This is a genomic window from Variovorax sp. Varisp85 (genome assembly GCF_047304045.1).
In the GTDB taxonomy this organism is placed as follows: domain Bacteria; phylum Pseudomonadota; class Gammaproteobacteria; order Burkholderiales; family Burkholderiaceae_C; genus Variovorax.
Genome location: NZ_JBGLYN010000012.1, coordinates 57672 through 102673, shown reverse-complemented (window position 1 = coordinate 102673; position 45002 = coordinate 57672). Strand labels below are relative to the sequence as shown.

Annotated in this window: 43 protein-coding genes (1 of these 43 only partly in view); 20 read left to right on the top strand and 23 right to left on the bottom strand. The window is 68.4% G+C overall.

Annotated features, from left to right (window positions below):
* On the top strand, positions 1 to 522 hold a 522-nt coding region (locus tag ACCC97_RS07480; protein WP_413332018.1), incomplete at its 5' end, for a thioredoxin family protein.
* 220 nt (positions 523 to 742) lie between these two features.
* Here the strand turns inward: ACCC97_RS07480 and ACCC97_RS07475 are convergent.
* Positions 743 to 1486: a response regulator gene (locus ACCC97_RS07475; RefSeq protein WP_184641902.1), complete on the bottom strand. Its 744-nt coding sequence runs from the start codon at positions 1484 to 1486 to the stop codon at positions 743 to 745.
* Positions 1487 to 1730: 244 nt separating this feature from the next.
* Here ACCC97_RS07475 and ACCC97_RS07470 point away from each other — a divergent pair, with 244 nt between their 5' ends.
* Together ACCC97_RS07470 and ACCC97_RS07465 are read left to right on the top strand one after the other, a co-directional pair.
* Positions 1731 to 3113, top strand: a complete 1383-nt coding sequence (locus ACCC97_RS07470) for an ATP-binding protein (protein ID WP_413332016.1) — start codon at positions 1731 to 1733, stop codon at positions 3111 to 3113.
* Between the two features lie 149 nt (positions 3114 to 3262).
* On the top strand, positions 3263 to 4996 hold the full coding sequence (locus ACCC97_RS07465; protein ID WP_413332014.1) for a cytochrome c biogenesis protein DipZ: 1734 nt from the start codon (positions 3263 to 3265) through the stop codon (positions 4994 to 4996).
* Between the two features lie 226 nt (positions 4997 to 5222).
* Here the strand turns inward: ACCC97_RS07465 and ACCC97_RS07460 are convergent, their stop codons facing one another.
* Positions 5223 to 5468: a hypothetical protein gene (locus ACCC97_RS07460; protein ID WP_007833025.1), complete on the bottom strand. Its 246-nt coding sequence runs from the start codon at positions 5466 to 5468 to the stop codon at positions 5223 to 5225.
* Positions 5469 to 5731: 263 nt separating this feature from the next.
* Here ACCC97_RS07460 and ACCC97_RS07455 point away from each other — a divergent pair, with 263 nt between their 5' ends.
* The 11 genes from ACCC97_RS07455 (at position 5732) to ACCC97_RS07405 (ending at position 16632) form a co-directional block, all read left to right on the top strand.
* Complete coding sequence (locus tag ACCC97_RS07455) at positions 5732 to 6106, top strand: hypothetical protein (RefSeq protein ID WP_413332012.1); 375 nt, start codon at positions 5732 to 5734, stop codon at positions 6104 to 6106.
* 210 nt (positions 6107 to 6316) lie between these two features.
* Positions 6317 to 7654 carry a M20 metallopeptidase family protein gene (locus ACCC97_RS07450; RefSeq protein ID WP_007833024.1) on the top strand — a complete coding sequence of 446 codons (1338 nt, stop codon included), beginning with the start codon at positions 6317 to 6319 and terminating at the stop codon, positions 7652 to 7654.
* Between the two features lie 156 nt (positions 7655 to 7810).
* A complete protein-coding gene (locus ACCC97_RS07445; protein WP_413332010.1) occupies positions 7811 to 9466 on the top strand; it encodes a long-chain-fatty-acid--CoA ligase in 1656 nt (551 codons plus the stop codon).
* A 93-nt stretch (positions 9467 to 9559) separates the two neighbouring features.
* Positions 9560 to 10789 carry an ABC transporter substrate-binding protein gene (locus tag ACCC97_RS07440; protein ID WP_413312714.1) on the top strand — a complete coding sequence of 410 codons (1230 nt, stop codon included), beginning with the start codon at positions 9560 to 9562 and terminating at the stop codon, positions 10787 to 10789.
* A 14-nt stretch (positions 10790 to 10803) separates the two neighbouring features.
* Entirely contained in the window at positions 10804 to 11691 is an 888-nt protein-coding gene (locus ACCC97_RS07435; protein WP_413332008.1) for an SMP-30/gluconolactonase/LRE family protein, read from the top strand.
* Between the two features lie 13 nt (positions 11692 to 11704).
* Positions 11705 to 12457, top strand: a complete 753-nt coding sequence (locus ACCC97_RS07430) for an SDR family NAD(P)-dependent oxidoreductase (RefSeq protein WP_007833011.1) — start codon at positions 11705 to 11707, stop codon at positions 12455 to 12457.
* A gap of 20 nt (positions 12458 to 12477) precedes the next feature.
* Positions 12478 to 13227 carry an ABC transporter ATP-binding protein gene (locus tag ACCC97_RS07425; protein WP_413312709.1) on the top strand — a complete coding sequence of 250 codons (750 nt, stop codon included), beginning with the start codon at positions 12478 to 12480 and terminating at the stop codon, positions 13225 to 13227.
* On the top strand, positions 13220 to 13948 hold the full coding sequence (locus ACCC97_RS07420) for an ABC transporter ATP-binding protein (protein WP_413332005.1): 729 nt from the start codon (positions 13220 to 13222) through the stop codon (positions 13946 to 13948). The genes ACCC97_RS07425 and ACCC97_RS07420 overlap by 8 nt, the downstream gene beginning before the upstream one ends.
* Before the next feature lie 31 nt (positions 13949 to 13979).
* Positions 13980 to 14861, top strand: coding sequence for a branched-chain amino acid ABC transporter permease (locus ACCC97_RS07415; RefSeq protein ID WP_413332004.1), 882 nt, complete (start codon positions 13980 to 13982; stop codon positions 14859 to 14861).
* Positions 14862 to 14872: 11 nt separating this feature from the next.
* On the top strand, positions 14873 to 15829 hold the full coding sequence (locus ACCC97_RS07410; protein WP_007833003.1) for a branched-chain amino acid ABC transporter permease: 957 nt from the start codon (positions 14873 to 14875) through the stop codon (positions 15827 to 15829).
* Between the two features lie 11 nt (positions 15830 to 15840).
* Positions 15841 to 16632: an SDR family NAD(P)-dependent oxidoreductase gene (locus ACCC97_RS07405; RefSeq protein WP_413332001.1), complete on the top strand. Its 792-nt coding sequence runs from the start codon at positions 15841 to 15843 to the stop codon at positions 16630 to 16632.
* A gap of 38 nt (positions 16633 to 16670) precedes the next feature.
* Here the strand turns inward: ACCC97_RS07405 and ACCC97_RS07400 are convergent, their stop codons facing one another.
* The 10 genes from ACCC97_RS07400 to ACCC97_RS07355 form a co-directional block, all read right to left on the bottom strand.
* A complete protein-coding gene (locus ACCC97_RS07400; protein ID WP_413331999.1) occupies positions 16671 to 18344 on the bottom strand; it encodes a flavin-containing monooxygenase in 1674 nt (557 codons plus the stop codon).
* A gap of 130 nt (positions 18345 to 18474) precedes the next feature.
* Positions 18475 to 19230, bottom strand: coding sequence for an IclR family transcriptional regulator (locus ACCC97_RS07395; protein ID WP_413331997.1), 756 nt, complete (start codon positions 19228 to 19230; stop codon positions 18475 to 18477).
* A 73-nt stretch (positions 19231 to 19303) separates the two neighbouring features.
* Complete coding sequence (locus ACCC97_RS07390) at positions 19304 to 20512, bottom strand: porin (protein WP_007832989.1); 1209 nt, start codon at positions 20510 to 20512, stop codon at positions 19304 to 19306.
* Between the two features lie 145 nt (positions 20513 to 20657).
* Positions 20658 to 21221, bottom strand: coding sequence for a nuclear transport factor 2 family protein (locus ACCC97_RS07385; protein ID WP_007832987.1), 564 nt, complete (start codon positions 21219 to 21221; stop codon positions 20658 to 20660).
* A complete protein-coding gene (locus ACCC97_RS07380) occupies positions 21211 to 23322 on the bottom strand; it encodes an acetate--CoA ligase family protein (RefSeq protein ID WP_007832985.1) in 2112 nt (703 codons plus the stop codon). Before ACCC97_RS07380 ends, ACCC97_RS07385 begins: the two co-directional genes overlap by 11 nt.
* Before the next feature lie 10 nt (positions 23323 to 23332).
* The gene (locus ACCC97_RS07375) at positions 23333 to 24433 is read right to left on the bottom strand and encodes an acyl-CoA dehydrogenase family protein (protein ID WP_413331994.1); all 1101 of its coding nucleotides are present in this window, start codon (positions 24431 to 24433) and stop codon (positions 23333 to 23335) included.
* 4 nt (positions 24434 to 24437) lie between these two features.
* A complete protein-coding gene (locus ACCC97_RS07370; RefSeq protein ID WP_413331992.1) occupies positions 24438 to 25634 on the bottom strand; it encodes an acyl-CoA dehydrogenase family protein in 1197 nt (398 codons plus the stop codon).
* Positions 25635 to 25678: 44 nt separating this feature from the next.
* Complete coding sequence (locus ACCC97_RS07365) at positions 25679 to 26650, bottom strand: Bug family tripartite tricarboxylate transporter substrate binding protein (protein ID WP_413331990.1); 972 nt, start codon at positions 26648 to 26650, stop codon at positions 25679 to 25681.
* Between the two features lie 103 nt (positions 26651 to 26753).
* Positions 26754 to 27395 (bottom strand): TetR/AcrR family transcriptional regulator, encoded by a 642-nt coding sequence (locus ACCC97_RS07360; protein ID WP_007832976.1) that lies wholly within the window; start codon positions 27393 to 27395, stop codon positions 26754 to 26756.
* A 136-nt stretch (positions 27396 to 27531) separates the two neighbouring features.
* Entirely contained in the window at positions 27532 to 28305 is a 774-nt protein-coding gene (locus ACCC97_RS07355) for an enoyl-CoA hydratase/isomerase family protein (protein ID WP_413332026.1), read from the bottom strand.
* Positions 28306 to 28591: 286 nt separating this feature from the next.
* Here ACCC97_RS07355 and ACCC97_RS07350 point away from each other — a divergent pair, with 286 nt between their 5' ends.
* Entirely contained in the window at positions 28592 to 28819 is a 228-nt protein-coding gene (locus ACCC97_RS07350; RefSeq protein ID WP_413331989.1) for a hypothetical protein, read from the top strand.
* A 55-nt stretch (positions 28820 to 28874) separates the two neighbouring features.
* On the top strand, positions 28875 to 29261 hold the full coding sequence (locus ACCC97_RS07345; RefSeq protein WP_413331988.1) for a uracil-DNA glycosylase family protein: 387 nt from the start codon (positions 28875 to 28877) through the stop codon (positions 29259 to 29261).
* A gap of 20 nt (positions 29262 to 29281) precedes the next feature.
* Here the strand turns inward: ACCC97_RS07345 and ACCC97_RS07340 are convergent, their stop codons facing one another.
* From ACCC97_RS07340 to ACCC97_RS07325, 4 genes are all read right to left on the bottom strand, one after another.
* Positions 29282 to 29500: a hypothetical protein gene (locus tag ACCC97_RS07340; RefSeq protein ID WP_413331987.1), complete on the bottom strand. Its 219-nt coding sequence runs from the start codon at positions 29498 to 29500 to the stop codon at positions 29282 to 29284.
* Between the two features lie 42 nt (positions 29501 to 29542).
* On the bottom strand, positions 29543 to 29881 hold the full coding sequence (locus tag ACCC97_RS07335) for a four-helix bundle copper-binding protein (protein ID WP_413331986.1): 339 nt from the start codon (positions 29879 to 29881) through the stop codon (positions 29543 to 29545).
* Positions 29882 to 30152: 271 nt separating this feature from the next.
* Entirely contained in the window at positions 30153 to 31169 is a 1017-nt protein-coding gene (locus tag ACCC97_RS07330; RefSeq protein WP_413331985.1) for a glycosyltransferase, read from the bottom strand.
* Between the two features lie 182 nt (positions 31170 to 31351).
* Positions 31352 to 31720 carry a hypothetical protein gene (locus tag ACCC97_RS07325; RefSeq protein WP_413331984.1) on the bottom strand — a complete coding sequence of 123 codons (369 nt, stop codon included), beginning with the start codon at positions 31718 to 31720 and terminating at the stop codon, positions 31352 to 31354.
* Positions 31721 to 31987: 267 nt separating this feature from the next.
* Between ACCC97_RS07325 and ACCC97_RS07320 the strand changes: the two genes are divergently transcribed.
* The 3 genes from ACCC97_RS07320 to ACCC97_RS07310 all read left to right on the top strand — a co-directional run bounded on the left by ACCC97_RS07320 (position 31988) and on the right by ACCC97_RS07310 (position 35803).
* Positions 31988 to 32455, top strand: a complete 468-nt coding sequence (locus ACCC97_RS07320) for a low affinity iron permease family protein (RefSeq protein WP_007832956.1) — start codon at positions 31988 to 31990, stop codon at positions 32453 to 32455.
* Positions 32456 to 32566: 111 nt separating this feature from the next.
* Entirely contained in the window at positions 32567 to 33649 is a 1083-nt protein-coding gene (locus ACCC97_RS07315) for a glycosyltransferase family 4 protein (protein ID WP_413332024.1), read from the top strand.
* Between the two features lie 3 nt (positions 33650 to 33652).
* On the top strand, positions 33653 to 35803 hold the full coding sequence (locus ACCC97_RS07310) for a glycogen debranching N-terminal domain-containing protein (RefSeq protein ID WP_413331983.1): 2151 nt from the start codon (positions 33653 to 33655) through the stop codon (positions 35801 to 35803).
* Positions 35804 to 35819: 16 nt separating this feature from the next.
* Here ACCC97_RS07310 and ACCC97_RS07305 read toward each other — a convergent pair whose 3' ends face one another.
* The 6 genes from ACCC97_RS07305 to ACCC97_RS07280 all read right to left on the bottom strand — a co-directional run bounded on the left by ACCC97_RS07305 (position 35820) and on the right by ACCC97_RS07280 (position 42520).
* Positions 35820 to 39968: a CheR family methyltransferase gene (locus ACCC97_RS07305; RefSeq protein WP_413331982.1), complete on the bottom strand. Its 4149-nt coding sequence runs from the start codon at positions 39966 to 39968 to the stop codon at positions 35820 to 35822.
* A 121-nt stretch (positions 39969 to 40089) separates the two neighbouring features.
* A complete protein-coding gene (locus tag ACCC97_RS07300; protein WP_007832948.1) occupies positions 40090 to 40497 on the bottom strand; it encodes an Hsp20/alpha crystallin family protein in 408 nt (135 codons plus the stop codon).
* Between the two features lie 48 nt (positions 40498 to 40545).
* On the bottom strand, positions 40546 to 40983 hold the full coding sequence (locus tag ACCC97_RS07295) for an Hsp20/alpha crystallin family protein (RefSeq protein WP_413331981.1): 438 nt from the start codon (positions 40981 to 40983) through the stop codon (positions 40546 to 40548).
* A 71-nt stretch (positions 40984 to 41054) separates the two neighbouring features.
* On the bottom strand, positions 41055 to 41390 hold the full coding sequence (locus ACCC97_RS07290) for a hypothetical protein (RefSeq protein ID WP_413331980.1): 336 nt from the start codon (positions 41388 to 41390) through the stop codon (positions 41055 to 41057).
* A gap of 144 nt (positions 41391 to 41534) precedes the next feature.
* On the bottom strand, positions 41535 to 42203 hold the full coding sequence (locus ACCC97_RS07285; protein WP_413331979.1) for a phosphoribosyltransferase: 669 nt from the start codon (positions 42201 to 42203) through the stop codon (positions 41535 to 41537).
* Between the two features lie 14 nt (positions 42204 to 42217).
* Positions 42218 to 42520, bottom strand: a complete 303-nt coding sequence (locus ACCC97_RS07280; RefSeq protein ID WP_007832939.1) for a hypothetical protein — start codon at positions 42518 to 42520, stop codon at positions 42218 to 42220.
* Between the two features lie 226 nt (positions 42521 to 42746).
* On the opposite strand from ACCC97_RS07280, the gene ACCC97_RS07275 reads away from it, so the two are divergent.
* The gene (locus ACCC97_RS07275; RefSeq protein ID WP_007832938.1) at positions 42747 to 42899 is read left to right on the top strand and encodes a hypothetical protein; all 153 of its coding nucleotides are present in this window, start codon (positions 42747 to 42749) and stop codon (positions 42897 to 42899) included.
* Between the two features lie 338 nt (positions 42900 to 43237).
* Here the strand turns inward: ACCC97_RS07275 and ACCC97_RS07270 are convergent, their stop codons facing one another.
* Positions 43238 to 45002, bottom strand: the 3' portion of a protein-coding gene (locus tag ACCC97_RS07270; protein WP_413331978.1) for a PAS domain S-box protein. It continues 149 nt past the right edge of the window; only the last 1765 of its 1914 coding nucleotides appear in the window; its start codon lies beyond the right edge, outside the window; it ends in the stop codon at positions 43238 to 43240.

Sequence of the window (45002 nt, the reverse complement as noted above, 5' to 3'; positions counted from 1 at the left end):
CCCCCCCCCCCCCCCCCCCCCCCCGCCGCCCCCGCCCCCCCCCCCGCGCCCCCCCCCCCCCCCCCGCCCGGCGAGGCCCTGCCCGCACCGGAATTCCAGAACATCGACAGCTGGCTCAATTCGCCGCCGCTGAAGCTGAGCGAGCTGCGCGGCAAGGTGGTGCTGGTCGACTTCTGGACCTACACCTGCATCAACTGCCTCAACCACCTGCCCTACGTGAAGGAGTGGAACGAGAAGTACAAAGACAAGGGCCTGGTCGTCGTGGGCGTTCACACGCCGGAGTTCGCGTACGAGAAATCGACGAAGAACGTGAAGGACGCCATCGCGCGTCTGCAGATCAAGCATGCCGTGGCGCAGGACAACAGCTACGGCACCTGGAAGGCCTTCAGGAACCAGTACTGGCCGGCCGTGTACCTGATCGACAAGCAGGGAAAGATCGTCTATTCGCACTTTGGCGAAGGCAGCTACGGCACTACCGAGAAGAAGATTCAGGCGCTGCTGGCTGAGCCTTCTGGGACTTGAGACGGCGCAGTAGTTCGGGGTGCGATCACGACGACAGGGGACCTTCGCGGAGGGGAGCGCCCGATGCCATTCGCACGCCCCCAAAACACAAGCAACCACAACACAAGACAAACAAGAGAAATGAACAAGCTCTGGTTCGCCCTCCTCTTCCTCGCAGGCGGCATCTCGCAGGAAATCCGCAACCCGGTGAACTGCCAATGCATCCCCGCCCGCACAGGCGTCAGTCGAGCGCCTCGACGGCCGACGAAAAGACGTAGCCCTCGCTGCGCACCGTCTTGATGTAGCGCGGCTCGCGTGCGTCGTCCCGCAGGCGCTGGCGCAGGCGGCTCACCAGCAGGTCGATGGAGCGCTCGAAGAGTTCCGCCTCGCGACCTTGGGTGAGGCTAAGCAGCTGGTCGCGGCTCAGCACCTTCTGGGGATGATCAAGAAACACCATCAGCAGCCGGTACTCCGCGCCGCTCAGCGCCACCATCACGCCGCTGTCGTCGATCAGGTTGCGCGCGGTGGTGTCGACCTGCCAGTCGCCGAAGGCCAGCTTCGAGGCCGACTCGGTGGAGCGCATGTTCGGCGGCAGCATGCGCGTGCGGCGCAGCACCGAGCGGATGCGCGCCAGCAGCTCGCGCGCGGAGAATGGCTTGGCAAGGTAGTCGTCGGCGCCCATCTCCAGCCCGAGGATGCGGTCGGCCTCCTCGCTGCGGGCTGTGAGCATCAGGATGGGCGTGGCCTTGTACTTGCCCGTGCGCAGGTCGCGGCACAGCGTGAGCCCGTCTTCGCCCGGCAGCATCAGGTCAAGAATGATCAGGTCGAAAGGTCCCGACTCCTCCAGCGCCGCGCGCATGTGCCGCCCCGTGGGTACCGTCACCACCCGCAGGCCGTTCTTGACCAGGTAGGTGGAGAGCAGTTCGCGGATTTCCCGGTCGTCGTCGACGATGAGGATGTGGTCGGAGGTCTTGGCAATGTTCATGGCAGTGCGGTGATGCGCCCACGGGGCGACGGGCAGGTGCAATGTAGCCCGGCCGGGCGCCGGATCGGGCGGTTTTGTATTCCCGTGTATCCCGCTGGCCGGAGGGCCACACTATGTTGCTCGGCGGGCCCAGTGGCTGCGGGCCCCGGACGGCGGGTAATGTTGTATGTCAGGCCACGCTGCCCAACACACTGGAATACAAAGCGCCGCGCCAAGAGGCGGGACCGGGTCTATAAACCCGTCCATGCCTACTTCCGCCGCCAGCCTTCCCGCCGACATCGCGCCGGCCTCCTGCGCCCCCATGGGCCTGCGCCGGCTGCTGCCGCGCTCGCTGTTCTCGCGGGTGACGCTGATCATCGTCGTCGGGCTGGCCATCGCACAGCTGCTGACCTTCATAGCCATCGGCTACGAGCGCGGCATCGCGATGCGCGAGCTGATGATGATCGGCATCGAGCGCGACATCGCCAGCTCGGTCGCCATCCTCGACCGGCTGCCGGCCGCCGAACGCGAGGGCTGGCTGGCGCGGCTGGAGCGGCGCAACTACCGCTTCGTGCTCGGCGGGAATGCGCAGGGCAAGGCGCCCGACACGCCGTCGTCGCAGCAGTTCGCGACCGCGATCGCCGACGCGATGCGCCCCTTCGAGATCGTGAAGATCGGGCAGGTGAGCAACCCGCCGCAGGGCCTGCAGATCCAGGTGCGGCTGTCGGACGGCTCCTCGGTGGTGGTGCATGCGCGGCGCGTGGACATGCCGGTGTCGAGCTGGGTGATGTGGCTGCTGTGGGTGCAGCTGCTGGTGCTGGCGGTGTGCGCCTGGTACGCGGTGCGGCTGGTCACCCGGCCGCTGGCGCAGCTGGCCGACGCGGCCGACGAGCTGGGCCCCGACCTGAAGGGCCGGCAACTGGCCGAAGAGGGGCCGACCGAGGTAAAGCACGCGGCGCGCGCCTTCAACGCGATGCAGAAGCGCATCGCCGGCTACATGGCCGAGCGGGTGGAAATACTCGCGGCCATCTCGCACGACCTGCAGACGCCCATCACCCGCATGCGGCTGCGCACCGACCTGATGGACGACGGCCATGACCGCGACAAGTTCCGCCAGGACCTCGACGCCATGCACACCCTGGTGCGCGAAGGCGTGACCTACGCGCGCACGCTGCACGGCGCCACCGAGCCGCCGCGCCGCATCGACGCCGACGCGCTGTTCGAGAGCATGGTGGCCGACTACGAGGACTCGGGCGAGCAGGTGCTGCTCGAAGGCCGCGTGGGCGAGCCCATGATGACGCGGCCGAACGCGCTGCGGCGCATCCTGACGAACCTGATCGACAACGCGCTGAAGTTCGGCACCGACGTGCGCCTGCAGGTGCATGCAGACGCCGGCAACCGGCTGACGCTGGCCGTGGTCGACAACGGCCCCGGCATTCCGACCGACCAGCTGGAGAACGTGCTCAAGCCCTTCTACCGCGTCGAGGGCTCGCGCAACCGCAGCACCGGCGGCACCGGGCTGGGCCTGGCCATTGCACAGCAGCTGGCGACGGCGATGGGCGCGGAGCTCACGTTGCGCAACCGGGACGAAGGCGGGCTGGAAGCCCGGCTGACCATGAATACCAACGCGGCCGCGCCACCGGACTGAGCCGGCTGCGCGGCAGCCGCCGCAGCAGCACCACCGACCGAAGAAGAAAGAGAAGAGCGGCTCGCATGGCGAGACCGTGAAGGGTCCCGCTCGCTCTCGACTTCCTGTTTAGCCCTTCATTGACAACATTCACCGACTGGAATCCGATCATGCTGCTCCTCATCGTTGCCTACCTCGGTGGCGTGCTCACCATCCTGAGCCCGTGCATCCTGCCCGTGCTCCCGTTCGTGTTCGCGCGCGCCGACCGGCCGTTCCGCTCGCACGGCCTTCCCATGCTGCTGGGGATGGCGCTGGCGTTCTCGGCCATTGCCACGCTCGCGGCCGTGGGCGGCGGCTGGGTCGTGGCGCTCAACCAGTACGGGCGCTATGCCGCGATTGCGATGCTCGCGGTATTCGGCGTGACGCTGCTGTTTCCGTCGGTGGCCGACCGGTTGAGCCGGCCGCTGGTGGCACTCGGCCTGAGGCTGGCGGGGCCAGCACCGGAAACAAGGGCGTCGGTGTTCTCGCCGCTCCTGCTGGGGGTTGGCACGGGGCTGCTGTGGGCGCCTTGCGCGGGGCCGATCCTCGGACTGATCCTGACGGGCGCGGCGCTCAACGGCGCAAGCATCGGCACCTCGCTGCTGCTGCTGGCCTACGCGGCGGGTGCGTGCACCTCGCTGGCGGCCGCGCTGCTCTTCGGCGGGCGGTTGTTCTCGGCGATGAAGGGCTCGCTGCGCACCGGCGAGTGGGTGCGGCGTGCAGCCGGCGTGGCCGTGCTCGCGGGTGTCGGCGCCATCGCGCTGGGGCTGGACACCGGGCTGCTCAGCCGCCTGTCGGTCGGCACCACTTCGGCCTTGGAGAAAGCACTTGTGGAGAAGATCGGCATGCCAATGCCAATCCCCGTGCCGTTGTCGCAACCTCGCGCACCGGCGCTGCCCGACGAAGGCGGCCTTCCTTCACTCGCGGGCGCCACCGAATGGCTGAACTCCGCCCCGCTGACCGCCGAGAGCCTGCGCGGCAAGGTGGTGCTGGTCGACTTCTGGACCTACTCGTGCATCAACTGCCTGCGCACCCTGCCCTACGTTCGTGCCTGGGCCGAGAAGTACAAGGATGCGGGACTGGTGGTCGTCGGCGTGCATGCGCCGGAGTTCGCGTTCGAGAAGCTGCCCGCCAACGTGCGCCGCGCGACGAAGGACCTGGGCATCGGTTTCCCCGTGGCCATCGACAGCGACTACGCGATCTGGCGCGCCTTCGGCAACCAGTACTGGCCGGCGTTCTACATCGTCGATGCGCAGGGGCGCATCCGGCATCACCAGTTCGGCGAGGGCCAGTATGCGAAGGCGGAACAGGTCATCCAGCAGTTGCTGGCGGAAGCGGGGCGGCCCGCCGTGCCGGCCGACCTGGTCTCGCCGCAAGGCCAGGGCACGCAGGCCGCGCCGGCCGAATTGCCGGCCCTGTCGGGCGAGACCTACCTGGGCTACGAGCGCGCGCACAACTTCGCTTCGCCCGGCGGCATATCGAACGACCATGCGCACGTCTATTCAGCGGCTGCGCCATCGCTGCGCACCAACCAATGGGCACTGGCAGGTGAATGGACGGTGGAGAGCGAACGCGCGGTGCTGGTCCGCGCCAACGGGCGCATCGCCTACCGCTTCCATGCACGCGACCTGCACCTCGTGCTCGGCCCGTCGGCCGATGGCAAGCCGGTGCGCTTCAGGGTGCTGGTCGACGGCAAGCCTCCGCTCGCGGACCACGGCGCCGATACCGATGCGCAGGGCAACGGCACCATCGACGGGCAGCGGCTGTACCAGCTGGTGCGCCAGGCGGCGAACGACAGGGAGCGCCTGTTCGAGATCGAATTCCTCGATGCCGGCGCACAGGCCTACGTGTTCACCTTCGGCTGAGTGCTTCGCGGCAGCGGGCGCGTGCCCGTTTCACAGGTGCTGAGCCACCAGCACCACGGCTCCGGCGATAGAGATGACGCCGCCAACGAACTTCCTGAATGCCTTCATGGCGTTCTCCTTCAATGAGGCTCCATGGTGCCGCGTGGCTGTGCGTTCGTGGGTTGGGAATTCTCATGTGCAGGATAGAAAAACCCAACCCGCAAGGCATTGCTCGGTCGTGCGGCATCTACGACCGGGCACTCGGCAAGAAAAGCCGCGCCCTCGCGAACTGGCTGGCGCGAAGCCTCACGCGCTCCACTGCCGCTTCCAGCGTGGGCTGCTGCATGAATACGAGCACTCCCTGCTTGAGCCCGCGAAGGCTCAGCTCGGCAACGCCGGCGTAGCGGCCGTTCGTGGTCCGCTGGATATCGATGCGGCTCGACCAGCCATCGGGCAGTTTGACGAGAAGCTGTAGCTGTTGTGTGACGCTCATGAGGGCGCCGAGGATAGGCGCCGCGACGTTGGCCCCCCAAGGAAATAGTTCCTTGGTATTCGAGATACTTCAAGGTTGGCATCGGGTGAATCTCCGGACCCATCCTCTTTGCAAACTGAGCAAGTTCAGTTCTGACAATCGTGAAATGCGTCCCTGTCTGGAGCTCGTCGCCTCCGATGGCATGGCCGAAGAGTCAACCGACATGCGGCGAGGACGTTGACAGCCACATGCACGTGTTTTCGTGTGACCCTTGAGGTGCAATCATGAAAAAAACCCTGATCCTGTTGGCTGCCGGAACTGTCTTCACCGCTTCGGTCTTTGCGCAGCAGCCACCGGCTGCAGCAGCAACGACGAGCCCCGCTCCCGCTGCAAAAATGGCACCAGCACCAGCACCAGCACCAGCACCGGCACCGGCCGCGGCGCCCGCGGCCGCAGCACCCGCAGCCGCAGCGCCCGCGGCCAAACCCGCAACGACCACCACGGCAGCAGCACCTGCCGCAGGCCAGGTCTGGGTCAACGGCAAGGTCTATCACTGCGCGACCGACAAGTACTTCGGCAAGACGAAGCATGGCTCGTACATGTCGGAGGCCGACGCGAAGGCCAAGGGCGCTCACGCAGCCCACGGCAAGGCCTGCTGAACGTCGCAATGCCGGGGCGCGGGCTGCTTCGCGCTCGTGCCCCGGCGAAAACCCACGAGCAGACAGCGGCCTGCTGCTCCCCTCGCTTTCCCCCGCTCCCTTCGTTGTGGCTATCGGCCGAAACTGCTAGCATCAATTAACTTACCGGCCGGCATGTAAAACAAATCTCCAGCCTCGGCGGCCCGTGGCGCACCACAACAAGGCACCCCCATGCGACTCTTCAAACAAACCCTGTGTGCGGCCGCGATGGGCATCGTGTCGGCCATGGCTTCGGCGGCGACGCCGCAACCCTTGCTCGATCGTGCGCTCGCCCTGTCCGATGCCGCGGAGCCCAACGTGATCGCATGGCGCCGGCATATCCACCAGCACCCCGAGCTGGCCTACGAAGAGGTCGAGACGGCCAGGTACATCGCGGCAGTCCTGGCGAAGATTCCCGGCATCGAAGTGCAGACCGGCATCGCCGGAACCGGTATCAAGGCGGTGCTTCGCGGCGGCAAGCCCGGCCCGGTGGTGGCGCTGCGCGCCGACATGGATGCCCTTCCCGTCGAGGAGCGCAACGACCTGCCGTTCCGCTCGAAGGCCAAGGCCGTGTGGCGTGGCCAGGAGGTGTCGGTGGCGCACGTCTGCGGCCACGACACCCACGTGGCGATGCTGCTGGGCGCGGCGCAGGCGTTCTCGGCCATGCGCGCCGAATTGCCCGGCACGGTGGTGTTCCTGTTCCAGCCGGCGGAGGAGATCGGCCCCGGCGACCGCCCGAGCGGCGCGCTGGCCATGGTCAAGGCGGGCGTGCTCGACGACCCCAAGGTTGACGTGGTGCTGGGCCAGCACATCGGCTCGCAGTCGCCCAAGGGTTCGATCTCCTACCGGTCGGGCGCGATGCTTGCCAGCATCGACGTGTTCAACATCAAGCTCAGCGGTGCGGGCGGACACGGCGCCGCGCCCTGGGCCGCCAACTCGCCGATGCTGGCGGCGGCGGAGATCACGCTGGGCCTGCAGAACATCGTGAGCCATCGCACCAACCCGACCATTGACGGCGGCGCCACCGTGGTCACGGTGGGCATGCTGCAAAGCGGCAACCGCTTCAACATCCTGCCCGAGACCGCCGAACTCTCCGGCACGGTGCGCGCGCTGTCGGCGCAGAACCAGAAGACGGCCCACGAGCAGATCCGCATGAAGGCCGAGCACATCGCAGCCAGCTATGGCGTGAAGGCCGACGTGCGCATCGACACCGGCGGCGGCTATGGCGTGCTGGTCAACGACGTACCGTCCACCCTGGCGCTGGTCGATGGCCTGAAGGCCGCAGCGGGCAAGGACAAGGTCGCGGAAATCCTGCCGTCGATGGGCTCCGAGGACTTCGGCGCGTTCGGCGCCACGGGCATCCCGGTGGTCTTCTGGATCCTCAACGCCTCGCCCTATCCGGACCGCGCGGGTCCGACGAACCACTCGCCGCTGTTCACCATCGACGAGTCGGCCATGCGCATCGGCGTGCGCGCGCTGACCAGCGCAACCCTCGCCCAGATGACGCGTGCCAACGGCACGTCGCCTTGAAGACAGCCAACGGCTGATCCCCGGGTTTCCCCCGACCCACCCGCGTTGTGGCTGTCAGCCAAAACTGCTAGCATGAATTAACTTACCGGCCGGCATGTAAAAACAAGCATCGAGACCGGCGGCCGAGACCACAGAACCAGAGACACGAGACAACGAATGAACGCCCTGATGCAAGACAACGCGCTGCTGATTTCCAGCCTGCTGGAACACGCGGCCCGCCATCATCCGGACGTCGAGATCGTCTCGCACCTCGACATGCGGACCTGCGTGCGAACCACCTGGCGCAAGGTGGCGCTGCGCGCGGCCAGGCTCGCCTCCGCCCTGCGGACGCTTGGCATCCAGCCCGGCGCACGCGTCGCGACGCTGGCCTGGAACACGCACCGGCACCTCGAGCTCTACTACGCCGCCTCGGGCATGGGCGCGGTGCTCCACACCGTGAACCCGCGGCTCTTTCCCGAGCAGATCGGCTACATCGTCAACCACGCGGCCGACGAGTTGGTCTTCTTCGACCTGGGCTTTGCGCCGCTGCTCGAGCAGGTCGCACCGCAGCTGAAATCGGTCAAGGGATTCGTGGCGATGTGTTCGCGCGCGGAGCTGCCTGCGCTGAACCTGCCCGGCCCCCTGCTGTGCTACGAAGACCTCGTGGCCGATGCCGAGCCACTCGCCGAATGGCCCTCGCTCGACGAGAACACCGCCTCGTCGCTGTGCTACACCTCCGGCACCACGGGCAACCCCAAGGGCGTGCTCTACAGCCACCGTTCGACGGTGCTGCACTCGTGGGCCGCCTGTGCCGCCGATGGCCTGCAGCTGTGCGCGCGCGACAGCGTGCTGCTCGCGGTGCCGATGTTCCATGTGAACGCCTGGGGCATTCCCTACGCGGCGGCCATGTGCGGCGCCAAGCTGGTGCTGCCGGGCCCGGACCTCGGCGGCGAGCGCCTCTTCAACCTGATGCGTGACGAGCGCTGTACCTTCTCGCTCGGTGTACCGACCGTGTGGCTGGGCTTCTTCCAGCACGCGGAGAAGCTCGATGCGGCTGCGCGCGCCGGCCTGTGCCTCGAGCGCGTCGTGGTCGGCGGCTCCGCCGCGCCGCGCGCCATCGTCGAGAAGTTCGAGCACCTGTTCGGCGCCTACGTGATCCAGGCCTGGGGCATGACCGAGACCAGCCCGCTGGCCACCATCTGCAACCTGCTGCCGCGCCACGACGGCATTCCCCTGGAAGAGCGCTTCGACGTGCAGACCCGCCAGGGACGCGCCATCTTCGGCGTGGAGATCGCGGTGTTCGACGCCGAAGGCCGCCGGCTGCCCGCCGACGACCACACGCCCGGGGAACTGAAGGTGCGCGGTCCCTGGGTCGTGTCGGCCTACTACGGCCAGGAGCCCGGCGCCGAGCTCGACGCGAACGGCTGGTTCGCCACCGGCGACGTCGCGCTGATCGACAAGGACGGCTACGTGCAGATCACTGATCGCTCGAAGGACGTGATCAAGTCGGGCGGCGAATGGATCTCCTCCATCGACCTCGAGAACCTCGCGGTCGGCCATCCCAAGGTGAAGGAAGCCGCAGTGATCGGCGCGTACCACAGCAAGTGGCAGGAGCGCCCGTTGCTGATCGTGGTACCGAACGAAGGCGCAGAGGTCACGGCTGCGGAGATCCTCGACTTCATGCAGGACCGCGTGGCCCGCTGGTGGATGCCCGACGACGTGGTCTTCGTCGACGAACTGCCCCACACCGCCACCGGCAAGCTGTTGAAGACACGGCTGCGCGAGCAGTTCCAGGGCCACCGGCTGCCGACCGACGCGGCCGTTGCCGACTGAGGTTCGGGCGCCCCCCAAACGCGCCCCCGACGCCCGCCGGTGCTGCGGCCGAGTTCACGCGACAGCAACCCTGAAAACAATGGAGAGACAAGCATGCAACATCGATTCCGGCTCGCGGCCTCTGCGGCCATCCTTCTCGCCTGCGCGGCGGCTGCTGCGCAAGGCACCCCGAACACCATCAGCGACGACGTCGTGCGCATCGGCGTCATGGCCGACCAAACCGGCCCCTACTCGGGCAATGGCGGCCCCGGCTCTTCGCTGGCCGTGAAGATGGCGGTCGAGGACTTCGGCGGCAAAGTGCTCGGCAAGCCCGTCGAGGTGCTGGTGGCCGACGACCAGAACAAGCCCGACGTGGGCCTGAACATCGCGCGCAAATGGCTGGACACCGAGAAGGTCGATACCATCGTCGGCGGCTCGGCCTCGTCGATCGCGCTGGGCGTCTCGTCGCTGCTCAAGGAGCGCAAGAAGCCGTACCTGATTGCCGGCACGGTGAGCGCGGAGCTCACCAACAAGTCGTGCTCGCCGATGAACTTCCAGTTCCTCACGGACACCTATGCGCTGCCCAAGGCGGGCGTGCAAAGCCTGATGAAGCAAGGCGTGAAGAGCTTCTACTTCATCACCGTGGACTACGCCTTCGGCCAGGCCTTCCAGGACGACGCCACCAAGTTCATCCAGGCCGCCGGCGGCAAGGTGGTGGGCTCGGTCAAGCATCCGCTGGGCGCCACCGATTTCTCGTCGTACCTGCTACAGGCGCAGTCCAGCGGCGCGCAGGCCATCGTCATCCTCAACGCCGGCCTCGACCTGTCGAACGCGTTGAAGCAGGCGGCCGAGTACAAGCTCACGCGCAACGGCCAGATGGTGTCGGTGTTCGGCATGACCATCAACAGCGTGTCGGCCATGGGCCTGGACGTGGCCCAGGGCCTGCAGCTCACGGTGCCGTTCTACTGGGACCGCGACGACGCCTCGCGCGAATGGTCAAAGCGCTTCATGGCGCGCAACAAGGGCGTGGTGCCAACCTATATTCACGCTGGCGCCTACAGCGCGACCATGCACTACCTGAATGCGGTCAAGGCCGCCGGCACCGACGACGGCGCCACGGTCGCGGCGAAGATGAAGGCCACGCCGATCAACGATTTTTTCTCGAAGGACGTCAAGATCCGCGAGGACGGCCAGGCGCTGCGCCCGGTGTATGCCGTGCAGGTGAAGAAGCCGGCCGAGTCGAAGGGTGCGAACGACTACTACGCGGTGCGCGCCGAGATCCCGCCCGAACAGACCTGGCGTCCGCTGGCCGAGAGCAGCTGCGACTTCATCAAGGGCAAGTGAGCGGTACGGTGGGCATGCAGATCGACATCCTCGAGCCCCGGCGCGACCTGCTCGGCGAATGCCCGCTGTGGGACGCGCGAAGCCAGTCGCTCTACTGGATCGACGGCCGCGCGCAACGCGTGCGCCGCCACACGCCCGCCACCGGCGCCAGCGCCGAGTGGCATGCGCCGCAGCACATCGGCTCGATCGCGCTGTGCGAGAGCGGCCGCCTGCTGCTGGCGCTGGAACACGACTTCTGGCTGCTCGACCCCGACAGTGGCGCGATCGTGCCCATGGACGCGGGCGTCACGCATGCGGCCGATCGCATGCGCCTGAACGACGGCCGCACCGACCGCGCCGGCCGCTTCGTCGTCGGCTCGATGACCCTGGGCCGCGCCGAGCCCGAAGGCGCGCTTTACCAATTGACGGCCGGCGGGGCAGTGAAGACGCTGGACACCGGCATCGCGGTTGCCAATGCCACCTGCTTCAGCCCGGACGGCCGCTGGCTCTACTTCGCGGACAGCCACACGCACCAGATCCGCCGCTATCCCTACGACACGGCCACCGGCGCAGCCGGCGCGAGCGAAGTGCTGGTCGATACCCAGGCACTCGGCTCGGTGCCCGACGGCGCCACCGTCGATGCCGAAGGCCACCTGTGGGTGGCGCTGGTGCAGGCCGGCCAGCTCGCGCGCTTCACGCCCGAAGGCCGGCTCGAGCGCACCATCCAGCTGCCGGTGACCTACGTCTCCTGCCCCTGCTTCGGCGGCCCCGCGCTCGACGTGATCTACCTCACGTCGATCAGCAACAGCGGCAACCTGCTGCGCAGCGACCATCCGGACGCGGGCGCGGTGTTCGCCATCCATGGTGTCGGCGTGCGCGGGCTCGAGGAGTCCCGCTTCGCCGACCTCCCTCCCCGCATCTGACAAGGCAGACAACATGACACGACGTTTCGAAGGCAAGGTGGCGCTGGTCACCGGCGGTGCACGCGGCATCGGCCGCGCCATCTCGGACGCCCTGGCGGCCGAAGGCGCCGTGGTGGGCGTGCTCGACCGGCAGGAAGACCTGGCGCGCGAGGCCGCCGAATCCATCAAGGCCCAAGGCGGCCACGCCGTGGCCTTCGGTGGCGACGTGGCGCGCCGCGACACCTTCGCCCAGTCCATTCCGGCGCTGAAGCAGCAGTTCGGCCGCTTCGACATCCTGGTCAACAACGCGATCTGGGTGCGCTACGGCCCCATCGAGGCCATCACGCCCGAGATGCTCGAGCGCATGGTCGGCACCGGCTTCAACTCGGTGGCCTGGGGCATCCAGGTCGCGGCCGAGGCCATGGGCGAAGGCGGCAGCATCGTCAACATCGCCTCGTCGGCGGCCTACCTCGGCCTGCCCGAGGGCATGCTGTACTGCGGCGTGAAGGCGGGCGTGCTGGGCCTCACGCGCTCGGCAGCGGTCGACCTCGGGCCGCGCGGCATCCGCGTCAACGCGATCTGCCCGGGCTCGATCGAGACCGAAGGCGTGAAGATCAACCTGACACCCGAAAAGACCAAGATCCGCCTGGCCAAGACGCCGATGAAGCGGCTCGGCGCGGTGGACGACGTGGCCAAGGCCGCCTGCTTCCTCGCCTCGTCCGACAGCAGCTTCATCACCGGCGAATCGCTGCTGGTCGACGGCGGCGTGACGCACGCCTTTCTCTGAACACCGGGCCCGCCCACGCCATGGACACCATCCTCGAAGCGCACCAGCTCAGCCGGCAGTTCAGCGGCTTCTTCGCCGTGAAGAACGTCGACCTGCGCGTGCGCCGGCATTCCGTACATGCGCTGATCGGCCCCAATGGCGCGGGCAAGACCACCTGCTTCAATCTGCTGACCACCTTCCTGCGGCCCAGCGCCGGGCGCGTGACCTTCAACGGCCGCGACATCTCTCGCAGCGACCCGGCCTCGGTGGCCATGGCCGGCCTGGTGCGCTCGTTCCAGATCTCGGCCGTGTTCGGCCAGATGACGGTGCTGGAGAACGTGCGCGTCGCGCTGCAGAAAAAGGCCGGCGGCAGCTTCGCCTTCTGGCGCAACGTGCGCGTGCTGCGCAGCCTGGACGCGCGCGCCATGGAGCTGCTGGAGCGCGTGGGCCTCGCGCACTGGCGCGACACGATGGCCGGCGAACTGCCCTATGGCCGCAAGCGCGCACTGGAGCTCGCCACCACCATCGCGATGGACCCCGAGATGATCCTGCTCGACGAGCCCATGGCCGGCCTCGGCCACGAGGACATCGGCCCCGTGGTCGAGCTGATCCGCGATGCGGCCAAGGGTCGCACCGTGCTGATGGTCGAGCACAACATGAAGGTCATCGAGGCGCTGTGCGACCGCGTGACCGTGCTGCAGGCCGGCCAGGTGCTGGCCGAAGGCAGTTACGACGAGGTGTCGCGCGACGCCCGCGTGATCGAAGCCTATGTGGGGGGCGCGCATGCCTGAGACCCTGGAAGCGGCGGCCACCACCGCCATGCTGCGCGTGGACGGCCTGCGCGGCTGGTACGGCGAAACACTGGCGCTGCAGGGCATCGACCTGGAAGTGCATGAAGGCGAAGTGGTCTGCCTGCTCGGGCGCAACGGCGCCGGCAAGACCACCACGCTGCGCGCCATCATGGGTCTGCTCGGGCGGCGCGAAGGACAGATCCGCATCGGCTCGACCCCGTCCATCGGCCTGCAGCCCGAAGCCATTGCGCGGCTCGGGCTGGCCTACTGCCCCGAGGAGCGCGGCATCTTCGCCAGCCTCACGACGCAAGAGAACCTGATGCTGCCGCCGGTGCTGCGCCCGGGCGGCCTGAGCGTGGACGAGATCTACACGCTGTTCCCCAACCTGCTGCAGCGCCGCCACAGCCCAGGCACGCGGCTGTCGGGCGGCGAGCAGCAGATGCTGGCCATCGCACGCATCCTGCGCACCGGCGCGCGGCTGCTGCTGCTCGACGAGCCGACCGAAGGCCTCGCGCCCGTGATCGTCGAGCGCATCGGCCAGACCATCGGCATGCTGCGCGAGCGCGGCTTCACCGTGCTGATGGTGGAGCAGAACTTCCGCTTCGCATCCACCCTGGCCGATCGCTTCTACGTGATCGAAGAAGGCCAGGTCGCGGCGCACTTCCGCCGCGACGAGCTGGACGCCCAGCGCAGCCGCATCGAGTCCCTGCTGGGGCTCTGAGCAAAGCAACCAACGCAGGACACACCACAAGATGGACGGGCTACTCGGAATTCCCCCGGCGGCACTGATCGGGCAGCTGATGGTCGGACTCATCAACGGCGCCTTCTACGCGCTGATGAGCCTGGGGCTGTCGATCATCTTCGGGCTGCTGCACGTGGTGAACTTCGCGCACGGCGCGCAGTACATGCTGGGCGCCTTCGTCACCTGGGGGCTGCTGGAGTACCTGGGCATCGGCTACTGGGGCGCGATCGTCATCGCGCCGCTGGTGGTGGCGGCCTTCGGGCTGCTGTTCGAGCGCTGGATGCTGCGGCGCCTGTACACGCTGGACCATGTCTACGCGCTGCTGCTGACCTTCGGCGTCGCCTTGCTCATGGAGGGCGCGTTCCGCCTGCAGTTCGGCGTGAGCGGTCAGCCCTACCCCAACCCGCTGTCGGGCGGCCTGGACGTGGGCGTCACCTTCCTGCCGATGTACCGCGTGTGGGTCATCGTGGCCGCGCTGGCAGTGTGCATGGGCACCTGGTTCTTCATCGAGAAGACGAAGCTCGGCGCCTACCTGCGCGCCGCCAACGAGAACGCACCGCTGGTGCGCACCTTCGGCATCAACGTGCCGCGCATGCTGATGCTGACCTACGGCCTCGGCGTGGGCCTGGCCGGCCTCAGCGGCGTGATGGCCGCGCCCATCTACCAGGTGAGCCCGCTGATGGGTTCGAACCTGATCATCGTGGTGTTCGCGGTGGTGGTGATCGGCGGCATGGGCTCGATCCTCGGCTCCATCGTCACGGGCTTCGGCCTCGGCGCGATCGAAGGGCTCACCAAGATCTTCTATCCGGACGGTGCCGGCGTCGTCATCTTCGTCGTGATGATCCTGGTCCTCGCGGTCCGCCCCCACGGCCTGTTCGGCCGCGCCTACTGAAGAAAGCCGACATGGACGCTCTCCACCGCCGCACGAACATCGCATTGCTGGCAGCCGCCCTGGCGGCGCTCGCCATCGCGCCCTTCGCGGTCTATCCGATGTTCCTCATGAAGCTGATGTGCTTCGCGCTGCTCGCCGCCTCGGTCAACCTGCTGGTGGGCTATGTGGGCCTGCTGTCCTTCGGCCACGCCATGTTCTACGGCACCGCGGGCTACGTCACGGCGCACGCGGTCAAGGTCTGGGGCTGGGACGGCATGGCGGGCATCCTCGCGGGCGTGGCCACGGCGGCGCTCGTCGGGCTGGTCACGGGCCTGCTGGCCATTCGCCGCCAGGGCATCTACTTCTCGATGATCACGCTGGCTTTCGCGCAGTTGGTGTACTTCATTGCGCTGCGCATGCCCTTCACCGGCGGGGAAGACGGCATCCAGGAGATCGCGCGCCCGATGGTGCTGGGCCTGTTCTCGCTGCAGAACACCCTGGTGCTCTACTACTTCGTCGCGGCGCTGATCGTGTTCGGCTTCTGGCTGATCTACCGCGTGGTGCATTCGCCCTTCGGCCAGATCCTTCGCGCCATCCGCGACAACGAGCCGCGCGCCCAATCGCTCGGCTACCGCGTCAACCGCTACAAGCTGCTGGCCTTCGTGCTGTCGGCCGGGCTGGCGGGGCTGGCCGGTTCGCTCAAGGTGCTGGTGTTCCAGCTCGCCTCGCTGACCGACGTGCACTGGGCCACCTCGGGCGAAGCGCTGCTGATTTGCATCGTCGGCGGCATGCACACGCTGCTCGGGCCGGTCGTCGGCTCGATCGTCATCGTGTCGATGGAGAACTACCTCGCCTCGTTCGCCGAATGGGTGCTGATCATCCAGGGCGTCGTTTTCGTGCTGGTCGTCATGCTGTTCCGCAAGGGCATCGTCGGCCAGTTCCATTCGCATCTCGCCGCGCGCCGGCAGCGCCGCGCTGCGGCTTCCTGAGGAGCATGCCCATGGCAGCCCACGACCTTCCCTCCACCTGGCCGGCCACGCCCGGCCTGCTTTCCGGCCGGCTGGCGCTGGTGACCGGCGCCGCCAGCGGCATCGGCCGCGCTATCGCAACGGCCTATGCCCAGGCGGGCGCGCGCGTCGTCGTGACCGACCTGAGCAGCGATCGCTGCGCCGAAACACTGGCGGCCGTGCGCGCCGCCGGCGTCGAGGGCTGGGCCTACGCGCTCGATGTGTCCGATGCCCAGGCCTGCGCCGCGCTGGCCGAGGCGGTGCACGACACCGCGGGCGACATCGACACGCTGGTCAACAACGCCGGCGTGATCATCCGCGAAGGCATCGACAGCCCGCGTGCGCAGGAGAACCTGCACCGCACGATGGACGTGAACCTGTTCGGCGTATTCAACACCGTGCATGCGTGGCTGCCGGCCTTGCGGCGCACGCGGGGCTGCATCCTCAACGTGGCCTCGGGGGCCGCGTTCATCGCCCAGGGCGGCGCGCTGGGCTACTCGGCCTCCAAGGCCGCGGTGAAGATGTTCACGCAGACGCTGGCGCTCGACCTTGCGCCGGACGGCATCCGCGTCAACGCGCTCGCGCCCGGCGTGATCGAAACGCCCATGACCGAGGCCACGCGCGCCGATCCGGCGCGGCTGGGCCGCTTCATGCAGCGCATTCCGGCCGGCCGGCTGGGCCAGCCGCACGAGCTCGCGGGGCCCGCGGTGTTCCTGGCCTCCGGGCTGGCGAGTTTCGTCAACGGCGTCACCTTGCCGGTGGACGGCGGCACGCTGGCCGTGTAAGGCCCCGGGACCCGCAACAGCGGGTCCACGCCTTGGCATCAGGCCGCTAGTGCTTGCTGCGCGCGTTCGAACACGAAGTCGCGATAGCCGCCCTGCACCGCCGCGGCGCAATGCTCCCGGTACTTCAGGAAGCCGCCCGTGAAGAGCGTGAGCCCTTGCGGCTTGTCCTTCACGTTCGCGCCGACGTACCAGGTCTTGGCCTTGGTCAGCAGTGTGCGCTGCGAGAGCGCGTAGACAAGGTCCATCCAGGCTTGCTCGGCCTGCGCGGTCGGCTCGATGGTCGACAGGCCGTTCTCTTCCATGTGCGTCATGGCCGCCGCGATCCAGTCGACGTCGTGCTCGCTGATGCGGATGATGTTAGCGAGCGCGGCCGGGCCGTTCGGTCCGGTGGTCATGAACAGGTTCGGAAAGCCTTCCATCATCAGGCCCAGGTGGGAACGCGCGCCGTCCTTCCACTTCTCGTTCATCGTGCGCCCGTCGCGCCCGACGATGTCGAAGGCCAGCAGCGCGCCCGTGAGGCCGTCGTAGCCGGTGGCGAAGATGAGCACGTCGAGCTCGACCTCGCCGGCCTGCGTCTTCACGCCACGCTCGGTGATCTCCACGATCGGGTCGGCGATGCAATCCTTCAGGTGGACGTTGGGCCTGTTGAAGGTCTCGTAGTAGCTGCTGTCCAGGCAGGGGCGGCGCGCGAAGATGGGGTAGCCGCGCGGCTTCAGCTTCTCGGCCGTTACCGGGTCCTTCACGGTCTCGCCGATCTTGCCGCGCACGAATTCGGCCACGTGCTCGTTGGCTTCCGGGTTGGCCAGCAGGTCCGAGAAGGTGCCGAGCATCGCAAGCCCGCCGTTCTTCCAGGCGTCTTCGAGCAGCTGTTGGCGCTGCCTGGGCGTCACGCTGAAGAAGGCCCGCGTGGACTGCGGGCGCACGCCGCCCACCGCGCTGTTGCGGGCCGATTCGCGAATGCTGGCGTAGTTGCGCTTGACCTCGGCCACATAGTCGGGCTCGAGTACTTCGTTGCGCATCGGCATGGTGAAGCTGGGCGTGCGCTGGAACACGAAAAGCTCGCCGGCTTCCTTGCCCACTTCCTGCACGATCTGGATGCCCGTCGATCCGGTGCCGATGACGCCCACGCGCTTGCCCGCGAAACCGACGGGCTGGTGCGGCCACTTGGCGGCGCGCAGCAGCTGGCCCTTGAAGCGGTCGATGCCGGGAATCTCGGGGTCCTTGGGAATCGACAAGGGGCCGGTCGCCATGATGCAGTACGTGGCCTCGTAGGTGTCGCCGCGACCGGTCGTCACGGTCCACAGCTTGCGCGCCTCGTCCCACACCGCGCGAGTCACGCGCGTCTTGAACTGGATGTGCCGGCGCAGGTCGAGCCTGTCGGCCACGAAGTTGATGTACTTCAGCAATTCAGGCTGGGCCGCGAACTGCTCCGACCAGGTCCACTCCTGCTCGATCTCGGGAGAGAACGAAAAGCTGTAGTCGATGCTCGGCAGGTCGACGCGCGCACCGGGGTAGCGGTTCCAGTACCAGACACCGCCGACGTCGCCGCCCGCTTCGAAGCCCTGCACCCTGAAGCCCATTTCGCGGAAGCGGTACGTGGCGTACATGCCGCCGAAGCCGGCGCCGACCACGACCACGTCGACGCGCCTGGCGCCGGTCTGCGGGTTCAATGGATGGTGGGATGGATGCAGGTTGATGGGTTCGGCGGTCATGTGTGTCTCCTTGTTGATTCCAGCCACGGCGGGCAGGTTTGCGTGCAAGGGAAATGATGCCCACCGTGGAGAAGCCCATCAAGAAAATCACACTGGCGCTGAACAACATTACATCCGTGATTTCCGTGCCCTATGCGGTCCCGTCTTCGTCCAGCTGCTGTACGAGCCTTCGCATGAGTGCGGTGTAGCGCGCACGATGCGGGCGCATGCGCTCGATGGTCCCGCCCATGCCCAGCACCGCGATGCGCCCCTGCACCAGGCAAGGCAGCACCACGCCGACGGTGGCGCCGCCGAGCAGCGGCATGTTCTCCATGTAGATCGACTTGCGCTCGCGCGCATCGGCCACCTGCGCCGCAACGACTTCCAGCGGCACGCGGTCTTCCTTGCGCGGCGTGGCGATGTTGGCGCGGCGCACGAGCTTCTCGATCTCGGCATCGGAGCGGTCGGTCAGCAGCAGCCACCCCATCGCCGACAGTGTGAGCGGCCGCATGCTTCCCTCGTCGGTGTGAAAGCGCAGCTGGTGCGTCGACTGGATCACGCGGATGTACTGCAGGTAGATGTCGTTGAGCATGCAGATCGACACCGTCTCGCCCGTGGCGCTGTGCAGGTCGCGCATCACCTCGACGACGCGGCCTTGCCCGAACAGCGCCTGCGTGACCCAGTCGCCCAGCGAGGCCACGCGCGGCGTGGGGAAGTACACGCGATCGGCGCGGTTGTAGTTGAGGTAGCCCAGTGCGATGAGGTTCTTCAGCAGCACCGTGGTGCTGGACTGCGGATACCCCAGCGCGTCGCTGATCTGCTTGAGGGCCAGGGGCGTGCGCACCTGCGCGAAATGCTCCAGCACCTGAAGCACCCGCGTGGCCGATTTGACTGTGCCGATGGGCATCGATGTCCTTCAGAAATCACGCATGCGATGGTAGTTGTCGTACATGCGTGTCCTCCACCGGGTGAACCATAGGCTAGAACGCCACGCGCACCCCGACGTGGGTGGCGTGGCTGTTGCCGCCGCGATCCAGCCCGGCCTGGGTGGTGGCGCCCGTCACCGCATACGCCGCGCCGTTGCGGTTGCGGATGCGGCCGTAGTCGGCGTACAGGCTGGTGCGCTTCGACAGCGCGTAGATGTAGGCGATGCCGAACTGCGTGGCGTCGCGGTTCAACGGCCCCTTGTCATCCACACGCACCACCTGTGCGAGCACGGTGCTCACGCCAAAGGGCACGGCGATGCCGATCGACGCGCTGCGGTCGTCCTGCCCGCTGTAGTAGCCCACCAGCGGAAAGCCCGCGAACATGAGGTTGTTGTCCGCGGCGGCATGCGTGGCCGGCGTGACCGCAGCACCCGGATTGCGGAAGGTCGCGTACGAGCCGAACAGCTTGGCCGCACCGAAGTCGTAGGCCGCGGCGGAATGGAACCAATGCAGGGTGCTCGCGTCCGCCAGTTGCCTGTAGGTGGAATAGCCGATGGCGGCGCTCAGCCCGCCCTTGAGGTAGAACACCGACGCGGCCGTGCTCGCGCCGGACCTGGAGCTGGTCGCCGTTCCGCTGGTCACGGTGGTCTCCCCCGGCGAGTAGGACAGCTTGGCGATGAAGCCGCCGAAATTCGGCGACTGGTACCAGATGGTGTTGTTGACCCGCCCCGGCGCCGGCTGGATGCCCTGCAGGTTGCCGCCGCCGCCCAGGCCGAAGGCGTCGCCCACCGCCTGCACCTCGGAGCCGATGGCCACCACGGTGCGCCCGAGCCGGATCTCGCCCATCGAGCCCGACAGGCCGACGATCGCTCCGCGGCCGAACGACTTGGCGCCCGCGCCCTGGTTCTGGCCCATCGTTCCCGCATCGGAGTTGAGGCCCATCTCCAGCAGGAAGTTGGCGCGCAGTCCGTCGCCCAGGTCTTCGCTGCCCTTGAACCCGAGGCGCGAGCCGTTCATGTGGCCGCTGTCCATCCGTCTCACCCGTCCGCCGGCATTGCTGGCCGATGCCAGGCTCGTGTCGACCAGGCCGTACATCGTGAGGCTGGACGGCGAGGCCGCCATGCCGCCCGCCGGCTGCACGATCTGGCGCAACTCTTCCTTCTGTGCCTGCTGGGCCAGCGCTGGCGATGTGCCACAAAGGCCGGTGGCAAAAAGCGTCACAGCGAGCGGCATGCGACGCGGGGTGTTCAAGAAACTCGACAAGATTTGTCTCCTCGTATGGGATTTCTGGTTGCAGGCCCGCCTTGCAAAGGGCCTGGCCGCCGTCAACGCGTGGTTGTCGGCCGGCATGCAGAAAGCCGCCCTGCGGCAATGCCGGGGGCGGAAGTTGAAGAGAACGGAGGTTTCGTCAGGTAGTTGCCGGGGGCAGCGACGCCAGGAGCGCGTACCAGGGGTCGTCGGGCGCGCGCCCGCCGATCGGCTGGCGCACGCCGAAGCGCTCGGCCTCGGTGCCGGCGGGCGCTGCCGACTCGCGGATCCAGTCGTACGCCACGGTGCGCGCGGCCACCCGCCATTCGCCCGCGCCGCGCCGCTCGAAGCGGTCGATGTAGCGGCCGCACAGGAAGGTCTCGCGCTGCTTGCCCTGCGCGTCGGTGTCGGTCTGGAAGGCCTGGAAATAGCTCTCCACCGCCGCCTCGGCGCCACGCAGTTCGATCGCGATGTTGCCGATCGTGTGGATCACGCGGCCGCCCTCCTTGAGCTTTGCCAGCGCCCAATCGATGAAGCCGCTGGCGCTGCCGCTGTAGGGGCCGTGCCGATCGGTGGCGTCGGGCCAGTACGACGAGCGCAGCGCGGCCTCGTCGCAGCGGTCGATGCCGCGGCAATAGCGATAGAGGCATGCGCGGATCGCCTCGCGCGCGCTCAGCGCCTCGAGCCGGGCCTCCAGTGCGATCAGGCGTCCTTCAGTCTGCATGCGAATGCTCCTTCGTTTCCGTGCCGCGCAGCACGATCACCGCGTCGAGGCAGGCGGCACCGTCGGTGCGCACCACCAGGGGATTGATGTCGACGCTTTCGAGCTCGTCGGCATGGGCGATGCCGAAGTCGGACAGGCGGCACAGGGCGTCGGCCAGCGCCGCCTCGTCGTAGCGCGGGCCGCCGCGCCAGCCGCGCAGCAGCTGCGTGGAGCGCACGCGCTCGATCAGCGCGGCGGCACGCCCGGGCGTCAACGGCGCGGAGGCGAAGGCCACGTCCTTGAAGAGCTCGACGGCCGTGCCGCCCGAGCCGTACATCACCATCGGCCCGAAGGTCGGGTCGCGGTGGATGCCGAGGATCACCTCGACACCGCCCTGCAGCATCGGCGCGACCAGCACGCCTTCGAGCCGCGCGTCGGGCCGCGCCTTGCGGGCGCGTGCCATCAACTCGTCGTACGCGGCCTCGACCGCCGCCGCGTCCTGCAGGCGCAGCATGACGCCGCCGACCTCGGTCTTGTGGGGAATGTCGGGCGAGACGATCTTCGCAACCACCGGAAAGCCCAGCGTCCGCGCGGCAGCCGCCGCATCGGCGGCGCTGCGGCACAGGCGCTCGGGCAATACCGGCAGGCCCGCATGCGCCAGCGCGCGCTTGGCACCGTCCTCGGTCGACACGTCGCCGCGCAGCGGCACAGCAGCCGCACACCGCACGGGCTTGTAGAGCGTCTCGCGGCGTGCGCGGATATGCGCGAGCGCGGCCAGCGCACGCACCGCGCGCGACGGGTCCTCGAACACCGGAATGCCGTGCTGTTCGAGCGCGCGGTTGACTTCGGGCTTCGACAGCATCACCAGCACCATCAGCCGGTCCGGATGCCGCTGGCGCTGCGCGATCAGTTCCGCCTGCGTCGAGGCGAAGCGCTCCGGCGAAAGGCCCACGTGAGCGAGGTAGGCGAACACCGTGCCGTAGTCCGCGTGGTCCAGCATGACGCCCACCGTGCGCGACACGCCGCTGGGCACCGAGGTGACCTGCGCCGTCATGTCCAGCGGATTGCTCGCCACCGCGAACGGCAGCAGGTCGAGCGCGGCACGGCGTGCGGCCTCGGGCAGCGGCGGCAGCGACATGCCGCGCCCACCGGCATCGTCGGCCATCAGCACGCCGATGCCGCCGGAGCCGGTGACGATGCCCATGCCGGCGTTGTGCGGCAGGGCCCGCGCGACCGAGAACGCATAGGCGATGTCGAGCATCTCCTCGATCGATTCGGGCCGCCATGCGCCGCACTCTGCGAAGACGGTGTCATAGACCGTGTCGTTGCCGGCCAGCGAACCGGTGTGCGTGGAAGCCGCGGCGGCGCCGACCTCGGTGCGGCCCACTTTCATGATGAGCACGGGCTTGCCCGCAGCCGCGGCCTTCAGCAGCGCGCGCCGCAGGCGCTCGCCGTCGCGGCACGACTCCAGCGCGGCGCAGATGACGCGCGTGTCGGCGTCGTCCACGAGGTAGTCGATGCACTCGGCCACATCGACGTCGCCTTCGTTGCCGGTCGCGATGATCTTGCTGAAACCCAGGCCGCGCAGCGAGGCCATGCCGTAGGCCGCGGAGCCGAAGGCGCCGCTTTGCGTGGCCAGCGCAATGGGCCCGGGCACGGGCTTCAGGCCGTTCAGCGCGGTCGAGAAAGTCGAGAAGAAGCGCGTCGGCACGTTGAGCAGGCCGAGCGAGTTCGGCCCCACCATGCGCACGCCGGCATCGCGGCACATCTGCACCAGGCGGTCCTGCAGCGCACGGCCCGCGGCGTCGATCTCGGCGAAGCCGGCGGTCAGCACCTGGATCGCCTTCACGCCCTTGCCGATGCTGTCGCGCACGGCCGCCTCCACGCCGGCCACCGGCACGGCAATGACGGCCTGGTCGACCGGGTGCGGAATGTCGAGCACGCTGGCGAAGGCGGGCAGGCCCTGGATGGTGTCGCCGCTCTTGTTGACCGGGTAGAGCGGCGCCTCGAAGCCGCCTTCGAGCATGAAGCGCAGCGGTCGTCCGCCGATGCGCTCGGGGTCGGACGAAGCGCCGATCAGCGCCACGGAAGAGGGATTGAAAAGCGAATCGAGCGAATGCACCACAAGCTCCTCAATGCAGCACGGCGTCGGCGGCGAGCCGGTCGAGCTGGCTGAAACGATCACCCCACTGCTGGCTGCAGGCCAGCGCATGCATGGCGAGCCGCGCCGCCGGCAGCTCGCGCGACATGCCGATGCCGCCGTGAAGCTGGATGGCAGTCTCCGCGACTTGCCGGCCGGTGACGGCGAGGTACAGCTTCACCAGCGCCAGTTCGCGCCGCACCTCGCGTCCCGGCAACGCCGAGCCCATGCCGTCGAGCACCAGCACCTGCTGGCGCACCATGCCGCGCACATTCTCGTAGGCCACGTACATCTCGACCACCTTGTGCCGCAGGGCCTGGAAGGTGGCGAGCGCCACGCCGAACTGCTCGCGCGTGCCGAGGTACTCGATGGTCTGCTCGATCATCGCGCCGATGGCGCCGACCATTTGCGCGCACGACAGCAGCGCGCCGACCGCGTTGGCGTGGTCCACCAGCGGGCGGACCGCGGCGCCGCTCAGCAGGACGGCGGCCTCGGGCAGCGCGAGGCCCTCGACGTCGATGTCGGTGGTGTGGCGCGCATCGATGCCCGTGTAGCTGCGTGCGGCGCCGGCCAGCACAGCGCGCGGCAGCAGCACCAGCGCGTCCTTGCCGTCCAGCGCGACGAGCGCCAGCAGGTGCGTCACGGGTTCGGTGAGGTCCGCGCCGCGCAGGCTGCCGTGCAGCACCACGCGTCCGCCTTGCAGGCGGGCGGCAGGGGCTGCGTCGTCGAGCGCCAGCACCGGGCAGGCCGAGGCCTCGCCGCTCGCGATGTCGCCCAGCAGCGTTTCGGCGGCGGGGTTGCCGCCGATGCGCGACAGCAGCGTGGGCACCACGGCGCAGCGCTCGACCAGCGGCGCGGCCAGCGCGTGGCGTCCGGCCGCCTCGGCGATGGCGGCGATGTCGCCCAGCGAGGCGCCGGCACCGCCGCTGGCTTCGGCCACCAGCACGGCCTGCCAGCCCAGGCCCAGGAACTGGCGCCAGGTTGCGCTCGATGCATGGGCATCGGCATCGGCGGTCGTGGTGGCAGCGGCGGCAACGCGCAGCGTCGTGTCGTAGAGGTCGCCGGGGAACATCGGCTCTGCGTGGAATGGCATGGATTCAGGCTCCGAAAAGGTCGCGCGCGATGACGTTCTTCTGAACTTCGCTGGTGCCGCCGGCGATGGTGCGCGAGCGGTAGAAAAGATAGGTGTGCACGAGCTCGCGCTGCAGGTCGACATCCTGCTGCGCGTCGACGCCGGTGGCGGCCACCAGCCGCGCCGCGTGCGCCGGGCCCGCGATGTCGAACGCGATGCCGATGATCTGCTGCGACAGCTCCGAACAGTAGAGCTTCAGCGCCGACGACTTGGAGGCCGCGAGCGTGCCCTGCATCTCCTCCTGGATGGCGCTCAGCAGCATCTCGCGTGCGCCCTTCACGCCGGCCTGCGCGAGATAGAGGCGCTCCAGCAGCACGTGGAAGCTAGGCGAGGCGCTGGCGGCATTGGCGTCGCGCCGCGCCGTCAGCAGCTCTTCGACCTGCTCGGCGAGCCGCGCCAGCCGCGGCACGGTCGCGGGCGACAGGCGTTCGCGGTCGAGCAGGAACTTGGCGCACTTCCAGCCCTCGCCTTCGGCGCCGACCAGGTTCTCGCACGGCACGCGCACGTCGTTGAGGAACACCTCGTTGACGTGGTGCCAGTGGTCGATGGTGGGAATCGGGCGCACCTCGATGCCCGGCGTATTCATCGGCACCAGCAGTAGCGAGATGCCGGCCTGCTTGCGCCCCTCGTTCGAGGTGCGCACCAGCGTGTACATCATGTCGGCCTCCTGCGCGTGCGAGGTCCAGATCTTCTGGCCGTTGAGCACGTAGTGGTCGCCGTCGCGGCGCGCGGAGGTCTTGAGCGAGGCCAGGTCGGAGCCGGCGCCGGGCTCCGAGTAGCCCTGGCACCACCACTCGCTGCCGTCGAGGATGCGCGGCAGGAAGCGCGCCTTCTGCGCCTCGGTGCCGAAGTGCAGGATCACCGGGCCGATGTGGCCCAGGCCGTGGTGGTACTGCGGCGGGCAATCGGCCTGCGCGGTGATCTCCTCGAACAGGTAGCGCTGCTGCAGGTCCCAGCCGGTGCCGCCGTGGGCCACGGGCCAGTTGGGCGCGGCCCAGCCGCGGGCGAACAGCTTCTCTTGCCAGACGCGGTATTCGTTGCGCGTGATCTTCTGGTTGCTGCGCACGAAGCGCTTGAGTTCTTCCGGGCACTGCTCGGCGGCGAACTGGCGCAGCTCCTCGCGGAACGCGGCGTAGGGATCGGTCTGTGTTGGCGTTGTCATGTGTCGGTGTGCTTTTTTTCGAAGGCGGTCATCTCGGGTCTTGTTCAGTCGAGCTGGATGCGGCGCTCGCGGATCACCGGCGCCCAGCGGTCGTGCTCGGCGCGCAGGTAGGCCGCGAACTCCGGTTGCGTCATGAGGCGCGGCTCCACGCCGGCGCGCTCGAGGGCCGCGCGCACTTCGGGTGTCTCGAGCACCGCGCGCAGGTCGGCATAGATGCGTTGCTGCAGTTCGGCGGGCGTCTTGCTCGGCAGGAAGAAACCGAACCAGCCGCCGGCGGCGAAGCCCGCAAGCTGCGGCACGCCCGAGCGCGCGATGGGCACCACCTCGGGCATCCGCGCCACGGGCGCGTCGCTGGCAAGGCCGAGCGCCTTGAGCCGGCCTGCGCGCACGTAGGACATCGAGGCGGCCGAATCGAACATGGCCTGCACCTGGCCGCCCAGCAGGTCGTTCAGCGCAGGCCCGTTGCCGCGGTAGGGCACGTGCACGATGTCGATGCCCGTCAGCGAGGCCAGCAGTTCGGCGGCGATGTGCGGGCTCGATCCGTTGCCGGAGGACGCGAACACGACCCTCTTGGGATTCGCCTCGGCATAGGCGATCAGTTCGGGCACCGTGTTCACGGGCAGCGTGGCCGACACGAACAGCACGCTCGGCGCCTCGGCCACGATGGTGACCGGCACCAGCGCGGCGGGGTCGTAGGGCAGCTTCTTCATCAGCAGCGGATTGCCGATGTAGCCGAAGGCGGTGAGCAGCAGCGTGTAGCCATCGCCCGGCGCACGCGCGGCCGCGGCGGTGCCGATGGAAGTCCCTCCCCCGTTGCGGTTGTCGATCACCACAGGCTGGCCCCAGCGCGCCGACAGCGCCGGGGCAACGATGCGCGCGAGGTTGTCGGTCAGCCCGCCGGCCGCGTACGGAACGATGAGCTGCACCGGCTTGTCGGGAAACGCCAGGGCCATGGCCGGCACCGCGGCAAGCGCGCCGCAGCACATCGCGAGAAGGAATCGTTGAAGGACTTGCATCGCTGGATTTCGAAGGAAGTTTACTTAACGGCCGGTAAGTTACGAATCGGGTTTACCCTTCCAGGCGATGCGGCGCGCGTGGGCGCCGCAGCGTCGCCAAGGTTCAGCGCTTTGGTGTCGCGCGCAGGCCGCCGAAGGCCATGTCGAGGTACTGCTCGATCACCTCGCGGGTGCTCAGGCGGCCCTTGGGCGAATGCCAGCGGCAGATGTGGTTGAGCATCGACAGCAGCATGCGTCCCGCGATGGCGGGGTCGACCTTGCGCACCTCCCCCTTGGCGATGGCCTCGGCGATGCAGTCGCGCAAGAGGTGCTCGTATTCGTCGCGCAGGTAGACGGCCCCTGCGCGCGGATCGCCCTCGCTGCCGGACCAGAACGCGTTGGAGCCCGCGATCCAGGAATTGCGGCTGCGGTCCAGGAAGTCGGCGGACGACTCCATGAACAGGCGCACCTTGTCCAGCGGACTCTTGCCGCGGGACATCGCCTCGCGCACCGAGTCCACCAGCGCCTGCATCGACTCCAGCACGATGCGCTCGTACAGCGCTTCCTTGTTGGGGAAGTGATAGTAGAGCGCAGCCTTGGTGATCTTGGCTTCGTCGGCGATGTCGCGCAGCGACGTGCCTTCGTAGCCCTTCTTGGCGAAGAGCCGGCAGGCGATTTCGGTCAGCTGCTCCTGGCGCACGTCGGACTTGCGCCTGGAGCCCCGTTCCGGATCTGCCGCCTCGGCGACGTTGGACTGGGTTGCCATGGGCGAAGGTCCTCTTGAAATTCTTGGCGTGGGAGCTTGCGGGGGCAGCGGCTGAACAGCCATGCACTCGGTCCGCAATCGATCAAAAAATAATAGCACGCACCATGTAGCCGCAAGGCCCTGGTGCCGCGTGCCATCAGCGTCCGGTGTAGACGGGGGCGCGCTTCTCGAGGAAGGCGCGCTGCGCTTCCTTCGCGTCTTCCGTCTTCGACAGCGCCACCGTGTTGCCCTGCTCGTAGCGGTAGGCATCGCGCGACGGCATCACCTGCGTCATGCGGGCCGCTTCCTTGGCCAGGCGCAGCGCGATCGGGCTCTTGGAGGCGATCTCGGCGGCGATCTCCATCGCGTAGGGCATGAGTTGGTCGGCCGGCAGGCAGGCTTCCACGAGGCCGAGGCGGTACAGCTCCTGGCCGGTGACCTTCATGCCCGTGTAGAACATGCGCCGCGCGCGCGAGCGGCCGAACACCTCCTGCAGGAAGGTCACGCCGCCGGCCAGGCCGACGTTGATCTCGGGCATCGAGACGAAGGCGTCCTCCGACGCCACCCAGATGTCGGAGGCCATCACGAGGCCGAAGCCCGCGCCCATGGCCGGGCCGTTGATGGCCGCGATGACGGGCTTGGCGCACTCCACCACCGCGTAGTACGACTCGCGCACCAGGCGGTTGTGGCGGCCATAGGCGCCGGGCGTGGCGCCGAGGTTGGGCCGCTCGCGGATGTCCGCGCCGGCCGAGAAAGTCTTGCCGCTGCCGGTAAGCACGATGACCGAGACGTCGTCGCGGTCGGAAAGCTCGTCGAACACCTGCGTCAGCTCGCTGCGCAGCTCGGCGTTCTGGGCGTTGACGGGAGGGCGATTGAGCGTGAGCACCGCGATCCGGTCCTTAACCTCGAGCAGCAACGTATTGAAAGTCATCATGTCTCCTTGGGTGTCCTTGAAAATATTACCTGTCGCACGGTAAGTTATTTTGGAGCAGACGGCGCTCTTTTGGCAACTGCCGCGGCCCAGGAAGGTCGCGGTCGGGACAGCCGCACCGAAGCCATCTACGCCAGAAGGGCCGATGCGGGGCCGCATGTGCGCCGCGGAATTCAGGCGCTCATAATGCCGGCGACCCATGCCAGAGGTCACCCTCGAACCCGAGGCTCCGCGCCCTCCAGCCGGGCCGGCCGCTCTCCTCTCCTGGCATTTACGGGACGACATCATGAGCGCACTCCACATGTTTCTACCGGCGTGCGAGCCAGCGCGCAGCGAGATGCTCGCGCAGCTGGCGAAGACGCACCACGTACCCCGCCACCTCGTCAAAGGCATCGTGCCCAGGAGCCACGGCGCGCGCGTGGAGACCACTTCGGCCGATGCGCCGCAAGGCCAGCAACAGGCGCAGCAAGCGTCGCCGCAGGAATCCGGGGCACCACCGGCCGCACAGGAGTAATTGCCGCGCGCATCGGGCGACAAGCTGGGCACGATCGACGACCTCATGACATCGCATGGCGGCGCAGCGCGGCGGGCTCGCGCTTTCGACCAATGCGGTCAAGCATTTCAAGTACGAGCTGCGCGGCAAGCGGCGCATGCACAAGACGCCGGCCCAGTGCGAGGCCGAAGCCTGCCATCACTGGCTTCAGGACGAGATCGATCTCGTGCGTCCCCCTGCCCTCGTCGCCCTGGGCGCCACGGCAGCGCGCGCACTTCTCGGACGGCAGGTGGCGGTGACGAAGGAGCGTGGCCGCTGGCACCGCGACCCATCGGGACGGCCCGTGCTGGTCACCCTGCATCCCTCCGCATTGCTGCGCGGCGCCCCCCGGCAGCGCGACGAGGCCTGGCAGGCGTGGCTGAAGGACGTGGGGGTTGCGCTGCCGCGCAAGGCGAAGGACTGACACGAGCGGTGGGCCGTTTCTCACACACGCGGCCCGCGAACCCTGCAGATTGAAGACTGCCCAGTTTCGACCCCGAAGGACTTCCACGACTGCCAGCATTCCCGGCTCACCGTGATGTAGCGCGAACCCTTGATCGCGAATTCGAGTTCGCGGCGCTGCGCAAGCCCCCGCGGATAGAACTTGCCGCGCCACGGCGCGTATTTCCATCCGGAGATCCCGATGCGTGTTTCGCCCGGCATGGCGCTTCCATACGCCCGGGTACCGGCTGCGCGGCGACGTCCTCAGGGTGCGCTCGCCGCCATGTTGCGGCACTCCTGCGCGCAGCTCCTGCAGGCCGTCGCGCACGCCTGGCAGTGATCGTGGTCATGGCTGGCGCATTCGTCGCCGCAGGCACTGCAGACCTCGGCGCACAGCCGGCAGGCGGCTCTGGCGTGCCCGCTGCCTCGGGCCATCAGCGATGCGCAGAGCCTGCACATGGCCTCGCAGTCGGTGTCCAGCGCGATGCACGCGGCCAATGATTTCACGTCCGGTTCGCGCAGGCACGCCGCCGCGCAGCGGCCGCATGCAGTGGCACAGGCATTGCACGCGGCAATGCATCGATCGAAGAGTTCCTGGGTCATCAGAGTCCTTCCTTGCGTTGCGGCAAGAGTTCCGTTGCGGCGCGCAACGGGCGGGGCCCGGGCTCCCGGGGTGCATCGGTCGGCGCGCTTCCTGGTGCACTTCCGGAAATCGGCCATCGCGAGCGCCGGTGGTCCGGGCCAAGCCAAGGTTCGGCCCGGGCGGCGCGCGCCTTCATCGTGTGCCGCTCGCGCGCGGCCCGTGTCGTCTACACCCGATGGCGGCTGTAAGCCTTCTCCGAGGCGCAGCATCCCGCGGGCGGGAACCGCCGCTTCATGCAACCAGCCTCCCCGCGGAAATGGAGGAGTCGCCCGGATCGAGTTGCGCGAGGATGGCGAACAACTCGTCCACGCGGTGCGCGCAGGTGTGGCGGGCGAGCACCGTGGCAAGGCCGTGCTGCGCCAGCGAATCGGCGAATTCGCGGTCCCCGAGCACGTCGCGCAGGTGTTGGCGCATTGCGGTGCCGTCGTTCGCGACGAGGAAATCGCGGCCCGGCGTGAACAGCCCCTCGGTGTCGTGCCACGGCGCGCTCACCAGTGGAATGCCGCACGCCAACGCCTCGAACGTGCGGATGGTGGGAACGCCGCGCAGCGCTTCCACGTGGGGCCGGTGCGGCAGGTGCACCGTTACACGGTGGCGCGCGAACACGAGCGGCACCTTGTAGTTGGCGATCCATCCGCCGTACTCGATGCCGGCCCCGCTCAGGCGGTCGAGCGCGGGATCGGGGTAACGAACGCCGTGCACCAGGGCCTTCAGGCCGAGGTCGCGCACCGGTCCGAGCAGGAATTCGTCGAGCTCGGCCACGCGCTCGTCGTCGCCCCAGTTGCCGATCCACACCAGGTCGCCGGTGCGTGCCACCTCGGGGCGTGGATGAAAACGCCGCACGTCCGCGGCCTCGTGCCACGTCCACGCATCGCGTGCCCATCCCTTGCTGCGGTACAGGTCGCGAATCACATCGCCGAAGGCCAGCGCGCCGTCGTAATGGGCGAGGTCGTAGGCGGCCATGGATCTTTCGTCCGTCACCGCGCGGTGATGCGTGTCGTGGAACAGCAGGCGGTAGCGGCCGCCGTCGCGCCGGTGCAGGCCGATGCGGCGCACCAGCGCAGGCTCATTCCATTCGTGCACGAGGACGACGTCCGCACCGTCGAGCACGGCATCGAGGTCGAGCGTCGCGCGATCGTACGGCGTGCTTCGCAGTTCGGGGTAGGCGCGCGCGAAGCCTTCCACGGGCCTGCGGCCGTGTCCGGCCTCGAGGTTGGCTCGGCTCCAGCCGCGGCGCGGTTCGTACACGGCCACTTCGTGGCCTCGCGCGACAAGCTCGCTGCAGATGCCGCGCAAGAAGTGAGCATTGCCATGGTTCCAATCGGAAACGAGTGAATGGCAGAACATCACGAAGCGCATGAAATCTCCCTGTTTTGCTGTTTTGCTGTTGGACGGCAAGGTGGAAGCAACGGGATCGGCGACCCCGGGCCTCAGTGCCTGCGCCTCGCCACGAGATAGCCCGCCGTGGCGGCCAGTGCCAGGGCGCCTCCCGCCACGACGATGCCCGCTGCCAGCCCCGGCATCTCCGGGCGGGGCGGCGTGCGCTGCGCGGTGGCGCGCGCCGGTGCGGGCGCCGCGGACACCGGCATCGACTTCGACACGCTCACCGACACCGGATCGCTCGCCGGGAACGACTCTTCGATGCCGTGGTCGATCGCGTCCTCGTGCGGCATCTCGGTCACGGCCCGGGCAGGGGGCGTCCCGCCGCTGTGCGCGGGTGGAGCGGAGTGATCCTCCGACGTGGGGAAACGGAAGGCGCGGTCCTCGTCCGGGGTGCTGCTGGAAGTGGGGATGCTCATGGAAGGACTCCTGGATATGGTTCGGCTTCGGATCAGATTGCCGGTCTATCCAAGCGCCGCACCGCCGTGTGTGGGAGCCCGGGGTCAGCGCCTGTAGGAGCGGCGGACTAGGGCCGGCCACACGGGCGCGGCGGGAAAAAAAGCCCGGCCGGTATGGGTGCGCTCCGACGCGAAGACGGGATTCCGGGACGCGGTGGCCGTCGCTTCCGGACGACGCCTCCACGGGGCCGGCGCAACCAGCATCGGGGCCCCAGGAGGAATACGCCCATGGACCGACTCTTCGCTTCGTTCGCCAACCACGTCGCGCGCATCGCGGGGAGCCCGACGACCTTCCTGCTCTGCGTCGCGGTGGTGGTGGTGTGGGCCGCCACGGGGCCCATGTTCGGCTTCTCGGAGACCTGGCAGCTGATCATCAATACCGGTACGACGATCGTGACGTTCCTGATGGTGTTCCTGATCCAGAACACCCAGAACCGCGACGGCCTGGCGCTGCAGACCAAGCTCGACGAACTCATCCGCTCGTCCGACGCGCAGGACGAATTCATGGGCATCGAGAAGCTCACCGACAAGGAACTGGTCGTGCTGCACCAGAAGTGCGAGGCGGCTGCGAGACAGAGCCAGGCCACGCTGGAGCGCGCGCTCGCCGAACGCCGCAGGCGCGGCCACACGGGCGTGCCCAAGGGCGAGCGCCAGCAGCAGGCCGATGGCCGGAATCGCGGCATGGGCGAACCTTGAATTCGAGCGGCCGAGACCGAATAATGGGCCGCAGGCGCTGCCCCTGCCGCCCCTATCCGTATCCGCCGCGTTCCTTGTTCATTCATCCCTTTCGAGGAGATCGTCTTGACAATGAAGATCGCGCAGATTGCGCCACTGTACGAAGCCGTTCCACCCAGGTTTTATGGCGGCACCGAAAGAGTCGTCGCGTACCTTGCCAATGCGCTGGCGGACCTCGGCCATGAGGTCACGCTGTTCGCCTGTGCCGACGCGCGCAGCCGCGCGAAGGTGGTGCCGATGCGCGCCCAGGCACTGCGGCTGGACCCCGCGCCACTGAAGTCGGACCTGGCCAGCCACCTGACCATGCTCCACGAGGTTCGGCGCCGCGCCGGCGAGTTCGACGTGCTTCATTTCCACGTCGACCTGGTGCACTTCCCGTTCTTCGAGGACATGGCCGAGCGCACGCTGACCACGCTGCACGGGCGGCTCGACATCGCCGACCTGCCCGAGGCCTACATGCGCTGGAACAGGTATCCGCTGGCATCGATCTCGCGCCACCAGCGCCGCCCCCTGCCCTTCGCCAACTGGCTCGCGAACGTGCCGCACGGGATCGATGAATCGGCCTACGCGTTCGGACAGGGCACGGGCGGCTACCTGGCGTTTCTCGGCCGCATCTCGCCCGAGAAGCGGCCGGACCGCGCCATTTCGATCGCCAGGAAGGCGGGCCTGCCGCTGCGCATCGCCGCCAAGGTGGATCCCGCCGACCGGCACTATTTCGAGCAGGAGATCCGCCGCCTGCTCGACGATCCGCTGGTCGATTTCATCGGCGAGATCGGCGACGAGGACAAGGCGGCCTTCCTCGGCGGCGCGCGCGCGCTGCTGTTTCCCATCGACTGGCCGGAGCCCTTCGGGCTCGTGATGATCGAAGCCATGGCCTGCGGCACGCCGGTGATCGGCTGGCGCTGCGGATCGGTGCCCGAGATCGTCGAGGACGGCGTGAGCGGTGTGATCGTCGAGAGCGAGGCGCAGGCCGTCGCGGCGGTGCACGAGATCGACCGGCTCGACCGCCGCCTCGTGCGGCAGGCCTTCGACAGCCGCTTCTCCGCGCGCGCCATGGCCAAGGCCTACCTGGAGCTCTATGCGCGCCTCGTGGGCGGCGGCAGCCCCCTGCCGGAGAAGCAGCCGCCGCTGCCGGTTCTCCAGAAAGCGGCCTGAGACATGAGCACCGATGCAGAAGCCACCGCCGCCGACCAGGCCGAGCCGGCCACGGAGCGCGCCGTGCAGCAGGCCTTCGTCCTGAAGGAAGGCGACACCTATTTCGTGATGGACGCGCTGGGCGACGTGGGCGGTGGCGTCGACGGACTGTTCCACAACGACACGCGCATGCTCTCGACCTTCGCGCTGAGCCTCGACGCGCAGCGGCCATCGCTGCTTTCCAGCGGCGTGAGCCAGGACAACGTGTTCTTCATCGCGAACCTCACGAACCATCCGCTGCCCGTGCTCGGCTCGACGTCGATGCCGCAGGGCGTGATCCACCTGGAGCGCAAGCGCTTCCTGTGGAACGCCCGCCTCTTCGAACGCATCCGCCTCGTGAACTACGGCGAGCAGGCGGCCCACGTGCCGCTGGGCCTGCGCTTCGGCGCCGACTTCCGCGACATGTTCGAGGTGCGCGGGCAGCGCCGCGCCCGGCGTGGCGACTTCGACGCCCCCGAAGTGCGCCCCGACGGCGCGACGCTTCGCTATCGCGGGCTCGACACCCTCCTGCGCAGCGCCTGCATCGACTTCTCCATGACCCCGCGCAGCATGGACGCCGGCAGCGCCGAATTCGATGTGCGGCTCGCCGCGCACGGCGAATGGACCTTGCATGTCGAAGTGGGCGAGCAGCCCGTGCGGCCGACTCCGCAGCGCTTTCGCGAAGCCTGCACGCTCGCGCGGTGGCGCATGCGCGCGCGGCAGCGCAGGGGCGCCCGCCTGCTGAGTTCGGGGCGCCTGTTCCAGGCCTGGCTGGAGCGCTCGCGCGCCGACCTGGCGCTGCTGACCACCGACTTGCCCACCGGGCCCTATCCGTACGCCGGCATCCCCTGGTTCTCCACGCCTTTCGGGCGCGACGCGATCGTGACCTCGTTCCAGACGCTGTGGATCGATCCGCGGCTGGCCGAGGGCGTGCTCACCTTCCTGTCGGCGAGACAGGCGCGCCAGACCTCCACCTTCCGCGACTCCGAGCCGGGGAAGATCATGCACGAGACCCGCAAGGGCGAAATGGCCGCCGTGGACGAGCTGCCCTTCGGCGAGTACTACGGCGGCGTCGACACCACGCCGCTGTTCGTGGCGCTCGCGGGCGCCTATGCGCGGCGCACCGGCGACCACGCCGCCATCGCGCGCATCTGGCCCTCGCTGTGCGCCGCCTGCGACTGGATGGAGCGCAACATGTCGCGCCACCCCGAGGGGCTGCTGGCCTACCAGCGCGGCGAGGCCAGCGGCCTCGTCAACCAGGGCTGGAAGGACAGCCACGATTCGATCTTCCACGCCGACGGGCGCACGCCCATGGGGCCCATTGCGCTGGTCGAGGTGCAGGGCTACGCGTACGACGCATTCCTTGCGATGTCGACGATGGCCGAATGGCGCGGCGACGCGGCCGCGGGGCGCTGGCGCCGGCGCGCCGAGGCGGTGCTCGAGGCGGTCGAGAGATGCTTCTGGCTCGAGGACCAGCAGTTCTATGCACTGGCCGTCGACGGCCTGGGGCTGCCCTGCCGCGTCCGCGCCTCCAACGCCGGCCATCTGCTGTTCTTCGGCCTGCCGGACCAGGACCGTGCCGCGGCGGTGGGGCGGCAACTGATGTCGTCCTCGTTCACCTCCGGATGGGGCGTTCGCACGCTGCCCACGGAGGCCGTGCGCTTCAATCCCATGTCCTACCACAACGGCTCGGTGTGGCCGCACGACACCGCCCTGTGCGCGGCGGGCCTGGCGCGGTACGGCGAGCGCGAGGGCGTGATGCGCATCCTCGACGAGCTCTTCGAATCCGCCGCGCATTTCGGCATGCGCCTGCCGGAACTCTTCTGCGGCTTCGACCGCCAGCCCGGCCAGGCCCCCGTGGCCTACCCGGTCGCATGCCTGCCGCAGGCATGGGCAGCGGGTTCGGCGTTCATGCTGGTCCAGGCCTGCCTGGGCGTGGAGATCGACGGCATCCGCAACAAGGTGCGCATCGTGCAGCCGCGCCTGCCGGCGAACATCGAGCAGCTGCGCGTGGAACGGCTGAAGGTCGGCCAGGGCCTTGTGGACCTGAGGTTCCAGCGCATCGGCAACCGCATCGTGGTTTCGGCGGAATCGCCGCCGCGCGGCCCGCACGTGGAGGTGGAGCTTTGCCTCTGACGCCCGCGACGGGTGTCTAGAGCCCGCCGACGATGGTCTTCAGCTCGTCGATCGACGCCGGTTTCGGCAGGTGCGCATTGAAGCCCGCCTCGAGCGCGCGGCGCACATCCGCGCGCCGGCCCAGGCCCGACATCGCGATCGAGCGCAGCTCGCGCGTCGCGGGCCGGCGGCGCACCTCCGCGATGAGCTCGAAGCCATCCATCTGCGGCATTCCGAGGTCGGACACGAGCAGGTCGTAGGTGTTTTTCTCGAGCAGATCCAGCGCTTCCCTGGCGCTCTCCGCGACGTCGACGGTCGCGCCTTCCAGCCGCAGCACCTCCGCGAACGGAATCAGCGCGTCGGCGTAGTCATCCACCGCCAGCACGCGCCAACCTTTGAAATCGACCTCGGCCTGCGCCTGTGCCTGCGTTGCCGCCTGCTCGGCGCCCTTGCCTTCGAGCGGAAGCCACACGCTGAACTCGCACCCTTTCCCGATGCCGGCCGAGAACGCCTTGACCCGCCCCTGGTGGGCATGCGCGAGTTCCTGCACCAGGGCCAGGCCGATGCCCATCCCGGCGTTGGACGGCGCCGCCTCGTCGACGGCCTGGTTGAACATGCCGAACACATGCGGCAGGAACTCGCTGGAGATGCCGCAGCCGCTGTCCGTCACGGTGAGCCTGGCGAATCCGCCCTCGGCCTCCACGCGGGCGCAGATGCGCCCGCCCGCGGGCGTGAACTTGACGGCGTTGCTCAGCAGGTTCCAGGCGATCTGCTCAACGCGCACCCGGTCGCCATGGCACTCGATGCCCGGTTCGCAGTGCGTCTCCAGCACCAGCTTCTTCTCGGTCGCGGCTGCAACGGCGGCATTCGCGGCAGCCTGCACGATCTCGCCCAGGTCGACGCGCACCCGGTTCAGCCGCAACTTGCCGGTGCGGATGCGCGAGAGGTCCAGCAGGTCGTTGATGATGCGGGTCTGGCTGCCGACGGCGCGCTTGATGGTCTCGCTCACCCGCCGGACCTTGGCGTTTTCCATGGCCTCCGGCAGGTGCAGCAGCAGTTCCGCGTTCATCTGGATCAGGTTGAGCGGCTGCTTCAGCTCGTGCGACATCACCGCGAGGAACCTGTCCTTCAGCTCGTTGGCCATCTGGGCGTTCAGGCTCGCCTTTTTTTCCTTGACCAGCAGATGGTCCAGCGCGAGCTCGTGCCGCTTGCTGCCGGTCATGTCCCGCGCGATCTTGGCGAAGCCGCCTCCCGCCCTGTCGTCCAGCAGCGTCATCGCGCCGCTGCAGAAGAAGCGCGTGCCGTCCTTTCGCTGGTGCCAGCGCTCGTCTTCGGCGCGGCCGGACTGCGCCGCGCAGCGCATTTCCGCTTCGGGTACGCCGTGCGCGCGGTCCTCGGGCGTGAAGATGGTCGCGATCGGGCTGCCGATCATCTCTGCCTCGCCGTAGCCGAAGATGCGCTCGGCACCGAGATTCCAGCTGGTGACGATGCCCTGCGGGTCGGCCGTGATGATGGCGAAGTCGCTCGTCGTCGCGGCCGCCCGCCGCAGCCGCTCCTCGCCCGCACGCACGCGCTCTTCCGCGGTCCGCAATTCGGTGATGTCGAAGAAGTTGAGGATGGCCCCCTCGATCCGGTCCCCGGCCGTCCGGTACGGAAGGATGCGCGCGAGGAAATGCCGCCCGTCGGCGCTCTTCACGTGGCGCTCGCTCGCGCGCAATTCCCTGAAGGCCGACGCCGTGTCCTCGGCCAGCTCGGGGTAGTCGAGCCGGGTCGTGATGTCGAACAGCGAGCGTCCCAGGTCCGAAGGGATCAGGTTGAAGAGGTTGCTCGCATGCGGCGTGTAGCGCTTGATGTGCATGCTCCGGTCGACGAACACGGTGGCGATCTCGGACGAGGCGATCAGGTTCTGCAGGTCGTCGTTGATGTGCTCCCATTCCTCGACCTTGATCTTGAGCTCGAAGTTGACGGTCACCAGCTCCTCGTTCATCGACTGGAGCTCTTCCTTGCTCGTCTCCAGTTCCTCGCTGGCCGAGCGCAGTTCCTCGTTGATGGCCTGCAGCTCCTCGTTCGAGGCCTTCAGTTCCTCGGTCGATGTCTCGGAGCTCTCGATGGTGTCCTGCAGGTGGAGCTTGAGCTGCCTGATTTCCTCCTCGAGCTGGGCGACCAGCTGTTCGCGCGCGGCGTCGGGCGGTGCGCCATCGTCCGGCCGCGTGCTCTCCTCGACCTCGTCGAAGACCACCAGGATCAGCTGCCTGCTCCCCGGCTCCTGCTGCACCGGTCGCACGGTGATGTTCAGGAACACCTGCCGGCCGTCTTCCTGGCGCAGCACGAGCCGCGCCTCGACGCTATGCGACGACTGCGCCGACTTGAACAGCGCGGTGCGCAGTTCGAGCCGGATGTCCGGGCGCACGTTGTTCAGCAGGTTGTCCGAAGGCTCGCCGCTCGCGCGCTCGAGGAAGCGCCCGGCGCCGTTGGACAGGTGAAGCACGTTGTGGTCGCTGTCGATCAGCACGCTGGGCGGCGAGAACTGCTCCAGCGCGCGCTGGTGCAGCTCGGCGAGGCTGGGCCGTTCGCCGCCATTGCGCCTGGCTGCACGCAGTGCCTGCATGACGGGGCCGGTCGGCAGCGCGGTCAGCGCCTCGCTGATCACCGGCACGTGCCGTGCGGGCGGAAACTCGGGGTTGACCTGGAAGATGCGGTGGCGCTTGTCGACGGCGGCGAACAGGTTCGCGGCCGCGTCGGTCGACTCGGAGGTGCCGAGGAACAGGAAGCCGCCCGGCTTGAGCGCGATGCGGAACATCCCGAGCACGCGGGCCTGGGCGTCGCGATCGAGATAGATCAGCAGGTTGCGGCAGCAGATCATGTCGAGCCTGGAGAACGGCGGATCGCTCAGCAGGTTGTGCTGCGCGAAGAGCACCGGCTCGCGCACCGCGGCCGACACGCGGAACTGGTCGCGGTCCTTCAGGAAGTACCGCCGCAGCCGGCCCGGCGCGATGTCTTCCGCGATGCCCTGCGCATACACGCCCTTGCGGGCCGTGGCGATGGCGCGCTCGTCGACGTCGGTTGCGAAGACCTGGATGTCCAGCGGCTTCGACAAACGATCGGCGTGCTCGCGCAGCAGCATGCTGACGGAGTACGCCTCCTCCCCGGTCGCGCATCCTGCCACCCAGACCCGCAACGGCTCGCCCGGTTGCTTGCGCTCCACCAGCGGCCCGATGACCTCCCCGGACAATGCCTCGAAGGCATCGCGGTCCCGGAAAAAGTTGGTCACGCTGATCAGCATGTCCTGCAGCAGCGGCGCGGCCTCCTCCGGGTGCTCCCGGAGGAAGTCGCGGTAGGCCGGCAGGTCGGCCAGCCGGTTCACTTGCAGCCGGCGCTCGATGCGGCGCAGCACCGTGGCGCGCTTGTAGTGGAGGAAGTCGTGCCGCGTGTAGGTCTTCAGCAGCGCCATGACCTCCTGCAGCGCCTTCTCGGCGAGCCGCGACGAGGCGAGGCCCTCCGGCTCCTCCACGAAAGCGCCCACCTCGGACGTGTGGGGAAGCTGGATGTGGCGCGCGTTGCGCCATACATCGACCAGCCGCTCGCCCATCTGGTCGGCCGGAAGCACAAAGTCGACCATGCCGGTGGCGATGGCGGCCAGCGGCATTCCACCGTAGGTCGCGTCCTCCGGCGACTGGGCCATGGTCAGGCCCGCATGCTCCTTGATTCGGGTGAGCCCGACCGCGCCGTCGCTGCCGGTGCCCGACAGGACGATGCTGACCGCGCGCTCGCGGTGCACCTGCGCCAGCGTGCGGAAGAAGACGTCCGCCGCGGTTGCGCGTCCATAGGGCCGCTCTCCCTGCGTGACCTGCAGGTTGCCGCCGTTCATCGTCAGTTCGACGCCGGGCGGGATCACGTAGATGTGATCGACCTCGATCGGCATCGTGCCGGCCGCCCGGGCCACGGGCAAGGCCGTCGTGCGCTGCAGGATCTCGGGGGCGCTGCTTTCATGGTCCGGCGACAGGTGCAGGATCACCACGAAGGCCATGCCCGGCCGCTCGGGCATGTGCTCGAAGAAGCGCATCAGCGCTTCCATTCCGCCGGCCGATCCGGCAAGGCCGACGACGGGGAAACTCAGCGAACTTGGCGCCAGCGTCGCGGGTGCGGAGGAAGGCGCAGGGGCACCGGAGGTCTGGGACTCGGGCATTCTGGCTCGCAGGGAAAGTGCGGCATTCGGGAGGAGCGATTTTGCGCCCAAGTCCGGCAACCCCGGTACGAGCATTCCCTGCGCGGCGCCCGCCGCGGGAGCGGGGACGCCGTGCAAGCCCTCAGGCGGCCTGGATCTCGATGCGCCGCGCCTTCGCGTGCGCAGCCTTGGGAATCCGCAGCCGCAGCACGCCCTGCGCCAGTTCGGCGGTGACGTTCTGGGTGTCGAGCTCCTTGCTCAGCGTGAACACCCGCCTGAACCTCGCGAGGCCCACCTCCGTGTGGCTGGAGTTGAGGCCCTCGGGCGTTGTCAGGCTGGACTCGGCTTCGATGGTCAGCGTCGCGGCTTCCACGTGGAGGTTCAGCCTGTCGCGGCTCACGCCGGGCAGGTCGGCGTAGAGCGTGATGCCGCCGCTGTCCTCGATCACGTCGACGGCCGGCGTCAGCGCAGCCTCGGCATGGCGAGACGAGTCCTTCTGTGCGAGCTTGCCCGGTTCGGCGGCCGACGAGGCCTGGAGATCGCGTTTCATGGTGTGGCTCCTTTCGTTCGGTTCGTTCGGGATTCCTCCTCCGGCTCGCTACTGGATGGCGATCCGGCGCGGCTGCGCGGACGCGCGCCGCTGGACGGTGATGTGCAGCACGCCATCGCTCATGCGGGCGTTCACGGCGTCGGGGTCGGCGTCTTCCGGCAGCGTCATGACGCGGCGGAATGCGCCTTCGAAACGCTCGTTGATGTGCACCGCGGCCTTGTCGCCTTCCTCGGGGAGCGCGCTCTTGCGCTCCCCGGAGATGGTCAGCAGGCCGCGCTCGAGGTTGACCTCGAGCGCAGAGGGGTCCACGCCCGGCGCGAACGCATAGATTTCCAGCGTCTGCGGGGTGCTGCCCACGTTCAGCGCGGGGAAGCCGTTCCAGGCAATGCCGCGGATGGAGGGAGACAGGTCGAAAGCCTGCTGCACGTCGCGCTGCAGGCGGTCCATCTCCGCAAAGATGTCGCGAGGAAACAAGGATCGATACATGGCGAAACCTCCGTAAGAAGTTGAATGCAGAAACAACGAAAAGCCGGCGGCGTGCCCCCGTGCTCCAGGCGCTACTGGAGCCTGCTCGATTCGCGCTGGGCCGGGGGCGGCGCCGTCGGACCGGCGCGCGCGAGCGTCTTGATTCGCGGCATCCGCAAGCGCCAGCGCGGCGGGCGGGTCACCGGATAGTCGAACTTCGCCAGTTCTTCCCGCCCCTTGCTGGTGATGGCGAGCACCTGCGCCGCGGACGGTGTGCCCGCAAGCGCGATGGGGTCGGAGGGCGACGGCACCAGGGCCACTACGAGGCCCGCGGCCCGAAGCAGCCGGACCTTGTCGATGTCCTCCGTCCGGTAGAAGGACACGGGCAGGCGGGAGGTGGCGATTTGCCTCAGCAGGTTCATGGTCATTTGAGTGCCTCCTTTTCGGTTTGACCAGGTTCCAACGGAAGTCAACATAGTTTCACTCGCCAGGATTTCAAGAGGGGAAATCGACAGCCGATCTTCAGTGTCAGTGCGCCGCGTTTTCGCTGTCTCCTTCCTCATGAAGGTCGCTCATGGACGGCTCCACGAAGCCAGGGTGTCGCGCACCTCGTCGTCACTGGGCGGATCGAAGACGCCGTACCACGCGCCCACGGCGTGGAAAGGATCGGGCATGCGCATGCAGACCACCTCGTCCGCACGCGAGCCCATGCGCTCGAGGTCGCTGCGGCCCGCGAACTCGCTCGCCGTCGCGGGCTGCGCCAGCGCCTGGCACGCCGTGGCTTCGCCGACCGGCACCGCGGCAACGACTTTCGCCGCGCCGAGCGACCGCGCCGCGATGATCGCGGCGCGCATCGACAGGCCGGTGGCGAGGCCGTCGTCGACCAGGATGACGGTCTTGCCGCCCAGGTCGCAAGGCGCCCGGCCGCCGCGGTAGGCGCGTTCACGGCGCGCCAGCTCCCGCTGCTCGCGTTCGAAGACGAGCGTCAGGTCGGCCCAGGGCTCGCCGGTCACGCGCACGCCGCCCGCGGCGATCGCCCCGGCCGCATATTCCTCGTGGCCGGGAAGCCCCAGCTTGCGCACCACCATGATGTCGAGCGGGAGATTCAATGCCCGTGCGACTTGCGCACCGACAGGCACGCCGCCGCGCGGCAGCGCCAGCACGAGCGCATCCTGCGCGTCGCGGTACTGGCCGAGCAGCGCCGCGAGCTGGCGGCCTGCATCGACGCGGTCCCGGAACATGGTCGGCCTCCCGCCTATGAGCGGCCTCGCCGCAAGGCCGGGTCGCTGGGCGAATTGGTCGGCGACAGCTGTTCGGCCGGCGGCCCGAGCAGGCCGCTGTCGCCGCCCTTGGCGTGCGTGGTGCCGCCGCTGCGCACCTTGTAGCGGCCGGAATAGATCTCGTCGTCGTCGAAGTTCAGCGGTGCGGTGTCGGGGGTGCCGCCGCTTTGTACCGCGCCGCGCGACGGCGGGTTGTCGTCGTGGGGGCCGATGGCGTCCTGCACCGGGGCGCCGGCCTGGCGGCTTTTCGTGGCTGCGGGCTTGTGCGTCGTTTTCATGGTTCGTTCCTTTGCGCGATGGAGACCGGAAACAGGCCTCTAGAGTTCGGGTTTCGACCTTGCAGCGCAGGTCCGCTGTGGGAGCGGCCAGGCAGCGAATGTAGGAACAGAAACCCTTGTCGCGTGCCGCCGCACTCGCGCTCCCTCAGAGCGAAGTGAACCCGTCCGACAGACGGCCGGCGCCGGCGGCGCAGATTGGTCCTGCCAAGTGAAAAAGGAGCGCGCAATGATCCGGAAACTCGCTTCGGGCGAATACCGCCTGTATTCCCGCAAGATCGATCCCAAGACGGGCAAGCGCCGCAACCTGGGCACCTTCGCCTCGCAGGAGCAGGCCCGGCAGCACGAGCGCGAAGTCCAGTACTTCAAGCGCCACCACTGAAGAGCCCGCGTGTCGCGAAGGAACGGGACCTCGCGCCACGGAGCCGGGGCGGGCCGGCAGCTCACAGCATGAACGAATCCCGGCTGCGCGCGGCGGGGCCTGCCTCGCTCGCGCTGCCTTCATCGTCGGCGGTAGCGATGCGCAGGCGGGCGCGTTCGTGCCTGCGGATGAGATCGCCGCACCGTTCGCGGTCGGCCGTATCGGCGGGCGGGTCTTCGCCGCAGTCGATGAGGAACTGCGACTCGTCGAAGCTGAGGCCGTGCAGGATCTCCTGGTCCCGCGAATTGAGGGCGAGCAGGTTTTCGCTCGATAGCTGGGCGCGCCGCCGGGCTGCCGGTTCAGGTCCTGGCGGCGTAGATCTGGTCGAGCATCGAGCCCAGCCGATCGAAATCCACCGGCTTCGTCAGATGGGCGAAGAAGCCGGCTTCGAAGCTGGTGTCGCGGTCGCTGGGCTGGCCGTAGCCGGTGATGGCGATCAGCGCGGGCGGATTGATCAGGTCGGCGCGCAGGCGCTTGGCAACGTCGTGGCCGTTCATGCCGGGCAGCCCGATGTCCAGCAACACCACGTCGGGCCGTTTCGCCTTGACGGCTTCTATCGCGGCAAAACCATCGTGCTCCACCGAGCACGAGTAGCCCAGCGATTCCAGCAGCAGTGCCAGGGTTTCCGCCGCATCGCGGTTGTCGTCCACGACCAGCACCAGCCTTTCGCCCTCGCCGCGTTCGGTCGGCCGCGGCATGTCGGGTGTGGGCGCCGCCGGCAGGCGCACCACGAATTCGCTGCCCTCCCCCGCGCGCCCGGTGCTGAACACGCTGACGTAGCCGCCATGAAGCTGCGTCAGCTGCTGCACCAGGCTCAGGCCCAGCCCGAGCCCGCCGCGCGTGCGCGCCAGTTCGTTTTCGCCTTGCACGAAGAGTTCGAAGACCCTCTCGAGATCCTTGCGCGGGATCCCCGGGCCGTTGTCCTTGACGCTGATCTCCGCTTCCGAGGCGTTGGCACCGTGGGTGCCGAGGCGGATCGCGATGCGCCCGCCGTCGGGAGTGAACTTGGACGCGTTGTGAGCCAGGTTGCCGATGACCTGGATCAGCCGCGCCCTGTCGCCCGTGACCCAGGGATCGGCCCCGTCGACCTGCAGTTCCAGGACCTGCGACTTCAGCGCCATGGCAGGGCGCATGGCCTCCACCCCTTCGACGACCACTTCGCGAAGCCGCACCGGCTTGGCTTCCAGGTGGATGCGCCCGCTCGTGATCCGGCCCACGTCCAGCAGGTCGTCGATGAGCCGCGTCATCTGCCTGAGCTGGCGATCGATGATGCCGCGCGTCCTGTTCAGCACCAGCGAGCCCGTCTCCTCGCGCTTGAGAAGCTCCAGCGCGTTGGAGATGGGCGCGAGCGGGTTGCGCAGCTCATGGCCCAGCATTGCAAGGAAGGTGGTCATGCGCCTTCCCTCGTCCTCCAGCGTGATGATGCGGCGGCGCTCGGTGAGGTCGCGGGTGACCTTGGCGAATCCCTTGTGCTGCCCGGCGGCGTCGTAGATGGCCGTGATCACCACGCTGGCCCAGAAGCGGGTTCCATCCTTGCGCACGCGCCAGCCTTCGTCTTCGAAGCGCCCCTCGCGCAGCGCGTTGGCCAGTTCCTCGGCGGGCCATCCGCGCGCGGCGACATCGGGCGGATAGAACTTCGAGAAGTGCTGGCCGATGATCTCGTGTGCCTTGTAGCCCTTGTTCTTCTCCGCGCCGAGATTCCAGCTGACCACGTGGCCGCCGGGGTCGAGCATGAAGATCGCGTAGTCCTTCACGCCCTCGACGAGCAGGCGGAACCGTTCCTCGCTGGCGCGCAGCGCATCTTCGTGCTTTCGCCGGTCGCTGTGATCGCGAATGATCTTGGAATACCCGCGCGTGGCGCCGTTGGCGCCTGGCAGGCGGGTGATGACGATGTTGGCCCAGAAGCGCGTGCCGTCCTTGCGCAGGCGCCAGCCCTCGTCCACGAAGCGCCCCTGCTTGCCGGCCTGCGCCAGCTCCTCGTCGGGCAAGCCGCGCGAGAGCGTCTCCTGCGGATACAGGACGGAAAAATGGCGCCCCAGGATGTCGGCGCCGTCGTAGCCGCTG

Bases quoted from the DNA above. Each gene is read 5' to 3' on its own strand.
- ACCC97_RS07305 (WP_413331982.1), bottom strand. From the start codon at position 39,968: ATGCCCGAGTCCCAGACCTCCGGTGCCCCTGCGCCTTCCTCCGCACCC.
- ACCC97_RS07420 (WP_413332005.1), top strand. From the start codon at position 13,220: ATGCCTGAGACCCTGGAAGCGGCGGCCACCACCGCCATGCTGCGCGTG.
- ACCC97_RS07470 (WP_413332016.1), top strand. From the start codon at position 1,731: ATGCCTACTTCCGCCGCCAGCCTTCCCGCCGACATCGCGCCGGCCTCC.
- ACCC97_RS07415 (WP_413332004.1), top strand. From the start codon at position 13,980: ATGGACGGGCTACTCGGAATTCCCCCGGCGGCACTGATCGGGCAGCTG.
- ACCC97_RS07405 (WP_413332001.1), top strand. From the start codon at position 15,841: ATGGCAGCCCACGACCTTCCCTCCACCTGGCCGGCCACGCCCGGCCTG.
- ACCC97_RS07385 (WP_007832987.1), bottom strand. From the start codon at position 21,221: ATGCAGACTGAAGGACGCCTGATCGCACTGGAGGCCCGGCTCGAGGCG.
- ACCC97_RS07400 (WP_413331999.1), bottom strand. From the start codon at position 18,344: ATGACCGCCGAACCCATCAACCTGCATCCATCCCACCATCCATTGAAC.
- ACCC97_RS07425 (WP_413312709.1), top strand. From the start codon at position 12,478: ATGGACACCATCCTCGAAGCGCACCAGCTCAGCCGGCAGTTCAGCGGC.
- ACCC97_RS07465 (WP_413332014.1), top strand. From the start codon at position 3,263: ATGCTGCTCCTCATCGTTGCCTACCTCGGTGGCGTGCTCACCATCCTG.
- ACCC97_RS07360 (WP_007832976.1), bottom strand. From the start codon at position 27,395: ATGGCAACCCAGTCCAACGTCGCCGAGGCGGCAGATCCGGAACGGGGC.
- ACCC97_RS07375 (WP_413331994.1), bottom strand. From the start codon at position 24,433: ATGCCATTCCACGCAGAGCCGATGTTCCCCGGCGACCTCTACGACACG.
- ACCC97_RS07335 (WP_413331986.1), bottom strand. From the start codon at position 29,881: ATGACCCAGGAACTCTTCGATCGATGCATTGCCGCGTGCAATGCCTGT.
- ACCC97_RS07325 (WP_413331984.1), bottom strand. From the start codon at position 31,720: ATGAGCATCCCCACTTCCAGCAGCACCCCGGACGAGGACCGCGCCTTC.
- ACCC97_RS07300 (WP_007832948.1), bottom strand. From the start codon at position 40,497: ATGAAACGCGATCTCCAGGCCTCGTCGGCCGCCGAACCGGGCAAGCTC.
- ACCC97_RS07475 (WP_184641902.1), bottom strand. From the start codon at position 1,486: ATGAACATTGCCAAGACCTCCGACCACATCCTCATCGTCGACGACGAC.
- ACCC97_RS07395 (WP_413331997.1), bottom strand. From the start codon at position 19,230: ATGCCCATCGGCACAGTCAAATCGGCCACGCGGGTGCTTCAGGTGCTG.
- ACCC97_RS07355 (WP_413332026.1), bottom strand. From the start codon at position 28,305: ATGACTTTCAATACGTTGCTGCTCGAGGTTAAGGACCGGATCGCGGTG.
- ACCC97_RS07370 (WP_413331992.1), bottom strand. From the start codon at position 25,634: ATGACAACGCCAACACAGACCGATCCCTACGCCGCGTTCCGCGAGGAG.
- ACCC97_RS07410 (WP_007833003.1), top strand. From the start codon at position 14,873: ATGGACGCTCTCCACCGCCGCACGAACATCGCATTGCTGGCAGCCGCC.
- ACCC97_RS07290 (WP_413331980.1), bottom strand. From the start codon at position 41,390: ATGACCATGAACCTGCTGAGGCAAATCGCCACCTCCCGCCTGCCCGTG.
- ACCC97_RS07295 (WP_413331981.1), bottom strand. From the start codon at position 40,983: ATGTATCGATCCTTGTTTCCTCGCGACATCTTTGCGGAGATGGACCGC.
- ACCC97_RS07440 (WP_413312714.1), top strand. From the start codon at position 9,560: ATGCAACATCGATTCCGGCTCGCGGCCTCTGCGGCCATCCTTCTCGCC.
- ACCC97_RS07315 (WP_413332024.1), top strand. From the start codon at position 32,567: ATGAAGATCGCGCAGATTGCGCCACTGTACGAAGCCGTTCCACCCAGG.
- ACCC97_RS07430 (WP_007833011.1), top strand. From the start codon at position 11,705: ATGACACGACGTTTCGAAGGCAAGGTGGCGCTGGTCACCGGCGGTGCA.
- ACCC97_RS07285 (WP_413331979.1), bottom strand. From the start codon at position 42,203: ATGTTCCGGGACCGCGTCGATGCAGGCCGCCAGCTCGCGGCGCTGCTC.
- ACCC97_RS07340 (WP_413331987.1), bottom strand. From the start codon at position 29,500: ATGCCGGGCGAAACACGCATCGGGATCTCCGGATGGAAATACGCGCCG.
- ACCC97_RS07435 (WP_413332008.1), top strand. From the start codon at position 10,804: ATGCAGATCGACATCCTCGAGCCCCGGCGCGACCTGCTCGGCGAATGC.
- ACCC97_RS07345 (WP_413331988.1), top strand. From the start codon at position 28,875: ATGGCGGCGCAGCGCGGCGGGCTCGCGCTTTCGACCAATGCGGTCAAG.
- ACCC97_RS07365 (WP_413331990.1), bottom strand. From the start codon at position 26,650: ATGCAAGTCCTTCAACGATTCCTTCTCGCGATGTGCTGCGGCGCGCTT.
- ACCC97_RS07450 (WP_007833024.1), top strand. From the start codon at position 6,317: ATGCGACTCTTCAAACAAACCCTGTGTGCGGCCGCGATGGGCATCGTG.
- ACCC97_RS07280 (WP_007832939.1), bottom strand. From the start codon at position 42,520: ATGAAAACGACGCACAAGCCCGCAGCCACGAAAAGCCGCCAGGCCGGC.
- ACCC97_RS07350 (WP_413331989.1), top strand. From the start codon at position 28,592: ATGAGCGCACTCCACATGTTTCTACCGGCGTGCGAGCCAGCGCGCAGC.
- ACCC97_RS07445 (WP_413332010.1), top strand. From the start codon at position 7,811: ATGAACGCCCTGATGCAAGACAACGCGCTGCTGATTTCCAGCCTGCTG.
- ACCC97_RS07275 (WP_007832938.1), top strand. From the start codon at position 42,747: ATGATCCGGAAACTCGCTTCGGGCGAATACCGCCTGTATTCCCGCAAG.
- ACCC97_RS07460 (WP_007833025.1), bottom strand. From the start codon at position 5,468: ATGAGCGTCACACAACAGCTACAGCTTCTCGTCAAACTGCCCGATGGC.
- ACCC97_RS07310 (WP_413331983.1), top strand. From the start codon at position 33,653: ATGAGCACCGATGCAGAAGCCACCGCCGCCGACCAGGCCGAGCCGGCC.
- ACCC97_RS07455 (WP_413332012.1), top strand. From the start codon at position 5,732: ATGAAAAAAACCCTGATCCTGTTGGCTGCCGGAACTGTCTTCACCGCT.
- ACCC97_RS07320 (WP_007832956.1), top strand. From the start codon at position 31,988: ATGGACCGACTCTTCGCTTCGTTCGCCAACCACGTCGCGCGCATCGCG.